The following is a 57,112-nucleotide window of genomic DNA, read 5'->3' as shown; positions in this document are numbered from 1 at the left end:
CCGTCCCCGAGTACTGGTAGTCGAACGTCACGTCCGCGTCCACGTCGACCGTCAGGACTGATCCAGAGCTCCAGCCGTCGGCCTCGAGGCTGGCGAAGGTGGCCAGGTCCATGCCCGGCGCGATGGTGAGCTGTTCACTGTCGACCGGGACCGATGCCCCGGGCACGGCGATCGATGATGTCGCCTGTTCTGTGGTGTAGGCACCGGCTACGGGCGCGATAAGCAGCGCCACACCAGCCAGGGCCGCGGTCATCAGCGCATGTGTACTGCGTCTGCTGGTCAACCCGTTCACCCCACTCGCGTCAAGCCGTCCGGCTTTGGACGGTGGGGTCATTACACCGGATAGGTCTAGACCTTTTCTAGACCTGTGGGGGTCGAATCCATGAATAAATGTGAAATGCCCGCCTCATGGATTCACGCCGCGTGCGATGAGCGCAGTCCGTTCACCCAGGCGATGATGTCTTGAGTACTGGCTCCGGGGGTAAAGACCTTCGATACCCCGAGTTCTTCCAGTAGGGGAATATCGGCCTCCGGGATGATGCCGCCGCCGAAGACGACGATGTCGGCGGCATCCCGCTCGGCGAGCAACTCCAGCACCCTCTTGAACAAGGTCATGTGCGCGCCGGAGAGGATCGACAGGCCGATAGCCTGCGCATCCTCCTGAATGGCGGTCTCCACCACCTGCTCCGGCGTCTGGTGCAGGCCGGTGTACACCACCTCCACCCCGGCGTCGCGCAGGGCACGCGCGACCACCTTGGCGCCCCGGTCGTGTCCGTCTAATCCTGGCTTGGCGACCACAACCCGCAGCGGGTGCGCGCTCGTGTTCGATTCGTCCACACGTGCAGGCTACCTGCGACAACACCCTTCGCACTATGTCCATGCCCTGAGACTCTTCCAACAATGTGACGAAGGTCACACGTCGTCGCTAAAACCGCACAAATGTGACGCCTTTCACATGGGTATGCACGTTAGTCCTGGTCACAGCATGGTTACAGGACCTACGCATCACTCTGCGTGACGGCATACCGGGGAACCCCCTAGGGGAACTCGGCCGAGTCATTTGTGCGCGCTACCAAGGACGGGCTATCGTCCCCGACGTCCCACTTCGTTCGTCGGAAGGTACACACGCGTGTCGAAACGCTCCGGTAGCGGTCGCCACCGTCGCCACAGGCACGTCACGGTCCCCTCCGTCGTGGGATCGGTCGCGATGGCAGCCGCCGCCTCGGGTGCGCTGGCCATGCCGCAGGCGGCAGGTCACGCCGAAGGTGAGCCTCTCGAAGCCGTGCCTCACCGTCCCATGACATCGGTCAGCGGTTCCGGTGGTGCTCTCGACAGCATCTCCGCCGCTGGGCAGTCTCTCGCCACTGAGGCGTCGGAGACCGCGACCCGTGCCCACAGCGGCATCGTCGAGCAGCAGCGCCAGGAAGCGGCAGAGGCCGCCGCCCGCGCCGAGCGCGAGGCGAAGCGCTGGGTCAACCCCATCAGTGCCGGCTACCGGATCAGTGCCGGCTTCGGCTCCTCCGGCCGGCTCTGGGCGTCGGGCCACACGGGCGTGGATCTGGCCGCCTCGTACGGCTCCGATGTGCGGGCGCTGTCCGCGGGCGAGATCATCTCGGCCGGCTGGGACGGGTCCTACGGTTACAAGGTGGCCATCCGGCACCACGACGGCACGGTGAGCTGGTACGCGCACCTGTCGCGCATCGTGCTCTCCTCCGGCAAGGTCGAGCCCGGGACCATCATCGGCCGTGTCGGCTCCACCGGAAACAGCACCGGCCCGCATCTTCACCTGGAGATCCGCCCCGGTGGCGGCGACCCGGTCAACCCGGTGGCATGGCTGTCCCAGCAAGGCCTCAACCTCTAGCCTTCGTCACCTGATCGTCGATTTGTCGCCTGATCGTTTGCTCCTACACGGTCGGACGACGACACGCCGCGGACGAGCCCGGCTTCGTCACCTGATCGCGTCTCGCGATGCGGACGCCAAAGGATCAGGTGGACAAACGGCGGCTTGGCTCGCCTTTCGGTCATCTGATCAACTGCCGCTTGGCTCCCAGCGGGCCGCTCGGCTCCCACCAGCGTCCCGAAGACGGCGTGAAACGTCGGCAGACGCCCGCGCTCAGCCGACCTCGTCGGCCAGCTCCAGCCACCGTGCCTCGGCAGCCTCGCGCTGCTCGTTGATCTCACGCAGCGCAGCGTCGAGCTCGGCAACCTTCTGGTGATCCGTGGCGTGTTCCGCTAGCTCACTGTGCAGCTTCTCCGCGCGTTGCGTCAGCTTCTCCACCTCACGCTCCATCCGGGCAAGCTCCTTACGGGCGGCACGGCTGTCACCCCGCGACGCCGCAGCCCGCGACGCCGCAGCCCGCGTCTCCGCGCCACCCGTCTCCGCGCTCCCAGGCTCCGCGCTCCCGGGCTCGCCGGCGGACCGGCGCCGCTCCAGGTACTCGTCGACCCCGCCGGGCAGATGGATCAACCGGCCGTCGCCCAGCAACGCCCAGATGGAGTCCGTCACCCGCTCGAGGAACCACCGGTCGTGGCTGACGACGACCAGCGTGCCGGGCCAGCTGTCGAGAACATCTTCAAGCACATTGAGGGTCTCGACGTCGAGATCGTTGGTGGGCTCGTCGAGAAGGAGCACGTTGGGCTCGCCCATGAGCAGCCGCAATAGTTGCAGACGACGCCGCTCACCGCCCGACAGCTCTGTCACCGGGGTCCACTGCCGCTGGCCGGTGAAACCGAACCGCTCCAGCATCTGCCCGGCGGTGCTCACTCCGCCGGAGCCCAGCCGCACCTCACCGCGGATCTCCTCCACTGCCTGCAGAACTCGGACGCCCGGCTTCAGTTCGGTGACTTCCTGCGACAGATGAGCAGGAACGACGGTCCGGCCAACCTTGACGTGTCCGATCGTCGGCTCCAGAGCGCCGTCGAGTAACCGCAGCACGCTGGTCTTGCCGGATCCGTTGATACCGACGACGCCTACCCGGTCGCCGGGCCCCAGCCGCCACGTGACGTCGTTCAGCAGTGTCTTCCCGCCGAGCTCGAGGCTCACGTCCTCGACGTCGTACACGCTCTTGCCGAGCCTGGTGGTAGCCATCCGGCTCAGTTCGTACGGGTCCCGGGGCGGTGGCTCGTTCTCGATGAGCACGTTGGCAGCGTCGATACGGAACTTCGGCTTCGATGTCCGCGCCGGCGGACCGCGCCGCAGCCACGCCAGTTCCTTGCGCAGCAGGTTCTGCCGGCGGGCCTCGTCGGCGGCCGCGATCCGCGCCCGCTCCGCTCGCGCCAGCACGAAGGTCGAGTAGCCGCCGTCGTACGCGTGGACCTTTCCGTCCACCACCTCCCACGTCGCCTCGCAGACCGAGTCGAGCAGCCAGCGGTCGTGGGTGACGACGACGATGGCCTGGCCGGTGGCGGCCAGATACCTCGTGAGCCAGTCGATGGCCTCGACGTCGAGGTGGTTGGTCGGCTCGTCGAGAAGGAGGAGATCCGCCGGAGTGATCAGAAGCCGCGCGAGCGCGACGCGGCGACGTTCCCCTCCGGACAGCGGACCCACCACGGTGTCCATGTGGACCTGGGGCAGCAGGTGCGCGAGCACCGCGCGAATGCGGGCGTCCGAGGCCCATTCGTGGTCTGCTGCGTCGCCGACGACGCTCTGCCGAACCGTGGCGTCCGGGTCGAGGTCGTCGTGCTGGCCGAGATGCCCGATCCGCAATCCGCCGGTGTGCGTGACGCGCCCGGAGTCCGGCGATTCCGCACCCGCGAGGAGCCGCAGGAGAGTGGACTTGCCGCCACCGTTGCGTCCGACCACACCGATGCGTTCGCCGCTGCCGACGCCCAAGGAGACGGCGTCGAGGATCTGCTGGGTTCCGTACGCGAGCGAGACGGATTCAAGATTGACGAGGTTACGTGGCGCCATGACACGTCAAGTCTTTCACGCGCGCGCCGGTTCCCGCGCCTCGCATGGGTTACGGCTCCACATTTCGGATATAACGCCCTCGCCAGCGACCCCAACCCCTGGCATGCGCCGAGGGGAGCGCGATCATGATTGGCTCGGCGTCACGGGTCCCACCACCACCTCTGTGGCACGGCACGTGCCCGAATCCTCGAGTGCCTGAACGATCATCCGGCTGTGCGCGGCATCCTGGGCGAGGAAGACACACGTCGGCCCGGAGCCGGAGACGATGCCGCCCAAGGCGCCGGCCTCGCGCCCTGCCGACAGAGTCTGGGCCAGGGAGGGCCGGAGGTCCACAGCGGCGGCCTGCATGTCGTTGCGCATCAGCCGTCCGACCTCGGATGCGTCACCGGCGGCCAGCGCCCCCAGGACCGACGCATCGACGCTTACCGTGTCCGGGCCCGTCCCGGCAGCCAAGCTTCCGAGTGCGAGCGTGCCGGACGCGGGCGGACCGGCGGCCGCCCCGGCTTCGCGGAGCTCGTCCAGCCGCCGATACACCGCGGGCGTGGACAGCTCGCCGTCGGCAACGGCCAGAACCCAATGCAGTGCACCGGGAACGACGAGCGGGTCAAGCTTCTCGCCGCGTCCCGTCCCGACGGCGGTGCCACCGACGAGCGAGAACGGGACATCGCTGCCCAGCGTTGCTGCGAGCCCAGCGAGCCGTTCCACAGTCCACCCGAGGCCCCACAGCGCGTTGCACGCCAGCAGCGCGCCCGCGGCGTCTGCGCTCCCTCCAGCGAGCCCAGCGGCAACCGGTATGGCCTTGGTGACCCGCAGATGGGCGCGCGCCGGCACCCCGGCCGCCGCGGCAAGCGTGTGAACGGCTCGCACGGCCAGGTTGGTGCCGTCCGCCGGCAGTCGGCCGCTGTAGGGGCCGTCGAGCGTCAGAGAGACGTGATCACGGTCGCCCGGGGCGGCGTCTCCCCCGGCCTCGTCCTCACTCCGAGGGTCGTCGTCGTTCCTCGGCTCTTCGTCGCCCCAGCGGGCCGTGACGTTGTCGTACAGCGACACCGCATGGAAGACGGTCGCGAGGTCATGAAACCCGTCCGGCCGCAGCGGACCGATCGACAGAACGATATTGATCTTCGCGGGAACGCGGAACGTGACGTGCACCCTCGCGACCCTATCGAAATGTTCCGGGTGGCGATTTCACCGCAGATCAGCGTCCGGCGTCTCCTTCGAGACCGCCGACTTCTCTGCTGTGGCTGGACCTCTCTGCCGTGAATCGCGTTGGGAATGCCCATTCTGGCCCGTGACGCGATCCTGGGCAGAGAAGTCATGCCACGACAGAAAGGTCACCCGCTGCAGCAAGGACGTGACGCCACGCGGCGAGGCCCACGGCTGTCCACGGCTGTCCGCCGTTTGTCCCACAAGCCGCCCCATGAGCCGCCCCACGGACGTCACTCGGGCACGGAGGACGAGGCCTGCTGTGCCGCGGCGATCCGGGTGAAGTCCTCAACCGTCAGCTGCTCCCCCCGCGCCGACGGCTCGACGCCAGCCGCACGCAGCACGGCCTCCGCGGACGCAGGCGAGCCCGCCCAGCCGCTCAGCGCCGCACGCAGGGTTTTCCGCCGCTGCGCGAACGCGGCATCCACGACGGCGAACACGGCGCGCCGGTCCGCGCCTACGGGCGGCTCCCGCCGCTCCAGGAGCACCAGGCCGGAGTCGACGTTCGGCACCGGCCAGAACACGGTCCGGCCGACCGAGCCGGCCTGGCTGACCTTCGCGTACCACGCCGCCTTGACCGACGGGACGCCATAGGTCCGCGAACCCGGCGGCGCGGCCAACCGGTCGGCCACCTCTTTCTGCACCATGACCAGAACGCGGCGCAGGCTCGGGAACGTCTCCAGCATGTGCAGCAGGACGGGTACTGCCACGTTGTACGGCAGGTTCGCCACCAGGGCGGTGGGGGACTCCCCAGGGAGCTCTGCCACCTTCAGGGCGTCCTCCTGCACCACCCGCAGCCTGGGGGCCAGAGACGGCGCGTGCGCTTCCGCGGTGGCCGGGAGGGCGCGGGCGAGAACGGGGTCGATCTCAACAGCGACGACGCCGGCCACCACCGGCAGCAGGGCCAGCGTCAGGGAACCGAGTCCCGGGCCTACCTCCGCGACGACGTCGTCGGCGCCGACCCCGGCTGTACGCACTATCCGGCGCACCGTGTTGGGGTCGATGACGAAGTTCTGCCCCAGAGTCTTCGTCGGCCGCAGACCCAGCTCCCCCGAGAGACGACGAACGTCCGCCGATCCCAGCAATCTGGAATCGGCGGACGTCTCATCATTCACCACACCCCGAGCATAGGGCCCGCACCGGACCCGCCACGGGAGCGGCTGCGTTTGTTACTGCGGCAGTCCCAGCTTGCGCGAGCAGGCCGGCCAGTCGCCGTACCCGCCGCGGGCTGCCCGGACCTTCTCGGCGATCCGGATCTGCTCGGACTTGCTGTTCTCGTGCGGATAGCCGCTGCCACCGTAGGCGCGCCAGGTCTGCAACGAGAACTGCAGGCCGCCGTAGTAGCCGTTACCCGTGTTGATCGACCAGTTACCGCCGGACTCGCACTGCGCGAGGCGATCCCAGACGCCGCCGTCGACGTTGTTGTCGCCGCCACCGTCACCGCCGCCACTGTCACCGCCGCCGTTGTCCTCGGGCTCCGGCTCGGGTTCGGGCTCAGGCTCGGGCTCCTTGGTGCCGATCAGGACCACCCGGTTCTCCGGCTCGGCCAGAACGGTCTCGGAGAGGGTCTTCTTCTTGTCCAGCTCGCCGTCGATGTAGGTCTTCTGGACCTCGCGCTCGAGCACGCCCTTCTTCCCCTCGGCCTGCACCTTGGTGCTGCCCTTGGCGAGCGAGTCGTCGTTCTTCTCGGTGGTCTCGAAGTCGATGTCCACCTCGATGGTTTCCTTCTTGACCTCCACCCGCTTGACCACGAGCTCGGAGACGTCGACGAGCTTGGTGTCGAGCGACGGCTCGATCAGGTCCCGTTTCCCGAGCTCGACGTCGAAGTCGGTGAGCGCCTCGCGAACCGTCAGCGCGGTGGTGGTGAGCTCTTCCTTCTCACCGTCAGCCACCAGCGTGATCTGCTTCGGCGTGCGCACCTCGAAGTTCAAGCCGTTGCGGCCGATGTCCATCGAGCGAGCGACCGAGAGATCGGCGCCTTGGTGGCGGATGTTCAGTTCTGAGAGGGCCTCATCGACGGACAGTGCCGTGGTCCAGAACGTCTCGTCGACGCCGTCGACGGTGACGGTCACTTCACGGCCGTACCGGACGGCGATCTCGGAGCCGTCCTCGACCTTGCTGTCCAGCGACGGAACGACCTCGTCGTTGGGCCCGATCTCGATACCTTGACCCTCCAGCACGTCACCGACATTGCCGGAGAACGTGTGAACGGTTTCGGTTTGGCCGTCGACGGTGAGGTCGACGGCGTTGTTGAACGTCATGTACGCGACGCCACCTGCCGCGAGGGCAGTGACGACGCTCGCGTTGATCGCGATCGTCTTGACGGACGGACGCACGGTGCTCCTGTGGTCGAGCTTTCCGGGCACGGGCACGGACGGTATTCCACTCACTTCGCCTTCAACCTTGCACACCATACAAGGCGAGAGGCGCCGCGAGCGGCATCTTGTCACCATCCGGAGCTTCCCCGACTCCGGCTAACAATCACGAGACGGTAACGCAAAAACGGCCATGTACCAAACCGAAGTCGGACAAACTGTGGATAAATCGATGCTTCATGCAACTAAAAGAAGGTCATCTGCCGCCCAACAGCCTCTGCCGCACCGGCCGACCGGCCCTCGATTCAACGCTTCACCAGCAACGATCATGAAAGGGAAACCAAAGATCAACAGATCACCGCCTGCTGATGCGTCGGCGGCGACGAGCTACCGAGGCGTGACTCGGATCACCACGAACCGAATGCCTGATCAGTGTTCTCTTGGATGGACTCGCAGACACGGCTCAGTTCTTCGCCGAGTACCTCCGCAATGGTCCGAACCGTCAGCGGAATCAGATAGGACGCGTTCGGCCGCCCGCGGTACGGGTGGGGTGTGAGGAACGGCGCGTCGGTCTCCACCAGGATCCGGTCCAACGGGGTGATCCGCAGCGCCGAACGTAAAGATTCCGCGTTCTTGAACGTCACCGGCCCCGCGAAGGACATAAACCAGCCGCGCTCCGCGCAGTGCCGCGCCATCTCGGCATCGCCGGAGAAGCAGTGGAACACCACCCGCTCGGGGGTCGGAGCGTCGTCGAGCACGCGCAGGATGTCCGCGTGCGCATCCCGGTCGTGGATCATGAGCGCGAGCCCGCGCCGGTGCGCGATCTCGATGTGGGCTCGGAACGACTCTTCCTGGGCAGCGAAACCCTCAGGCCCCGTGCGGAAGCGGTCCAGGCCGGTCTCGCCCACCCCGCGGACCCGATCACTCGAGCCCGCCAGGCGGTCGATCTCGGCCAGCGCGTCATCGAGCATGCCCGCCGTGGCCAGCCGCGGTGCCTCGTTGGGATGCAGCGCGACGGTGGCGACCACGTTCGGGTTCCGCTCGGCTGCCTGTACCGCCCACGCGGAACTCGGCAGGTCCACACCGACCTGAACGACCCGGGAGACACCCACCTTGGCCGCGGCCGCCAGCGCGTCGTCGGCCGCGAAGGCATCCCCGTCCTCGTCATCGGCGATGTCCATGTGGCAATGGGCGTCCGTGACCGGCGACGGCAGCGGCTCAGGCAGCGGCGGGCGGGTGCGGTCCCGCCGCCGGCCGTCCTCGCCCGTGGCGGTGCGCTGAATGCGGCTCATCGATACCTCCGTCCGTCCTCCATGATCATTGGCTCGTGACCACCTCGTGCGGTAGTCAAGAGCCGATGATCATGCGTCGAGCCGCGGGAACAGCGCGTCACCCTTGGTGACCGGCGCACCGGGAACCAGCTGACCCCAGCGTCCCGCGTCGGCCAGCGGCTGCTCCGCCAACGCGCCCAGCGCCTCCGCGGCCCCCAGAGACTCCCACAACCGGGCGCAGGCCTTCGGCATCGCGGCGTTCAGCAGCACCGCCAGCACCCGGAGCGCCTCCGCTGAGGAGTACAGGATGGTGGCCAGCCGCTCGCGCTGGGATTCGTCCTTGGCGACCGCCCACGGCTGCTGCTCGGTGATGTACCCGTTCGCCGCCTCGACCAGGGACCAGACGGCGGCGAGCGCGTCGTGCGGAGCCACTCGCTCCACGGCGGCGTCGGCCTCGGCGACCGCCCGCTCGGCGACAGCGGCGAGGGCCTCCTCCGCCTCGGTGGACGCGGCCGGCGCGGGCAACGAGCCGTCGAAGTACTTGTTCACCATGGCCGCGACCCGGGACGCGAGATTCCCGAAGCCGTTGGCCAGCTCCGCCTGGTAGCGAGCGGCGATGTCCTCCCAGGAGAACGAGCCGTCGCTGCCGAACGCGATGGCGCGCAGGAAGTAGTAGCGGAAGGCGTCCGAGCCGAACGTGTCGGTGATCTCGGCGGGCGCGATCCCGGTGAGCTTGGACTTGCTCATCTTCTCTCCGCCCACGAGCAGCCAGCCGTGGGCGAACACCTTGCGGGGCAGCGGCACTCCGGCCGCCATCAGCATCGCAGGCCAGATCACCGCATGGAAGCGGAGGATGTCCTTGCCGACGAAGTGGATGTCGGCGGGCCACGTGCGACGGAACTTCTCGTCGTCCGCTCCGTAACCCACCGCCGTGGCGTAGTTGAGCAGGGCGTCGATCCAGACGTAGATGACGTGGGACTCGTCCCACGGCACGGTGACGCCCCAGTCGAACGTGGACCGGGAGATCGACAGGTCCTGCAGTCCCTGCTTGACGAAGCTGACCACCTCGTTGCGGGCGCTCTCCGGCTGCACGAAGTCCGGGTTCCGCTCGTAGAACTCCAGCAGCTTGTCGGTGTACTGGGACATCCGGAAGAAGTAGTTCTTCTCCGCCAGGATCTCCACCGGCCGGCCGTGAATGGGGCACAGCTGCTGACCGGCGAACTCACCGGTCCCCTCGATAAGGTCTCCCGGCTGCTTGTACTCCTCACAGGCCACGCAGTAGGCGCCCTCGTACGAGCCCTCGAAGATCTCACCGGCGTCGTACAGGCCCTGGATGAACTCCTTCACCCGTTCGACGTGGCGGTCTTCCGTGGTCCGGATGAAGTCGTCGTTGGAGGCGTCGATGGTCTCCAGCACCGGCTTCCACGCGTTCTCGACCAGGCGGTCCGCCCAGGTCCGGGCGTCTGTCTTGTTCGCCTCGGCGGTCCGCAGGACCTTTTGCCCGTGCTCGTCGGTGCCGGTGAGGAACCACACATCCTCCTGGCGCTGCCGGTGCCAGCGGGCGATGAAGTCGGTGACCACCGTCGTGTACGCATGCCCGATGTGGGGAGCGTCGTTGACGTAGTAGATCGGCGTGGTGACGTAGAACGTCGAGTCGGCAGCGTCGGGCATGGCATCGATCGTAGTCCTTGGCCGCCGCCCGTCTCACCCGGGCGAGACATGCCGGCCGGAGTGCCTGACAAGCACCGATCGGCGGGTCTAGGGTAACGATCATGTCCGACGGCCCGACCCGACCACCGACCGCAGAAGCCCTCGACCTGCAGCCCCATCCCGAAGGCGGCTGGTTCCGCGAGACCTGGCGCTCCGACGTGACGTTCTGGCCGGCCGGCTACGACGGCGAGCGTGCCAGTGCCACCTGCATCTACTTCCTGCTCGCGCCGGGCGAGGAGTCGCGGTGGCACGTCGTGAAGTCCGCCGAGATCTGGCTGTGGCACAGCGGAGGGCCGCTGCAGCTCAAGCTTGGCGGTCGTGGCGACGCGCCCGCACTCCAGCCCGAGACGGTCACCCTCGGCCGGCGCATCTCGGCCGGCGAGTCGCCGCAGGTGGTCATTCCTCCCGGTGTGTGGCAGGCCGCGCAACCGGCCACGGACGCGGAGGTCCTCGTGTCCTGCGTGGTGTCGCCCGGCTTCGACTTCTCCGATTTCCGGCTGCTCTGAACCCGCCGCTGAACCCGCCGCTGACTCCCCACACCTGCCGCTGAACCCGCCGCCGAGGCCACCGCTGAATCCGTCCCGAACGCCGCCCATGATCACGGGATGTGCTGGACGCCGATCCGGCTGCGGAACATCCAGTAGACCCAGCTCTGGTAGGCGAGCACGACAGGAATGAACGGCACCGCCACCCAGGTCATGACGGTCAGGGTGTAGTCGGTCGACGACGCGTTGTGCACCGTCAGGCTGTCGGCCGCGTCGAGCGTCGACGGGAGGACTTCTGGATACAGGGTGCCGAACAGCGTCACCCCGACGAACGCGATCGCGCCGAAGGTCGCGATGAACGCCCAGCCTTCCCGGCCGCGCCCGGTCAGCCTGCGGGCGGCGCCCACCAGGGTGACCGCGGCGATGCCGCCCACCCAGCCGATCCACGGCGACATTCCCGCTGCGGTGCCGACGGTCCACAGGACGAAGCCGGCGACGGCCACCGCGGCGAGCGCACCCACGCGTCCCGCGAGCTCACGCGCCCGGGCACGTATCTCCCCGACGGTCTTGAGCGCGACGTAGTGCGCGCCGTGGAGAAGCGAGAGCAGGAGCGTCACGACGCCGCCGAGCATCGTGTACGGCGTGAAGATGTCCGCCATGCCACCGACGAAGTCGTGCCGCGCGTCGAGCGGGAGGCCCTGCGCGAATCCGGCCAGGAGCACGCCCCAGAGAAACGCCGGCGCCGCCGACCCCCAGAAGATCGCCCGGTCCCACCAGCGACGCCACCGCTCGGTGTCGTTCTTGGCCCGGTACTCGAACGCCAGGCCGCGCAGGATCAACGCGATCAGGACCACGACCAGCGGCAGGTAGTAGGCGGACCACGCCGTCGCGTACCACTCGGGGAACGCCGCGAATGTGGCCCCGACCGCGGTGATCATCCACACCTCGTTGCCGTCCCAGACGGGTCCGATGGTGTTGATCAGAACACGTCGTTCCCGGTCGTCCCGCGCGAAGCCCCGGGTCAGCATGCCGACCCCGAAGTCGAAGCCCTCCAAAGCCAGGTAGCCGACCCAGAGCACCGCCACGAGGGCGAACCACAGCGTCGCCAGATCCATATGACACCGTTCCAATCATCTCGCCCCCTGGCATGGGTTAAGGTCGCTATCGTGCCCGATTTGTCCGCTTTGTGGAGCCTTAACCCATGCCAGGGGTTGGGGAAGTTTCAGTAGGCGAACATCAGGGGGCGGTCGGCGTCGTCATCGTCGCGGCCGGTCCCCGCGACGTCCCGGGAACGACGACGACCCCAGTCCGCCTCGGCGCTCACGTCGGGCAGCCCCGGTCGCGCATGCTTGACCAGAAGCCAGATCCACAGCCAGGTCAGCCCGGCGTACAGCACGGTGAAGGCGGACAACGTCGCGAACACGCTCCCGGCCGTGGATCCCGGCGTGATCCCCGACGCGGTGGGCATCAAACCGAACACCAGCCACGGTTGCCGGCCCATCTCGGTGAAGATCCACCCGAACGAGTTCGCCGCCAGCGGCAGGAACGGCAGGACGGCCGCGGCTCGCAGCATCCACACCGACCCCGGCACGCTGCCTCGCCTGGTGGTCCACAGCATCCACGCGGCGATCGCGGCCGCCAGACCACCGCATCCGACCATGAAGCGGAACGTCCAGTAGGTGACCGGGATGTTCGGCGCGTAGTCGCCCGGCCCGTAGAGCTCCTCGTACTCCTCCTGAATGTCGTTGATCCCTCGCACCTCCCCTTCGAACGAGCCGGTGGAGAGAAAGGACAGCAGCTGCGGGATCTCGATCGAGTACAGTGCCCTGCTGCCGTCCAACGTGCCGACGGTGAACAGTGAGAACGGAGCCGGCTGCTCGGTCTCGTAGAGGGCCTCGGCAGCCGCCATCTTCATCGGCTGCACCTCGGTCATGACCTTTCCCTGCAGGTCACCGGTGATGGCCGTGCCGACGCCGCCGATCAGCACGGCGACAGCACCGATGCGCAGCGCGGAGCGGAAGGCACCGGCATCGCTCGCAGCCTCAGGCGCGGCCGTCACCGGGTCGCGCCGGCCCTTCACCAGGTGCAACATCGCGACCGCCGCGACGACCGCCCCGCCGACCATGAAGGCCGCGAACAGGGTGTGCGGGAAGGTGATGAGGGTCACCTTGTTGGTGAGCACAGCCCAGATGTCGGTGAGCTCGGCCCGGCCGGCCTCCTCGTTGATCCGGTATCCCACCGGGTTCTGCATGAACGAGTTGGCTGCCAGGATGAAGTACGCGGACAGCAGCGTGGCGCACGCCGTCACCCAGATGGTGGCGAGATGGATCTTGGGCGGTATCCGGCCCCAGCCGAAGATCCACACCCCCACGAAGACGGATTCCAGATAGAAGGCCAGCAGCGCCTCCATCGCCAGCGGCGCGCCGAAAATGTCACCCACGAACCGGCTGAAGTCACTCCAGTTCAGCCCGAACTGGAACTCCTGAACCAGCCCGGTGACGACCCCCACAGCCAGGTTGACCAGGAGCAGCTTGCCGAAGAACTTGGTGAGCCGCAGCCACCGCTCGTTCTGGGTTCGCATCCATGCCGTCTGCATGATGGCGACGAGGAACGCCATGGAGATGGTGAACGGCACGAAGAAGAAGTGCACCACCGTCGTGATCCCGAATTGCCACCGCGCGAGGTCGAGCACATCCACGGGCCGGTCCCTTCCGAACGTTGTCGCGCCTGGCCAAGGCCAGCATCAGCGCACTCTTACTACGCTACGTCGTAGATACTACATCGCGTCGTAGATTTGTACGACGCGCCGTCGTACTACGTGCGGTAGGTATACTGGCCAGGTGGCTCAAGGACGACGCACCCAGCTGGGTGAACTCGAACGCGCGGCGATGGAGTACCTGTGGTCCCGTGACGACGCCGCCACCGTCCGCCAGGTGCACGAGGCGCTCAGCTCCACCCGTGAGATCGCTTACACGACGGTCATGACAGTCCTCGACCGGCTCGCCAAGAAGGGCTCGGTACAGCAGCTGCGGGACGGCCGCGCCTACCTCTACCGGCCGGCGTTCACTCGTGACGAGCTCACCGCCGAGCTCATGCACGAGGCCCTCGGTACGGTGGACGGCGCCGATCGCGCCTCCGCGCTGGTCCGCTTCATCGACACCGCCTCCGCCGACGACGCCGCCGCCCTGCGCGCCGCGCTCGCGGAGATCGCACGCCGCGAGACGTCGTCGTGATCGGCTTCGGGTCGGGCGCCGCCACTCCGCTGATCCTGACCGCGCTGGCTCTGGTCCTCGCCGGCCCCGCGCCCGCCTGGTTGGCCCGCTCGGCGTGGCCGAGCCGGGTGCCCCGAGCCGCGCTGGTCCTGTGGCAGGCGCTCGCGCTGGCAGCTCTACTCTCCGCGCTCGGCGCCGGACTGTCGGTGGGTACCCTGGCCGTGCTCAATGAGCGGCCCGGAACCGGCATGCTGATCCTGCACGGTCTCGCGTTCGCCTTCACCGTGCTCGTGCTGGCCCGGCTGTTGTGGTCCGCGCACACGCTCGGAGTAAGCCTTCGGGCCCGCCGCCGGCGCCACCGCCAGCTGGTGGACCTCCTCGGCCGCGACGACCGCCGGGCCCCGGGCGCGCACATTCTCGAGGCGCCGTCGCCGTTCGCGTACTGTGTGCCGGGCCTCCAGTCCCGCCTGGTGGTCTCCTCTTCCGCCCTGGAAGCTCTCGGCGACGACGAACTGCGCGCGGTCCTCGAACACGAGCGCGCCCACAGCCGGGCCCGCCACGACCTCGTCCTGGAAGGGTTCACCGCCCTGCACAACGCGTTTCCGCGTGTGGTCCGCAGCCGGGCAGCCCTGGATTCCGCGGCCGGGCTGGTGGAGATGCTCGCCGACGACGCCGCCCGGCGGCGCACCGGAGCGCTGCCGCTCGGACGCGCTCTGGCCCGGCTGGCCGGCGCCCCGGTTCCCGCGGGCGCCATGGGCTCGGGGAGCGTGACACCACTGGCCCGGATCCAGCGGCTGGCCGCCCCGGGCGACGAGGTCCACCGTTCCCTTGCGGCCGCCGTCTACGCCGGCGCCGCTGCCATCGTCACGGTGCCCACCCTGACCGTCGCGGCGCCGTGGCTGGCGGAGCTGAGCGCCTACGTGTGAACGGCCGGCCCGGGACCCGCACGTCCGCGGGCGCAGGGCGTCACCAGGTGGCCTCCGGCTCGAACGGGAACATCGGCCGGCGGCGGTTCCCGTAGTGGAGCGCCTCGAGATTCGCGCTGGTGGCTCCCGGGGTGTCGGCCCACACCAGTGCGGGGCACATGGGCTCGAACGCGGCTCGCGGCGAATGCACCCCCTTCGCGGCGATGATTCTCGCCTCGGCCGGGTCGATGCCGACCATCCGGAACTGCTCCCTGCTTCGGGTTCCGGCCGCGCGAGAGTGGACCGCGAGCCGAAAGCCGTCGTCGGTGCGGATACCGGCGGAAAGACCGAGATCGAAGTAACGGGAGCCGCCGTGCGTCGGCGACGGATCCTCGAAGGTGCCGTCGGCAACAGCGATCACCTCGCCGGACACCGGGAACGGTCTGCCGTGGCGGTCGTCCACCTTGCCTCCGACGTGGAGCTCCACCCGCCCGCCCGCGCCGGCATGCACACATTGCCGGGCTGCCTCCGGATCGTAGATCGACTCGATCAATCCGGTGATACCGAGGCGGCGTGCGGCGTGCAGCAGGTGCGTCGAGTCGCCGGGGCTGCCACCGCCCACGTTGTCGCCCATGTCCAGCAACAGCACCGGGCCGCGCGGTGCCGTGTCGGCCGTGCGCAACGCATCGTCCACGCTGTGCGCTCCCCCGGTGAAGTGCTCACGCACCGCCCACGCGGCGTCCGCGAGATGCATGGCGACCTCGTTCGCGAGCGCCGGCTGACCGTCGGTGATCGCCAGGACCGACGCTCCCATCTCCGGCACGTCGGCATATGGGAATCCCTCGACCACGCTCACCGACAGCACGCCCGGACGGCGCTCCTGCGCGCGGGCCGCCTTCAGCAACGAGGCCATGGGCTCGTCGGCGGTGCCCTGACGCAGGATGTTGATGGCCAGCGGCAGAGCGGCAAGAGCCATCACCGGCCGGATCTCTGCGGTGACGGCCCGCCCGAGCAGGCGTGCGCACGCCAGCCCCTGCGCTGCCGCGTCGACATGGGGGTTGGTCTGGAAGACGGTGACGACGTCGGCATGGTCCACCATCTGCCGGGAGACGTTGGCGTGCATGTCCAGGGTGACGCCGATCGGCACGTCCGGTCCGACCACGGAGCGCACCCGGCGGATGAACTCCCCGTCGGCGTCCGGGACGTGTGCCGCGACGGCAGCTCCGTGCTGCGGCAGCAGGACGCCGTCCCACGGCCCGCCGTGCCGCAGCGCGTCGAGCATCCGGCCGGTCAGATGCTCGTACGCCTCTTCGGTGCTGGGTCCGGACGGCGTGAGCCAGGCGAACAGCAGCGGCACCAGCTCCACGCCGGGTGTCTCGGCGGCATAGGCGAAGAACCCGGCCAGGATGGACTCCGAGCCGGCGTACACCTCGCGGATTTGCTCGCCTTCCACGATCGGGGCCGCCTGCCAAGCGTCGAGACCGGCCGGGACCGGCGCGAACGTGTTCGCCTCGTGGCCGAAGCCCACGGCCGCAAGGCGCATCACCGGAGCACTCTGGCGACGAGCTCCACCTCAACGGGTACCCCCAGGGGCAAGCTCGCCACCCCGACCGCGGACCGCGCGTGCCGGCCCCGCTCGCCCAAGACGTCGAGCAGGGTCCGGCTGACCCCGTCGGCGACCTGAGGGTGTTCCGTCAGCTCGGCGGTGCCGTTGACGAACACCGTGGCCTTCAGCATCCGCTCGATCCGGTCGAGCGAGCCCAGCGCGGCGGCCAGGCGGTACAGACCGTTGGCGGTCGCCTTGGCTGCCTCGGTCGCGGCCTCGTCGACGCTCACCCCCGCACCCACCCTGCCCAGCAACGGTCCCCCGCTCCCGGTGAAGGCGACCTGGCCGGAGACATATGCCGTCGCCTCGTCGATCGCCACGGCATCGATCAGCGCAGTCGGCGGCAGCGGAGGCGGCGGCTCGGGCAGAATCGCGGCGAGGCGCTGTTCGGCAGTGGTCATGTCAGGTACCTCCATCATGTGTACGGATCTTGCCTTTGCGTGACGTCGGCGGCCGGTCAAGGCCGGCCACCCCCTGCGCTTCACGCCGAGCGCAGGACCTTACCCGGGCGGGCGCCGGTCTGCACTCCGGCGTCGATGACAACCTCACCGTTCACCACCACGTGGTGGATTCCCGACGGTGGCCGGCACGGATCGAGGAACGTCGCCCGGTCGGTGACCGTCGCCGGGTCGAACACCACGATGTCTGCGGCCTTGCCCGGCGCCAGAACACCGCGATCGGGCAGGCCGATACGGTCGGCGACCGCCCCTGTCATCTTCCGGACAGCCGTGGACAGGTCGAGGTCGCCGAGCTCCCGCGTGTACCGGCCGAGCAACCGCGCATGCGCGCCGAATCCGCGGGGGTGCGGCCGGGCTCCGCGCTGATCGAACGGCACCGCGGATCCGTCCGATCCCATCAGCGCGAACTCACAGCGCAAGAATGTCCGGACGTCCTCCTCGGTGCGATAGAAGAGCACCACCTGCACGCTGTTGCCACCCTCGCGGCACAGCTCGAGCACGTAGCGGGCCGGCGGCATGCCGGCGGCCGCGGCCGCCTCCTCGATGGTGGCACCGTCCGGGGCCGGGACGGACGCCTCCGCGGGGGTGCCCCTGGCTATCACCACCCGTTCCCACAGCCATGGGATCCTCCCTCCCGGTCCCCAGCCGCCCGCAAGCTCCTCCTCGGCGCGGCGCGACACCACGGGGTCGGCGAGCCGCCGCCGCATCGCCGGCACGCCGCCCTCCTGAACCCAGGCCGGGAGATATTGTGTCAGCGCGGACGCCGACGCGTCGTACGGATAGACGTCACAGCAGATGTCGATCCCGGAGCGGCGAGCGGCTTCGAACGCCTCCAGCAGCCGCCCGGCGTTCCCCCAACTGGCCGGTTCGTTCAAGGCCACGTGCGAGTACTGGATCCTGGCGCCGGTGGCTCCGCCGAGACTGGCGGCCTCCTCCACGGCGGGGAAGACGTCGGCCCGGGCGTGGGTGGCATACAGCGCGTCGTGCGCGGCAAGGACCGAGCACAGTTCGCTCAGCTCGGCCCATCCGGCGTACCGGGACGGCACGTAGGTCAGGCCGGTGGACATGCCGAACGCGCCCTGCTCCAGCTGATCGGCCAGCAGCCGCCGCATCGCCGCGATTCCGCCGGCGGACGCCTTCTCCGCCATCCCGAGCGCGGCGATGCGCAGCTGCCCGTGACCTACGAGCGGAGCGACGTTGACGGCGACACCGTGCGCCTCGACGGCGACGGCGTAACCGTCCAGGTCCGTCCAGGTCGGTGTGACCGGATCGTGGCCGAGCCCGGCGAGCAGGTCGAGCTGGTCCTCCAGGACGTCGCCGACGAGCGGGAACGGCGAGAATCCGCAGTTGCCGGTCACCTCCGTCGTCACACCCTGGTGGATCTTGCTCTCGGCGCGCCCGTCCAGCAGCACGCTGACGTCGGAATGGGTGTGGACGTCGATGAAGCCTGGGCTGACCGCGAGGCCGCCGGCATCGATCACTCGCGCCGCTTCAGCGTGCCCGGCCCGGCTCGTCACCTCGACGATCACACCGTCGTCGACCACGACGTCGGCCCGGCGTGGCCGCGCTCCGGTTCCGTCGTGGACCAGCCCACCGCGGATCAGCAGCTCGGCCGGCACGCCGGTGTCCTCCCCCGTCGCCCACCGCGTAACCGGCTCCCGCAGCCTCTCGTCACGGCACTCGCCGCAGCCCGACCGGCCGGCCCGCCACACGCTCGCGGGCAAGGTCGAGGGCCGCCTCGTACAAGATCCTCCCGGCGTCCGGCGTGTACGGGCCGGAGAACAGGCGGGAGCTCCGGTAGGCCATCTCGATCTCGTATCCGCCGGCGGCATAGTCCGCCTCGCGCAACGGGATGTACCCGGGGACACCACCGGTGTACCCCATGACCAGAAGGTCCGGACGGCGCAGGGCGTTTCGCAGGTCGAGGGCGAACTCCACGAAGGGCTCCCCAGGAAGCATCACGATGCCGAAGCCGCCCCACCAGTGCACCGAGACCGGGACCTCCAGGCCGCCGGGCGACGGGCGATCGCGCCAATAGAGCGCCCACTCGCTCCATACCTCCAGCAGCGCCCGCCGGGGACCCGACTTCGCCGCCGCCTCGAGTTTCCATGCGCGCGCCCACTCACGCAGCGTCGATGCGTCCGGCGCCGGTCGTGTCGGCAGCCACACGCGCCGGGAAGTGGCGACGACGTCCACGACCGGCACCGGGTCGGCAGCGCGCAGAGCACGCGACACGCCGTCCCCGACCCTGGCACCGATCGCGTCGGCTTCCGCGAAGGTCCGCTTCGGAGCCGGCTCCGCGGAGAAGCTGTCGGTGGCCAGGTGGCCGGTGTTGATCTGGCCACAACAGCCCTGGACGAACATCACCTCGCCGCCCACGGCCTCGCGCACGTGCCGCCGTGCAGCACCCGGCCAGTCAGCCGTGATGGAGAGATTGTCCGGCCCCAGCGTCACCGGGTGACAGGCATGCGAGAAGATCGTCACGATCGGCGCGCCGGCATCGTCGGTCCACTGGATCGCGAAGACCGTGGGGTCGATCACCTCGGTGCCGCGACGATTGTGCGCGACCGAGTCCAGATAGGCCACCCCCGAGCGCATCCATGCCGACCGGCGCGCCTTCCATGCTCGCCGTCCAGCGTTCACGATGCCCGCGAACCCGGACTCCACATACTTCTCGTCCCTCTGGGCGCCGAAGCCGAGCGCCTTGACCTTCGGACCGCCGTGGGTGTGGCTGACCGTCACCGCGACGGACCCGGCGGGAATGCCGAGGTCCTCCGCGATCCGCCGGCCGATCTCGGCGGCGTCGCCCATGTCCAGGCTGATCAGGTCAGCGGAGACGATGACCGACGCGCTGTCGCCGTGGGACACGGCCACCGCGGTGGCGAGCAACGGATCGTGGACGCCGGCCGACGGAGCGACGCGCACCGCGAACCCGGCCATCAGCGATCCCACCGGCGGTGTGATGTCGACAGTGGCGACGCCTACCAGCGCCGGTTCCAGCGGGCCGCTCACAGCCACCTCACCCGGGACTGGAAACGGTCGAGGAATGTCGCGTGCTGACTGTCGCCACCGGGCGCGTTGCCGCTGCGCCAGATCGGCGGCGTCACCCCGCGGCGCACCAGCTCGGCGGTCGCCGAGGCGGTGATGCTGTTGAGCACATAGGCGTTGACGAACGTGGAGATCGCCGCGACGTTCTCCGCCAGGCCGTCGATGTTCAAGACGGCGTCGCCCACCGGCACCTTCGTGTCGACGTGCACGTCGACCAGGTCGTGCAGATTCTCCCGGCTCGGATGCCTGGCGGGGTGGTCCGGTGCCGTCGCCTCCGCGTGTTGGCGCGACGACACACCGATCACAGTGGCGCCCTCCTGTCTGGCGTATCGCGCGGCGTCGATGAGGGCCGCGTTGATGCCATAGGCGTTGACCAGAATCAGCAGGTCTCCAGCGCCGATCCGGTTGTCTCGCATCACCACGGTCGCGTAGCCGGGCGTGCGTTCCATGGCCATCGAACGCAGTGCGCCATCGGAGAGGAGGGTGCCGCCGTCGAGGATGGCGCTGATGTGGACCAGCCCGCCGGCGCGGAAGAACACCTCCTGTGCCGCCAGGTTGGAGTGCCCGCCGGGACCGTAGATGTACACCAGCTCGTCGCGGGCGACATGATCGGCGATCAGCGCGGCGGCCCGATGCACCGCACCGGCCTCCTCGTCCCGGATGGTCTCCAGCAGCCCGGTGACGGCCGTCAGGTACTCGCCCATCAGGGCCGCCGTGCCCGCCACCGCACCGCTCGGATCCCCGGTCAGCGCGCCGCTTCCTCGCCGCGTCGCCGTATGCGCGTCGTCTTCGCTCATCGATACCCACCTCCAGTGGCTGCTCCGGCAGGCACGGTGGTCCCGGCCGCCGTCAGCGTGATCAACGTCTCTCCTGCGGGCAGGTCGGTGGTGAGTTCCACCATCCGGCGCCCGTGCCGGTCCACCACGGCGTGTCCCACCTCCACACCGGCATCGGTGCGTGCGGAGCCGGGGGAGCCGGCCCAGTCGTCCGGAAGGGCGAGCAGGATGGCCGCGTCCTGTACCGGGCGCGGGGTGTTCACGACGACGTCCAACGCGCCGGCCGCGGCTGCGCGTACCGACAGCGACACCTCACGCCGCAGCCTCTCCCAGGCGTTCAGCTGCGCGGCCGTCCACCACGGCATCCCGTGGTCTCGCGCGAGCGCCACCACGTCCCGGCAAGCGTCCTGGACATATGTCCGCCGGTACACGTGGACCGGGTGGAACAGGAAGTGCGCCACCCCGTGGTGCGCGAGCGCCTGCTCGAGGATGACGTCACGGACCGACTCATGCGCGGCCCAGGCGAGATCCTGCACGTGCAACGGCAGCACGAGCACGTCGAGCCGGCTCCCGTTGTCCTCCACGCCGGCCATCGGGAAGGACAGATGCGCGGTCCCGAACGGGAAGCCGACGTTGCCTTGTTTGCTGGGACCCCGCGATTCATCGATCTGGACGCCCAGCGCCTGGCACCACAGGTAGAACTCGTCCCAGCCTTCCCACCTCGTGTAATGGTTCTTGTTGGACACGATCTCCTCGTGCCCGGTCATCGCTTGCGCCCACGCGTGCTGAGCGCGCATCTGGGGCCAGCCCCACGTCGCGATGTCCGCGTCTCCGACAGCGTTGTAGTGCAGGGCGTGCTCGTGCCCACGCTCGGCGATGGCGCGCACCACCTCCGGCTCGTACCCGCCCGGATAGACGTGACACCAGGTGGTACGCACGCCGGCCTCGTCGAACAGGCGCAGCGTGGTCTCCGCCTCTTCGCTCACGTTCCGATCGGAATCCACCGACAGGTGAGCGACGGCCGGCACGCCCGACGGCCAGTAGTACAGCCACGGGAGGACGACGCCGGTCCGCGCGGCGGCCTCGAACAGCACCTGCACGAACGCCTGCCGCCACAGATCGGCGTGGGGGCGGTGGAAGACCGGCACCGGCTCGAGTCCGGCTCGCCCGTCCGGCCTCGGCACCCAGCCGTCAGGCGGCAGCGCCCGGTCCGTTTCGTAGGAGAGGACGATGCCGTCGTCGCACTTGAGGACCCCGTCGTCCACCGCCGCCGACCCGTCGGCCGCCGGCACACCGTCCTCGCGGACCGGATCGCCTTGCTGAATACGGACGATGGTCTGCCACAGGTCCACGCCCGAGACGACGGCGAATCCCGCGCCGTGCCGCCGGGCCAGCATCGCCGTCGTGCCGTCGTCGCTCCACCGGGCGAGTACCGCTGTCCCGTCGGATGCGGCCTCGTCCGGCGCCGGCACGTCCAGGCGCACGCCGCCGAGCACGCGCAGCGGCACATCCGGCGGATCGACCCAGCCGTTCCCCCCGGTCACGCTCACGTGGCCGTCGCTCACCTCGCCGGTGGCGGACACACCGAACGCGGCCGTGAGCGGACCGGCGCCGACACACACGGCCACGCCGCCGTCGGCCACCCATCGCCGCACCGCCGACGCCTCGTTCTCGTCGAGCCGAGCCGCGGCGGGGAACACGGCGATGCGGGCGTGCTCGCGCGCCGCCACATCTGCTGGTGTCACCGTCTCGTACGGCAGCCGGAGGTGGCCGAGCACCTCGGTGCAGTAGAGCCACCACGGCTGACGGTCAGCGCTTTCGGTGTGCCCAGGGGCGTCGTCGCCGGGCACCACCATGATCGGCGCGGATTGCGTCACGTCATCTCTCCTTCGACAGGCGTCAGGCTTCGCGCACGAAGTGGCCGGGAGCCACCTCCCGCAACGGCAGGACCTCGGCCCTGGGCTGCCACGGCGTCGCGGGGGCCGGCAACGGATCCTTGGTGACGGGCAGGACCGCCGCGAGCAGCTGCTGCGTGTACGGGTGACGCGGGGAATCGAACAGGACTTCGGTCGGCGCGATCTCGACCACCTGCCCGAGGCACATCACCGCCACCCGGTCAGCGAAGCGCTCCACGACGGCGAGGTTGTGCGAGATGAACACCAGCGTCAGCCCGAGGCTGGTGCGAAGCTCGTCGAGCAGTGCAAGGACCTGCGCCTGGATGGAGACGTCCAGCGACGACGTCGGCTCGTCACACATGAGCAGCTTCGGCTCCAGCGCCAGCGCCCTGGCGATGGCGACCCGTTGCTGCTGGCCGCCGGAGAACTGCCGCGGATAGTGGTCGGCGAAGCGCGGATTGACTCCTACCATCGTCAGCAGCTCGATCGCCCGTTTGCGTCGAGATTCCTTGTCGCCGCGCTTGTGCAGCCGCAGCGGCTCCGCCACGTTCGCCGACACGCTGTAGTGCGGCAGCAAGGAGCCGTACGGATTCTGGAAGACCATCTGCATCCTGGCCCGCAGCCGGCGCATCTCGCGCCCGTGAACCGCCGACAGGTCCACGCCGTCGAAGGTGATGGTGCCACTGGTGGGCGGCATCAGGCCCATCATCAGCCTGGCCATCGTCGACTTTCCGCTGCCGCTCTCTCCCACCAGGCCGAGCGTCTCGCCGTGCCGCACCGACAGGGACACGTCCCGAACCGCGTGCACGTCCCCCGCACGGGTGCTGAACACCTTGTCGACCCCATCCGCGGTGATCAGGTACCCGCCGGCACCGTCTGCGCCGGTCCGCGCGTCGTCATGTTCCACGGTCACGTCAACCATGCTCCACCGCCTTCCAGCAGGCGACCTCGCGTCTTTCCGCGTTTCGCTCCGGTCCCGCGCCCGCGTGCAACAGGTCAACCTCGCCGTGTCCGGGCCACGGGAGCAACGGCTGTTCTTCCCGTCCGCAACGCTCCTCGGCCCGGCCGCACCGCGGGTGGAAGGCACAGCCGGTCGGCCGGTAGGCCAGGTCGGGGGGTGATCCCGGAATCGGCAGGAGCGCGCGCTGGCGGGCGCCTACCTCGAGAGTGGACTCGAACAGGCCCGTGGTGTAGGGGTGTGCGGGGCGGGAGAGCAGCCGTCGTATCGGCCCATGCTCAACCACGCGTCCCGCGTACATAACCATCGCGTCGTCGCAGAAGTACCTGGCGACGCCGAGGTCGTGGGTGATCATGATGATGCCGGTGCCGCGTGCCTTCAGCTCGGCCAGCAGGTCCAGCAGCTGGCGCTGGACCGTGACGTCGACCGCCGTAGTCGGCTCGTCGGCGATCAGCACCGACGGCTGGGTGACCATCGCCATCGCGATCATGGCTCGCTGCCGCATGCCGCCGGACAACTGGAACGGATAGGTGCGGATCCGTTTCTCCGGCTCGGGGATGCCGACGTCGCCGAGGGTCTCGACCGCTCGTCTCTTGGCTTCGGCGTGATCGCAGATCCCGTGCCACTTCAGGTGCTCGGTCAGCTGACGTTCCAGCGTGAGGGTCGGGTTGAGCGCCTCCATCGCGTTCTGGAAGACCATCCCGATGTCGCGTCCGCGGACTTTGCGCATCTGGCGCTCGGACAAGGCAAGGAGATCGGTTCCGCCCAGGCGGGCCTGTCCTCCGGCGATCCGGCCGGTCTTCGGCAGAAGGCGCATCACGCTACGCATCGCGACGCTTTTCCCGCTGCCGCTCTCCCCGACGATCGCCAGCGCCTGCCCAGGCTCCACGGTGAAGCTGACGTCGTCCACCACCCGGAGCACCCGATCGCGGAGCCCGAACTCGGTGCGCAGGCCCTCCACTTCCAACGAGGGGCTCATCGATCCTCCCCGCTTGTGTCGAAGGCGTCCCTGATGCCGTCGCCCACCCAGGTGAACGCCAGCAGAGTGAGGGCGAACAGCGCCGCCGGAAGGAACAGCAGATGCGGCGCGGCCAGGATGTAGCTGGTCCCCTCGGAGATCATCGATCCCCACGACGGGGTGGGCGGCTGGACGCCCAGGCCCAGGAGGGCCAGCCCGGCCTCCGCTCCGATGGCCGCCGGGATGGCGAAACTGGTGGTGACCAGAAGCGGACCTATGGCGTTGGGCAGGATGTAGCGAAGCGAGATGGTCGTCCCGGATGCCCCCATCGATCTGGCCGCTTCAACGTACTCCCGTTCCTTCACCGTGAGGACCTGCGCCCGCACCAGTCGCGCCTGAGTGACCCACGAGGAGATCCCGATCGCCAGCATCACCGCCCAGAGACTGCGTCCCATGACTGTGACCAGCACGATGGCGAACAGGTAGCTCGGGAACGCATACATCACATCGGTGATGCCCATGAGCCCCTGGTCGACCCGGCCGCCGATGTACCCGGCGGACAGCCCGATGAGGATCGCCACGACGAGGGACGCCAGCTCGGCGCCGAACGCCACGAACAGCGCGGTTCGCAGGCCGTAGATCAGCCGGCTGAAGATATCCCGGCCCAGCAGGTCGGTACCGAGCAGGTGCCCCTCGGTGCCTAGTGGGGCCAGCCGCGCATCCGGGTCGGTCTCGGAGAAGTGGTACGGAGCGATCCACGGCGCCGCCAGCGCGGTCACGATCAGCAAACCGCAGAAGATCAGGCTCACGAACGCGAGCCGATTGGCTTTGAACCGGGCCCACGCACGCGACCAGTGACTCCTGGCCTCTCCGGCCTCTACGCCGGCTGTCGCAGCGGGCTCTTCTGTGATCGTCGCCACCGGCTGACACCCCCTGCCGCTCGAATTCGGGGATCGAGGTACCCGTACACCAGGTCCACGATCAGGTTCATGGTCATCAAGATCAGTGCGAAGAAGAGCGCTGTTCCCATCAGCAACGGCATGTCACGGCTGGCGGCTGCCTGCGCGAAGTACAGGCCCAGGCCGGGGATCCGGAACAGCGCCTCGACGAACACCGTGCCGGTCATCAACGACGCCAGCAGGGGCCCGAGCACCGTCACGATCGGGATCAGCGAGTTCCGCAAGGCGTGCCGCATGATCACCGTGGACCGCGGCCCACCCTTCGCCAGGGCCGCGACCACGTACTCCTCACGCAGGGTCTCCAGCATGCTGGAGCGCACATACCTCGCCAGCACCGCGGTAGGGCCGAGGACCAGAGCCAGGACCGGCATGATCATGTAGTGCGGGCCGGCCCAGCCGCTGGACGGCAGAACCCCCAGGGTGAGTGTGAAGAACAGCACCAGGATGACGCCGGTGAGGTAGTTCGGCAGCGCCGTGCCCAGGGTGATCAGGAACATCGTTCCGTGATCCGCAGGCGAGTTCTGCCGGACGGCCGCGTAGACGCCGATCGGTATGGCGATCAGCAGGGACAAGGCCACCGCGATGAGAGCGATGGTGGCCGAGATGGGAAATCCCTGCGCGATGATGTCCTGCACGTCCTGGGTCGGGTACTTGTACGACGGGCCGAAATCCCAGGTGACAGCACCCTTCATGAAGATCAGGTACTGCCGCCAGGCCGGGATGTCGTCGCCGTAGCGGGAGGCGAACGCGTGCACCATGTCCTCGGTGCCCGAGCCGCCGAACTGTGCGGCACCCGCGCTGATCCGCTGGATGTCCGCGAAGTTTCCCGGCGCCAGCTGGAGCAGCGTGAAGGTGATCATGGATACGGCGGTCAGGGAGAGCACCATCCGCATGACACGCTTGCCTAGGTATGTCATGAAGCTCATCGCGTGCCCTCCCTGCGCCTGTCCGGCCGAACGGCCATGGTCAAGATGTCCTTACTGCTCTTCGGCCGCGATGCTCATGCCCTTGAAGTAGTAGGCATCGAGCGAGGGCCGCAGGTTGAGGCCATCGATGGTCGGGCGCACCGCGAAATAGCGGTCCTTCCACAGCACTGGGATGATCAGGTGCTGCTCTTCACGCAGCCTCGCCGCCTCGATGAACAGGGCTTCCTGTTCGGCGTCGTCCGTGGTGTTCATCGCCTGCTCAACCAGGTCGGCGAGCTCCTGCGACCCTTCGCTCGCGTGCTCGTCGCGGATCGCGCTCAATTCCTCGTTCCGTTCCGCGATCGAAAGGTCGCTGTCGGCCTGGACCTCCTGGTACTCCGTCCAGACATCGGCAGGAAGGCTGAACTCCTGGATGTCGCGTGGCGACCAGAGGGAGCCGACCATCGTGGGCCAGTTCGGCGTGCCGGCGAAGGATCCGTAGTAGAAGCCGACGTAGTCGTCGTCCTGAACGGCCCAGCGCCGCTCGACCAGAACACCGGACTCCACCGTGTCGGCCTTGGCGCTGATGCCGAGGTTCCTCCGCCACGAGTCGACGATGGCTTCGACGTCGACATTCGAGCTGCCGGCCAGAAGATTGATCTCCGGGAAACCCTCACCGTCCGGGTAGCCAGCCTCGGCGAGCAGCCGCTTCGCCTCCTCGACGTCCTCGCTCACCTCGATGCTCTCGTCGTAGCCCGGCACGATGCCCAGCACCAGGGAGTGGCCCGGCTCGCCGTCCGGCGTCACGGTCGCGATGTACTCGCGGTCGAGCCCAAGAGACAGCGCCTTGCGGATGTTGACGTCCTCGAGGAGCGGGTTCTCGCTGCGCAGCGTCGCCAGGTAGACATAAGACACCGATGGGGCCACGCGGATGTGCTCGGCCAGCTCCGGGTCGCTCTCCATCCGGATGATGTCCGCGTTGGCCAAGCCGACGATGTCCACTTCGTCGTTCTCGTACGGCACCGTCGCGGCGCCGGTGGTGCCACCCTCCAGCAGCGCGATCTCGATCCGATCGAGGTGCACGTTCTCCGGATCCCAGTAGTGCGGGTTGGGGACCAGCTCCATGCTGGAGTTCGTCACCCACCGGTCCAGCATGAACGGGCCGTTGCTGACGATGTGCTCCGCTTCCTGCCAGTCCTGCGGGTGCTCCTCGACGGTGTCCATGTGCAGCGGCAGCATCGACGGATGCGTCATCGCCATCAGGAAGCCTGGGGTCGGGGTTTCCACCTCGATCTCCAGGACCCGCTCGTCGACCGCGCGGACCCCCACCTCAGACCAATCCTCCGTGCCACCCTCCAGGAAGTCCGCGGCGCCCTTGATGTTGGTGGAGCTCTGGTAGGAGTTGGCTCCCGAGGTGCTGCCGCCGGTCTCGCCGGCTTCCGGCGTGAACAGCCGCTGATAGGTACGCTCGAAGTCTTCCGCTGTCACCGGGTCCCCGTTGGACCAGGCGGCGTTGTCACGGATGTGGAAGGTGTAGGTCAGCCCGTCCTCCGACATCTCCCAGCTCTCGGCCATCCCCGGGGCCACATCGGTGCCTTCTTCGTTCTGCACCACGAGACCCTCGAAGATGCCCTTGGCCGACATCCACATGCCGAAGGTGACCACCTGCGGGTCGATGATCGGCAGGTTGCTGCTGGACAGTCGCAGAACCTGCTCATGCCCGGGGTCGGCATCCGTATCGTCCGAGCTGCTGGTGCCGTTGTCCCTGCTGTCCCCGTCGTCGCCGAACAAGGTGCATCCGGACAGCGCCAGGGTCACCGCCACGGCGGCGGTTACCGACCGAAGCCTGGCAGAGCTTCGTCGGGCCGATCGTGTGCTTGCGCCCATGACTCCTCCTCAAACCTGTAGGACTGTGCTGCCCGTGCGGGCAGGTCACAGCTGCATCGAATGATCGAGAACCTTGCTGATAGCTGCCGCGATGTCCTCGGCGTCCGTTTTGGTGCCGAGCAGCGTCTGCGGTGACAGCCACATCGCCTCGGCCACGAGTTCGTCGGTGGCCGGGAGCTCGGCGGCCGGTTCTGGCCGCCCGAGCCGCGTAGTGATCGTGTGGATCTCCCTGCGGATGGCATCGTTGCGGTGCAGACCCACATAGCCGCCGGACACCGGAACGCCCTCGGCCGCGAGGGCGCGCACGAAACGTCTCTTGCGATCCACGTCACCGAGGCCGGCGACGCGGAAGGTGAACAGATGCCGGCCATGGGCCGTCACCCGTGGATCGATGTCCGGCACGCGAAGGCCCGGGACGCCGGCGAGCATGCCGGTCAGCAGCGACCAGAACTCGTCCCTGCGGCGGGTCTGCTCCGGGTGCCGGCGCAGCTGCGCGCGGAGGATCGCTCCTTGGAACTCGGTGATCCGCAGGTTGAAGCCCACGTGCTCGTGCTGGTACCAGCCGCCGCCCGGCACGCGGCCGACGTTGGCCTGTGCGTACAGCCGGTCCGCGAGGTCCGGAGCGTTCGCCACCACCGCGCCGCCTTCTCCGGATGTCATGTTCTTGCTGGTCTGGAAGCTGAACATGCCCGCGTCGCCGAGCGCACCCACGCGCCGGCCGCGCCACTCGGCGCCGTGGCCTTGCGCGGCGTCCTCCACGACCGCGAGGCCTCTGCGGTTCGCGATTTCCAGAAGGGCGTCCATGTCACACGGCTGCCCGGCCAGGTGCACCGGCATGATCGCCGCGGTCCGCTCGGTGACGGCCGCCTCGGCGGCCCTCGGATCGAGCAGGTGCGTCCGCAGGTCCACGTCGGCGAACACCGGGACCGCGCCGATCATCAGCGCGGCGGTGGCGCTGCCGACGAACGTGTACGCCGGCATCACCACCTCGTCGCCGATGCCCACGCCGAGCGCCTTCAACGCGGCGGTCAGTCCCAAGGTGCCGTTGCACACCGCGATGCAGTGCTCGGCCTGCTGGTAATCAGCGAACTCGCGCTCGAAGGCACGCACGATCTCGCCGTGGCTGCTACCCCAGCGGCCCGATGCGAGAACCTCGGCGAGAACGCGTGCTTCCTCCTCCCCGGACACCGGCCAGGCGGGGAACGGGTCGGTCCGCACCGGGGTGCCGCCGCTGATGGCAAGCTCGGACATCAGGCGTCACCCGGCTCGCCGGCCGTCCGTGCGATCGCACGGCCGACCTGCTCGATGGCCTGGAGGTGGTGGTCCCTGAAATCCGGAGTGGTCGGCTTCCACGTGGTCTGCAGGAAGCCGAGGAGCCGGGCCTGGTCGAGTCGCCGCCGGCAAAAGTCCACCGTCAGCTCGAAGCTCCGGGCCTGCCGGTAGTTGCTGGCCGTGGGGATCTGGTCGAAGCCCTGATCGTCGAGATCGAGATAGGTCAGATACCGCCAGGCACGGTTCTCCGGCTCCGTCTGCACCCGCGGGCGGTCGTTTTCGTTCTCATCGGTGAAAGCCAGGTCGTAGTGCCAGTTGCTCTGCACGATCGATCGGGGCATCTTCCAGTAGAACTCCTGCGGGTGCCGCCAGGCGTGATCCGACCACACCCACGGCCGGCCGCCGGCCTTGGTGACCTCCTCGGCGAAGAAGTTCAGGTCATCCCACCACAGCTCGTGCTGCCGGATCACGACCAGCCGCGACCTCGGCTGATTGGCCGCCGTTTCCTCGTCCATACCCAGATGGAACAGCCGCGGCGCGCCGAAGAGTTCACTGACCTCGGCGATCAGATCCTTGCAGACCTCGTAGTACACCGGTGTCGAGACCTGCCTCTGGTACACACCCAGCCAGGCGTCGTGGCCGGTACTGAAGTTGAGCTTGGGGATGGGTTCCAGCCCCAGCTCCCGCAGCCGGGCCACCTCGTCCTTCAGGCGCGCCGTGCTCCAGGCGTTCTTGAGCGCGATCTCCGGGTGTGACTCGTAACGGACGGCGTCACCGAGATCCAGGAGGACCATGTTGAGGTGGCTGTCGGCCATCTTCTGGGTCAGCTCGGTCCACAGACCGTCGTCGAACTGCATTTCGTCGCGGTACGCACTCAGGCGCCGCGGCTCCGGTGAGTCGCTCCAGAAGTTGTAGCTGATGTGCAGCAGGTTCGCCCAGATACTCATTGACGTCTTCCGATCACGCGATGACTAGTTGGATTCCTGGCGTGCTGCCCAGCGGGCCGCCCGCCGGCGGTCTGCTCGTCTGCGGGCGTTCCGGGCCTTCGCGGCGCCCTGCAACGCCCCCCAGTTGAGCATCGCGACGCCCAGCAGGCGGGTGCCGCTGGTGGGGGTCGGCTGGTTGTCCCAGTCCTCGTAGATGTCCAGGCAGTGCTCGAAGACATCCGGGTCCGACGGCGAGATGGCCATCCAGCGGGCCGCTCCGATCGGGTTGGACTGCAGTACGCCCTGGCCGCTGACCACGTAGCGGACAGTGGCCCGGCCGTCGGCGTTCGTCGCCGCCAGGTTCTCGGTGAACGTGGCCGCGATCTTCGCGATGTCCTGGCTGGTGAAGACGTAGCCGTGCTGGTGCGCCAGCGCGGCGAAGTCCACGTCGATCGCGGCGTGGCTGTAGTCCTCGTAGTTCTTGTAGCCACCGTTGACCGCATACTCCGGCTTGTGCATGGAGATGTCCGTCTCCGCCGAGCCGGTCTTGGTGTAGCCCTCCCACGCAGCCGAGTACGTCGGGAAGTAGTACCAGATCGACGTGGTGACGCCGTTGGTTACCTGATCGATCAACTCCGCCTTGAACATCTCGGCCAGGGCGGTGGCGCGGTGGACGTGCTGCGGGTCACCGGTGATCGCAGCCAGTTCCAGGACCGTCCGCCCCAGAGCAAGGCTCTGATTCGTCGGCTGGGCCTGGCCGTCGAACCCGAACGGCTTCCCCTTCTCCCAGAAGTAGTAGCCACGGCCGTCGGAAGTCTCGCGCCACTCGTCGTCGTGAACGGCCACCGCGGCCTCCACGTCGGCCAGGTACTCGTCGGCCTTGTCCTGGTAGTACTGGTCATTGATGAGCTGCGGGTCGGTCTTGACGATCCGCACGAAGCTGGCGATCGGGTACGTGATCATGCCGGTGTGCACGCCCAGGATCACCGGCTGGGCGAACATGGGGTAGTTGCCCTCGGCGGGCCGGGTGCCCACGTTTTGATCGTGCGCGGTGCAGAGAATGGTGCCCGGGTAGTCGTCGTAGATGCGCTGGACCGCGTAGTCCGGGCTGGACGGGTCCATGGTCAGGCCGGTGAACGTATCGGTGTAGTCGAACCGTTCGTTACGGACCACCAGGGAGAACGTGTCACCCGCCCCGTGGGTGACGGTGACGTGCGCGGTGTCGGCGTAGTTCCGCCCGCTGCGGATCTCCAGCGTCGGCTGGCCGTTCCCATCGAGAAGCTCGGAGATCCCCAGTGTGTACGGGTTCATCGTGCGCCAGGCGGGAAGCGAAAGCCCGCGGTAATCGGTGACGCCGCGCTCGCTGTCCCGGTGAGTAAGCATGATGTCGACGTTGCCGATGAACCGGTCGAGATAGTCGGTGTCCCCATGCGCCAGGTACATCATGATGAAGCTGCGCAGTGCATAGGACTGCTGCCACGCCAGGGCGCCGGCCTCATTGTTGTTGTCCGGGCTCTGGCCTCCGCTCTGATAGGCCGCGTCGAAGGCGTCGAATGCGGCGGGAGTCGTGAGGTCCAGCGTTTGGGACGCCCCGGCCGGACCGGCCACGGAGACGCCCAGCGCTCCAGCTGACAACCCGCCGGCGGTGAGGAAGCCCGCCTGCTGGAGGAATCGGCGTCGGGTCACGCCCGCGTTCACGGTGGAGCTTGCTTCCGGCACACGATGCGGTGCTGCCATGGACGTCTCCTTTGTTCAGAAAAGGGTCACGCGCTGGTTCCGATGAGTCTGTTCTGTATCTCTTTGCTTGTCAACTGCTTCTCTATAACGAAAACATGACGCCGCATCGCGGATGACGAGGGCATTCTCGCCATCCGCGAAGATCACAATGTACGCCTACCGGCACAGATTCCAGCGCCACCCAGGCCCCTCTGCACCAATTTCGGCGGTCCGGAAGTCCGGGTGCAAAGCTGACTCAATCCGGACCACTAGGAGACTTCAACCAGGATCTTCGCAACAGATTCGATCGCCCGCGACGCGGCGGCATGGACCCAATGGGCGATGGGCAGGCCGACATCGCCGGCGCTCTCCGACTTCGGCAGCAGGCACCGCAGCACCACAACCCAGCCGGGTCACTTCTTGGAAACAGACGGAAGCAGTACTTCCGTTCTACGCCTGCGCTTCAGCGGATTCCGTGGCCACGGGTTCACCCGATCCCGACCATCCGTGCTGGGAATCGACCCGGCGGATGACCGGCATCGGGAGCCTGCGATCCACCGGCGGCCCCTCGAGCCGTGCATGCCTGCGCTCCCACAGGATCTGGGCAGCTTCCCGCCCGATGTCTTCACACGGGACCCGGACCGACGTCAGGATCCCGTCGCCCACCTCGGCGATGTCCTCGAAGGCCACCATCGCCGGCCAGCCTTCCGGCGGCACATCTGCAGTCCGCAACGCAGCGGCCATGCCGAGCGCCGCGTTGTGGCTGGCGCACACCACGGCCGTGACATCCCGGCGAACGACGACGGCTCGGGCCACCAAGGCCGCGATCTCGGCCTGGCGCTCGAACGAGTCTGGGGGCGCATCAGGAAGGAAAGAGATGTTCTCCACCCGCTCACCGAACTGTTCCATCGCGTCCCGCCAGCCGCGCATGCGCAGGACCGACCAGTGATACCTGGGGTCCTCGATGCCCTCGGCATGCAGGCCCAGGTAGGCGATGCGGCGATGACCTCGCTGCCAGAGATGCCGAGTGGCGGCGCGTCCACCGTCGACGTGATCGACTGTCACCATGTCGATGACCATCTCCGGCGTGGGAGGGGTCATCGGTATCGACGCCCAGCGAACCCGGGCGGTCGAAGCGTCGCCGAAGGCCGCCAGGTCCTCGCCGCGATCCGGCATGGCCAGGAAGGCTCCGGCGATGGGCGGCAGGGTACCGTCGAGGGCACGCCGCAGAGCGGCGTCGATGTCCATGGTCGCGCTCGCGGCGCCGAGCTGGGTCACTCTCTCCTCGAAGCCGAGCCGCACCCGGTCCACCGTGGTCATCGTGCCCGTGCTCCCGGTGGCCTGCACCAGCATCAGGTAGCTGTCCGGCTCGGCGCTGGCGGTGTCCGCGACGAACACACCGACTCGCGGAACCGTGCGCAGCAGGCCCTCGTCGACGAGCTTCCTCAGCTCCGAGGTGACAGTCCGCGGGGAGAGCCGGTATTTCTCCTGCAATTCCCGCACCGTGGGAAGCATGTCACCGGGCCGCAGGTGCCCCTCGCGGCAAGCCTGGCGAAGGTCGTCGACCAAAGCCTGGCGCTGCCTCTCGGACGTTCTCCTGGTAACCACCCTGAGACCTCTCTGTGCTTCCCGTTGGTGAAGCACAGCGTATATCACCTTCCGCAGATGACATACCATTCCAATAAAAGACCAGGTAGAAGGCCTATTGCGGCGCGGAAACAGGAGGTAGCAAACGTTTCACCTGAAGGGACTGGTCATTCCGTGCATGAATCCTGGCCAGTCATCAGTAATGCACCCAGCCGCCGTCGACGTTGAGCACCTGGCCGGTGACAAATCCACTTTCGGCACTGGCGAGAAAGACGAACGCGCCGGCCAAGTCATCGGCATACCCGCGTCGCTTGAGTGCCTGTCGGGCGGTGATCCGGTCGAAGACAGCTGCCGCGTCCGGTTCCATCTCTTGCTCGTGTTCGGTGCGGATGGCACCGGGCATGACGGCGTTGACCCGGATGCCATCCTCTCCCAGCTCCCGGGCGAGCGCACGGGTCAGCCCGATGAGACCAGCCTTGCTCGCGGTGTAGTGCAGCGCACCTGGCTGACCGGTCTCGACCATGACGCTGGTGACATTGATGACGCAGGCGTGCTCGCTGACTCGCAGGTCAGGGTACGCGGCACGCGTCATGAGCCAGGATCCGCGCAGATTCACATTCAGCACGTGGTCCCACTGGTCGACCTGGAGCTCAGCCCACGGGACGCGCGCGGAGGCGGCGGCGTTGTTGACCACGATGTCGACAGCTCCGAGCTCGGCCCGCACGGTCGTGGCGAACGACTCGACGGCCTGCGGGTCCACCATGTCGGCCGGAACCGCGATCGCCCGGCCACCCGTGGCATTGATCTCGGCCACCAGCTTCACCGCCTGTTCCCTGGGTCGCGGACCCGGCTCGTGACCGACCGCGACCGCGGCGCCCTCGGCGGCGTAGGCCCGCGCCACAGCCGCCCCGATCCCACGCGAAGCACCCGTCAGCAGGGCTACCCGGCCGGTCAGCCGCTGGCCGCTCATGTCCGCTCGATCAGGTCGGCGCGCTCGGTCACGACCAGCGACGTGGGCACACCGGCGTACTCGGACCTGGCTCGGAAGAGGCGGCCGGCGAGTGGCTCTCGCGCACTGGCGGCGTCGCCGTAGCCTTCCCGTGCCGTGGTGATCAGCAGGTCCCTCCCGTCGGTTCCACCGAGTGCGACGCTGGTGCACTGGCGGGGCGGCACGTGGACGACGACGTCGGCCCTGCCGCTCGCGTCGAACCGGCGGACCTGCCCGCCGTCGTACATGGCCACCCAGACGCCTCCCTCCACGTCCACGGCGAGCCCGTCAGGGAGCGCGTCGCCGGACTCGAAGTCGACGAACGGTTGCGACCCGGTGACCTTGCCGGAATCGAGATCCACCTGATGCACCCAAACCCTTCGTTCGAATGTGTCGACGTGGTACAGCTTCGAGCCGCCCGCGTCCCAGACCATGCCGTTCGTGAGCGTGAAACCACGGGCAGCCTCGGCGACCGTGCCGTCGCGCTCGACCCGCAGCAGCGAACCTCCATGACGGGCCCGGCCCGGGGCGATGGTCCCGATCCACAGCCGGCCGTGCTGATCCGCGACGCCGTCGTTGACCAGCCAACCGGCGCCGAGCCGGAGATCAGCCCAGCGACCGAGCGGCTCCCACGAACCCTGGCCAACGGAGAGCACATCGACGGCCTCTCCGCGGGCAACGACCACGCCGCCGGATGACGCCGGCTGAACCAGCGAGGTCCGGACTCCGGTTCGCCAGGCGACTGTGGCGTGCTCGTCGGGCCGGCGCCTCCAGACGACACCTGCCGCGGCGTCGACCCACCACCAGGCAGCACCGTCCCACCGCGGGCTCTCCCCGAGAGTCGTGCGAGGCCCGTCGGCCTCGGCCACCGGTTCGGCGTCCATGTCTGCCCTTTCATCTGGGTCACAGCAGGCTACACCACTATGAAACGTCCGGTTCGCAAAGTTGTCGCGACCTGCTCCGTGGCTTTAGACCCGGGGGCTCCACGTCGGCGTGCCGCCAGGCTCTCTCATGCCATCTAGTGGAACCACCCTTGCCCTGTTACTCATTGTGGCATACCCTGCAACCCATATTGTGAAGCACAGCATTCCATTTAGGGAAACAGAAACGATCAGTTGGGAGACAGCGGGTTGGCCATTTTGACGTCGCAGAAGCGCGACCGCTCCGACGCCCTCAGCCGCGAGGCTCGCACGCTCACCCCCGGTGGCGTGCACTCCAACGTGCGGCTGGCCGGGCCACCGGTGTTCTTCGATCGGGGCGAAGGCGCCTGGCTGTACGACGTCGACGGCAACGACTATCTCGACTACCTGCTCGGACAGGGCCCGAACTTCCTCGGTCACGCGCCGGCGAAGGTCAACGACGTCGTCGCCCGCGAGATGCGGCGTGGCTCCGTCTTCGGAGCCCAGCACGCACTGGAGAACCGAGCGGGCGAGCTCTTCCTCGACACCGTACGGTGGCCGGAGAGGGTTCGGTTCGGCATGACCGGCACCGAGTCGGATCAGGCCGCGCTGCGGCTCGCCCGGGCCGCCACCGGCCGCGGCAAGTTCGTGCGGTTCGAGGGGACGTACCACGGCTGGCTGGACAACGTCCTGGCGAGCACCGAGGACGGAGTGACGTCGCCGGCCAGCGCCGGCCAGCTCCCTCACCACCTGGACGACACCTACTTTCTGCCCTACAACGACGCCGCCTCCCTCGAGGCCACGCTCGCCGCCCACGACGACATCGCCGCCGTGATCCTCGAGCCGGTGATGTGCAACAGCGGCGTCATCCCACCGCGGCCGGATTATCTAGCCCGGGTTCGCGAGCTGTGCGACCAGCACGCAGTGGTGCTGATCTTCGATGAGGTCATCACCGGTTTCCGCCTGGCGCTGGGCGGCGCCGCGGAACGCTTCGGAGTGACACCCGACCTCGCGGTGTACGGCAAGGCGATGGCGGGAGGATGGCCGGTGTCCGCGCTGGCCGGCAAGGCAGCCCTGATGGATCTGTTCGCCGACGGCGTGGTCCATGCCGGGACGTTCAACTCGTCCGTGCCGGCGTGCGCGGCCGTCATCGCGACATTGACCACGCTGCGCGAGGAACCACCCTACGAGCAGGTCGAGAAGCACGGCAGTGCGCTCATGGACCAGATCCGCGAGCTCGCCCACACGTACGCACTCGACCTGCGGGTCCAGGGCTTGCCGGCTGCCTTCCACGTCTCCTTCGGTCCTCAGGAACCCGTCCACGACCATTCCGGACTCGCCGGACTCGACCTCGAGAGATATCAGCGGCTCGCGCGCACGCTGGTCGATCACGGCATGTGGGTAGCGCCACGCGGGATCTGGTACGTCTCGACGGCTCACGGGGAGCACGAACTCGATGTCGCCACGTCCAGGCTCGATGCGGCGCTGGCGGCGGAAACCACGTGACCATGCGCACTGCCACTACCCGCGAACCCCAAGCCACCGACTGGCTAGGCCTGCTCGAGGATCTGGTCAACACCGACAGCGCACCGGACGACCACGCCGGGATCGACGCGGTCTACGGCAAGCTCGCCCCAGTGGTGGAGCAGCTGGGGTTCACCGTGAAGAAGCTCGCCACCGACGGCGGCCCCGACGCCATGCTCGCCCGCCGGCACGGTTCACGAGGTGACGCCCGCCGCGTTCTCATGGTGGGACATGTCGACACGGTGTTTGCTCGAGGAACCGCACAGGCTCGGCCGTTCACGATCGCCGGCGAGCGCGCCTACGGCCCCGGTGTAGCCGACATGAAGGGCGGACTGGTGGTCATCCTGGCCGCACTGAGCCGCCTCGACGACGCCGCGCTGGCCGGCCTCGACATCACGGTGCTGTTCAACGGCGACGAGGAATCCGGCTCTGTCTTTTCCCGACCGGTCATCGAGGAGGCAGCCACCGGCCAGGACGCCGCGCTGATCTTCGAGGCGGCCCGTCCCTCCGGAGCCATCGTGAGTTCCCGTCGCGGAGTGGCCCGGTACCGCCTCGACGTGACCGGACGTGCCTCACACAGCGGCTCCAACCCGCAGGCGGGCGCGAACGCCCTGGAGACGCTCGCTCACACGATCATCGGGATCCAGGACGCTGGCCGGCGGATCGACGGCGCCACGGTCACCGCGGTCCTGGCCGAAGGCGGGTCGCGGCCCAACATCGTTCCCGCGGCGGCCTCGGTGCACGTCGATGCCAGGTTCGACGACGACCGCGCGGATCAGGCCGTCGAGCGAGAACTCGGCAAGCTCACCGGCGAAGGCCCGGTGGAGGGCACCGTGACCCGGCTGACGCGCTATGCCGGCCGCCCGGCGTTCGGCCGGCCCTATACGGAGCTGGCCAGGGCCTACACCGACGCCGGCCGGGAACTGGGGGTGCAGATCGAGACGGTTTCCGCCGGAGGTGTCTCGGATGCCAACTTCACCGCCGCTCTGGGGGTGCCGACCATCGACGGGCTCGGCCCCTCCGGCGGCCGCGCACATACCGACGACGAGTACATCGAGCTCGCCACCGTCCAGAAACGCGCATCAGTCTGCGCTGCGTTGCTATCCCGGCTGAGCAGCGCCGCTTCGCCGCACTAGCCCACCTCTCCCCCGGCCCGTTCCCAACCCCTGGCATGGGTTAGGGTCGCTAACGCGTCCGAAATGTCGGAAATGTGGAGCCATAACTCATGCCAGGGGTTGGGAACGGGCGTGGATTGTCCCCGGGCGGGGAAGGGTCAGCGACGGTTGCGAAGGTCCACCGAGACGCCGGGCCGCGCCCAGGCGGCGCCGAGCTCGCTGAACAACGCACGTGTCCTGGCGGAGTCGGCCACGGCCGCGTTGATGCCGGCGAGGATCACCCGGCGGGAGCCGTCCTCGTCGCGTTCTTCGAGGTGTTCCGCCGGAATCCGGTGCGGGTCTCCGGAGGCGAGCATCCCCTCCAGGAACGCGGTGAACGCCTCGGTCCGCTGGAGCGAGGCGCGCAGTGGGACGTTTTGCGGGTCGCGACGATGAGCGAGCAGATTGTCGAAGGGCCGGCCACGCTCGGTGGAGAGGTCCAGCCGCTCACCGTCGATGCTCAGCACGCTCGCCGTCTCCCCGAGCTCCGCGACGCCGGACGTGCCGTACACCGTGACCACGGGCGCCTCCTGCATCTCGGCACACAGCGTCAAGGCGACGTGAATGCGCTTTCCATCACCAAGCCGGATGCGGGCGCTGAGGGTGTCGTCCGTGGCGATGTCCCGGCACCGGTATGCCTCGACCTCGAGCGTCTCCGGAACTGCGGACGGGTCCGCTGCCTGTGCCACCGCGAGCGCGTTCATGACCGGGTGCGCCAGCGGATTGGTGGCCACGCCGTCAGCGGCCACGACGCCGTCGAGCGCACGGTGCCCCGCCCAGCGCGAACGCTGGTAGTAGCGATCGAGGCGGATCCACTGCCCGGTGACGGTGATGTCGCCGATCTCGCCGAGCGTGCCGTCCGCGACCAGGGCGAGAAGGCGGATCATCGGTTCAGCGGCCAAGCCCTGGAAGCCGATCTGGCACAACCGGCCCCGGTTCCGGCTCAGCTCGATGAGCTGCGTGTGCTCGGTCACGGAGACAACCGGTGGCTTCTCCAGCATGACATCGGACCCGGCCTCCATGGCGTCCCATGCCATCTCGAAATGCGTGTGCGGAGGGCTGGCGACGATGGTGACGTCCGGCCGGGTGCGCGCCAGCATAGATCGGTGGTCGGTGAAGAACTCCACACCCGCGGGCAGATCCGCCGCGGCCTCCGGGTTGACGTCGCAGCCGGCGACGAAGCGCGCCGAACCCGCGGCGCCGTGGGCCGTAAGTGGCTCCAGATAGGACCTTCCGTAGCCCCGGACACCGATCAGCGCCACTGTGGCCGGTATGTCATGTGAGTTCACTGGCCGTCATCACCTTCCGGTCGAGCTGCCTTCGCCCAACGATTCTCTTCCAGGCTCGTCACCTCAGCGCGTGGTGGCGGGTCCGGCGACCTGGTCGAGAATCTCGCCGACGATAGTGGTGGTCCGCGTCTGCGTCGTCCACGCCTCAGGCGTCAGGGTCAGCCGATGCGCGAGGGCGGCGACGGCGACCTCCTTGACGTCCTCCGGCACCACGTAGTCTCGCCCGTCGAGCACGGCCAGCGCTCGCGCCGTCAGCAGCAGCGCCTGCGAACCTCGCGGTGACGCGCCGACCTCGACGGCGCGGTGCCGTCTGGTGGCGGTGGCGAGGTCCACGCAATAGGCGATGACGGACGGGTCTACGTCCACGGCTTCGACGCCGGCCTGCAACGCCAGCAGGGTCTCGGCATCGACGACGGCCGATACCTGTGTCTCCTCTCGCCGGCGAGCCACCCGCCTGCTCAACACGTCGGCCTCGCGCGCGGGCTCGAGGTAGCCGGCCGAGAGCCGGAGCATGAACCGGTCGAGCTGCGCCTCCGGCAGCGGATAGGTTCCTTCGTACTCGACCGGGTTGGACGTCGCCAGCACATGGAACGGCCGCGGCAGCACGAACGTGGTTCCCTCCACCGTGGTCTGCTTCTCCGCCATCGCTTCGAGCAGCGCCGACTGGGTCTTCGGCGGCGTGCGGTTGATCTCGTCGGCCAGCAGGAGGCCCGTGAACAGCGGCCCCTCGCGGAAGGAGAACTCGCGCGGGCCAGGATCCCAGACGAAGGATCCGGTGACGTCGCCAGGCAGGAGGTCCGGTGTGCACTGCAATCGCCGGAACCGAAGGCCGAGCGCTCCGGCCAGACTCCGCGCGGCGAGCGTCTTCCCCAGGCCGGGAACGTCCTCGAACAGCACGTGCCCACCCGCCAGAATGGCCGCCAGCGCGAGCCGCAGTGAACGCTCCATCCCCACGACGGCGGTGCCGACCTCTTTCAGGACCGACTCCCCGTACTCCGCGACGCGGTCGGCCGCGACAGGAGCGGGGGCGGCGCCGGCCATCAGCGGCTCATCACCCGTGTCCGATGCCATCAGCCCCATCTCTCCCAGCCGGCAGATGGTCCCCACGATATCCGGACCGCCGGTGTCCAGCCGCACGGCCTCACGGCATTCACGCCACCGCGGGCCGATCGCCGCCCATTCCGCTCGCGCCGAGCTCCAGGCGGGCCCGGCGCGCGAGGTCGCGGATCTCGGCCGGGTCCACCTGTCCGGCCAGGAGAGCCTGCAAGAGCCGCGCCAGCCGGTAGTCGGGTTCATGCCGAAGCGCACGTTCCAGGGCCACGGCAGCCAGCGCCCCACGCCCGTGCTGGTACGCGATGGCGGCGAGGACGGTGCACGCCGGCGCACAGCACTCGTCCGGGGCGCTCTGGGCCAGGGCGATCAGGAATGCCAGGAACTGGCCCACTTCTTCGTCCACGCCCCACGTGACGAGGGCATCACGAACCCATCGGTCCTCGAGGGACAGCAGGATGCGCACTGCCACGGCGTCGTCGATGTGACCGGGTGTGTCGGCGAACGAGCAGAGAGCGGAGCGTACAGTCTCCAGGGCATGCCGCCGTGCGCCGTCCACGCCTCTGTTCATCACGTCGTCGACGAAGACCGGGCCGGTCTCGTCGATGCGCTGGCGCACCGCCGCGAGACGATGCCCCCTCGGCCCCGAGACGCTCTGCGCGAGGGCCTCCCGGCCGGGCAGGACGGCCGCGCCGTCGAGGGCGCGGCGTGCCTCGAAGGCCGCGACGTCGTCGCTGTTCACCGGAGACAACGCGGTTCCGTGCCGCGGGCAGCAGGACCCGGCACACGTGTAGGACCACCAGCGGCCGTCGCGGACGAGCAGGGCTTCGGGGATGCTGATGTCGCGACGCCGGAACTCGTCTGCCAGGAGGGTGAACTGGACCCGCCCGGGCAGCTGATCGCCGTCGTCGGGTCGCGAGGTGTACCACACGAGGACCACCTGGCCCACGTCGTCCGAGCCGGCCCGGGCCGCGATCTCCGCGGCGAAATCGTCCGAGCACCCGGGATCGGGCAGATCCGCGCGTAGGACCAGACCGACCTCGTTGCCCGGCTTGGCCATACAGAGAATGACCAAGCTCTCGGCAGGGTGGAAGCCGAGAATCCTGGGTATGACGCTGATGATCTCCGATGGGCTCTTGAGGCTGACTTTTACTTTCGTTTGATTAGATTTCATGCCTACAAACCCTGCACTCTCCCTCTTGCCCGCGCCAGAGCAGAACGGAAAACTGTGGATAACCCGCCACACGCACACGCCCTCGCCCGGGTACCCACGTCCAGCCGTACAGTGCAGGTCGATTTCAGGACAATAGATTTCAGTAGATGCAACTTCTAGTTCGATATCGTATGGTTATGTGCACAGAGCAGGCAACGGCTTGGATCACCGCGGCGTGACACGGGGACCGGTGAGGACGAGATGTCGCCCGGCCGTCGGCAGACAAGGGAGTTTCGCCTCATGAAGGACGACGATCCGATCGCACACCTCTACACGATCCGTTCGGTGGAACGAGTAGCCGCCATTCTCGGCCTGATCCAGGAGTACCCAGACGGGTTCGACCTGGAGCAGGTCTCGGCCGTGACGCACCTGCCGGAGGAGGCGGCCCACCGGTATGTCGCCACGTTGCTCGAGCACTTGTACGTCAGCCATGACCCTCGAACCGGACTCTTCTACATGGGACCCGCGCTGGTCCCCCACAAGGCGCGCCAGCACGACGTGCTCGCCGAGCGGATCCGCCCAGCTCTGGCCGAGCTGCGGGATCAGCGCGGTGAGACGGTCAACTTCGGTGTATTGGAGGGGCACCATGTGGCCTACGTCGCGGTCGCCGAGAGTCCACACCAGAGCGGGGCGACGGCGACCGAAGGCGCCAGGGACCCGATCCACTCGACCGCCCTCGGCAAGGCGGTCGCCTCCATCCTGGATCACGAGCGGATCACCGGAATTCTCCGGGCAGGCGGCATGCCGCCGTCCACACCGTCCACGATCACCCGGGTCTCCGACTACCTCGACGCCGTGGAGGATGCCCGGGCGCGTGGATACGCGATGGACGACGGCGAGAACGTGACCGACGCGCGATGCATCGCCATCCCGGTTCCCGGCATCGGCATACCGGCCTCGATCAGCATCTCCGCCCCGGTCAGCCGGATGCCCTTCGAGCAGCTTCCGGGGATCACGTGGGCACTTCGCGAGACGGCGAGGCAGGTGACCGCCGCCCTCACTGGCATTCGCGACTGAAGGCGGCCGGCCACCGCAGGCCGAGCGGCGGTGCGTTCCTCAGAAGATGGTGCGCACCGCGCCGATCACGAGGTAGTCGTCGTCGACCACTGGAATGACTCGCCACTTGTCGAACGTCGTGCACGGGTGGGAGATCCCGAGCCGCACCACATCCCCGACGCGCAGGACATCGTCTGCGCCATCCTTCACATGAACGAAACCGTGCTGATCATTGAAATGGTCCACGACCACGCCATGGCCGGCAGACCCGGTCTCGCCTTCGGCGACCCACTCCTGGTACCGGCCGTCGCGGCGCCTGCCCAGCACGGTGGGCATCCGGCCGTCGGTAGAGATGTCACGCTTTCCTGCGTCGATGATGGCCAGCCCCGGCTCCGGCGTGGACAGCACGCGGGACCAGACCTCCATCGCCGGTCGGAGATCGGTCTCCCCGCCGGTACGCAGCGGCGAGGCCTCCTGATAGACGCCGTGGTCATGGGTCAGGTAGCAGCCGGACCGAAGCACGACCTCGACCTCGCGCCGGTAGCGGGACCGCTCCGCGGTGAACACCTCGACGACCTGGTCGAAGTAGGCGCTTCCCCCGGCCGAGAGCACTACCGGGTGATCCTCCCGGAATGCCCCTGCCACCATCAAGCGCTCCGCGGTCTGGCGAATGCCGTGCAGGAAACCCTGCACCGCGTCGATCACCTGCGGCTCCCGGCTCGAGCCGATGACGCCCTCGAATCCGGCCACACCTGCCAGGCTCAGTTCCGGTGCCGCCGCGACCGCCCGGCCGACGTCGACTGCCGCCGACACGCCACGCGCGCCCGCGCGGCCGCCATCGACACCGACCTCCACCAGCACGGGCACGGGCGGCGCGGACGGGATTCCATGCAGCACGGCGCGCATCGACTCGACCGCCGCGACCGAGTCGGCGAAGGCGAGGACCTCGGCGCCCGGGTCGTCCCGGACACGCTCCGCGAGCCAGCGCAGCCCTACCGGATCGAGGCACTCGTTGGCGATCAGGACGCGGCGCGCACCGAACTCCAGCATCGCCCTGGCCTGCCACGCGGTGGCGGCGGTCATGCCCCAGGCGCCGTGCACGAGCTGGCGGCGGATCAGGTCGGGCGACATCGTCGTCTTGCCGTGCGGTGCCAGCTCGACTCCGTTGCGTGAACAGTATCGGCGCATCACGTCGAGGTTGTGCTCCAGCGCGCTCTCCTTCAGCGCCGCAACGGGCGTGGTGAAGTCGGTGAGCAGTCGCCACCCGGCGGCGCCGATCCGGGACGACGGCGTTCCCGCCGCGGACGGTGGGAAGCCCTTGTGCCGCCAGTCAAGGCTCCATTCCTGCTCGGCTCGTGTCATCTGGACCGCAACACCCTTCCCGGACGGGCCGGCGTCTGCACACCGGCGTGGACGACGAGTTCACCATTCACCACGACATGAACAATGCCAGACGGCGGCCGGCCCGGGTCCGTGAAGGTGGCCTGGTCGGCCACCGTGCGAGGATCGAAGACCACGATGTCGGCGGCTGCACCCCGGGACAGCCGTCCGCGGTCAGTGAGCCCGAGGCGGTCGGCGACGGCCCCAGACATCCGGTGCACGGCGGTGGCGAGATCGAGGTCGCCGGTCTGCCGGCAGTACCGCCCCAGAACCCGGGCATGTGCGCCGAATGCCCGTGGGTGCGGCTTCCGGCCGTGCTGTTCGAACGGCAGCGCCGAACCGTCCGACCCGATCACCGTGGACGGGTGACGCAGGAACTCCCGCATGTCGGCCTCCGTCCGGTAGAAGAGGACGACCTGCACCCGGTTGCCACCAGCTCGGCAAAGCTCCAGGACGTAGCGCTCCGGCGTCAGGCCGGCGCCGGCGGCCGCCTTCTCGATGGTCGCGCCCTCAGCCGGGGCACGGCCGGATGCGACCGGACCTTCCGCGGTGCGGGAGATCACCACCCTGTCCCAGTACCAGGGCACGCGGGCATGCTCACCCCAGCCGGCCGCCAGGTCGCGCTCGGCTCGGCGCATGGTGGACGCGTCGGCGAGCCTGGCACGCATCGCTTCCACCCCGCCTTCCAAGACCCACGGCGGCAGGTACTGAGTCAGCGCGGACGCCGAGGCGTCATAGGGATAGACATCACAGGCGATGTCCACGCCGCCTCGCCGGGCGTCGTCGAACAGCCCCAGGAGCACGCCGGCGCGCCCCCAGTCGTCCGGCTCGTTGATCGCGATGTGCGAGTACTGGACCCTCACCCCGCAAGCCCGGCCCAGTTCGACGGCCTCCTGGATCGCCGAAGGCCCGCCACCGCGGGCGTGCGTGGCGTACAGGGCGTCCGCGTCCGCAAGCACGGCGCACAGCGCTTCCAGTTCGCCGGTGGAGGCGTACCTCGACGGCACATAGGTCAGCCCGGTCGACATACCGAATGCGCCCTGCTGGAGCAGGTCCGCGAGCAGCGCCCGCATCGTGTCGATCACCCCGGCTGACGCCTTCTCCGCCAGCCCGTTGGCGGCGATGCGCAACTGTCCGTGCCCGACGAGCGGAACGATGTTGACCGACGACCCGCGGGACCGGACCTCGACCGCGTACCCGTCCACGTCGGACCAGGTCAGCTCCATCGGATCGTCGCCGATGCCGGCCAGCAGGTCACGGTGCGCCCCCAACTGGCTCCGGTCCAGCGGGTACGGGGAGAATCCGCAGTTTCCAACCACCTCGGTGGTGACGCCTTGAGCGACCTTGCTCTGCGCTCTCCCGTCGAGCAGCACGCTCACATCGGAGTGGGTGTGGATGTCGATGAACCCGGGTGCGACGGCCAGGCTCGTGGCGTCGAGCACTCGGGCATCCGGAACCGGGCCGCCGCCGGCCGGTTCGATCGCGACCACACGTCCCGCGCCGACGAGCACATCCGCCTGCACGGGAGAACTGCCCGAGCCGTCGACGACGGTTCCTCCGCGGATCACCAGATCGACCTTCATCGCCATCCGTCTCATTGAACGACTCTTCAAGTTCAACGCACGACACCCCAAGGTATCACCCCGCAAGACGGGTTACGCTGCCACGTGATGCACGACGCAGTTCTCACCTGGTACTCGACGCACGCCCGCGACCTGCCGTGGCGCTCGGCTGACCGGACCCCCTGGGGCGTCCTGGTCAGCGAGATCATGTTGCAGCAGACCCCGGTGGCCCGCGTGGAACCGGTCTGGCGGGCATGGATCGAGCGCTGGCCGGAGCCCGCGTCTCTCGCCGCCGACGAGCCGGGCGAGGCGATCCGGGCCTGGGGCCGGCTGGGCTACCCCCGGCGTGCCCTGCGCCTGCACGCCGCGGCCGGCGCCATCGTCGAGCGCCACGACGGGCGCGTACCGTCCTCGTACGACGCGCTGATAGCGCTGCCGGGCATCGGCGAGTACACCGCGGCGGCGGTCGCGTCGTTCGCGTTCGGCCAGCGCCATACCGTGCTGGACACCAATGTGCGGCGGGTTCTCGCCCGCGTCGTCGACGGCCGTCAGTACCCGCCCGCATCCACCACCGCCGCAGAGCGCCGGGCCGCGCTCGACCTCCTGCCGGAGGCCGCCATCGCACCCACCTGGTCGGTGGCGGTGATGGAACTGGGCGCGCTGGTGTGCACCGCCCGGTCCCCCAGGTGCGAAGAATGCCCGCTCCGGGCCACATGCGCATGGCGGCATGCCGGCTCGCCACCGCACGACGGGCCACCGCGGCGCGCTCAAGCCTGGGCCGGAACGGACCGGCAGGTGCGCGGCCGGCTGATGGCCGTCCTCCGGGAAGCCGAGGGCCCGGTGCCCAAGGCACGGCTGGACGAGACCTGGCCGGATGCCGTGCAGCGAGAGCGGGCCCTCGACGGGCTCGTCGCCGACGGCCTGGTAGAGCCCGTGGAAGGGCACCGATACCGGTTACCCGTCACCACACCCCAGCACGCGGAGCGCGCCACATGAGAACCCTGAGGTCCACCGCGATCCACATGAGCATCGCCACCGCAGGTGCGGCGCTCGTCGTAGCCGTGAGCGCCACCGCGGCCGGAGCCGCGATGGGGCCGTTCAGCCGGCCGGACACGTCCGTACCGGACGCACACGTCATCGCCGTCCGGGTCACCGCGTGGCCGGGCGGCAGCCCAGTGGAGGCGGAGCGCCCAGCGGCCGGCGGTCGCTACGTCGAGAACGTGGAGTGGGTTCCCGATCCGCACGGCCGCCGGCTGGCCGTCTACCCCACCGACCACGGCCGCTACCAGGCGCCCGCCGGCGAATGGGAGGCCGCCTGGGCGGAGGTGACCGCGCTGGAGCCCGACGCCGACCACCCGCACATGCGCGATCAGTTCCGTTGCCATGTCGATTTCGCCCGGATCGCTGAGCCGGACAAACCCAGCTGGAACCTGGAGATGTGGCGCGACGACGTCGGCTATTTCCCCACCGTCATGGCCGGGTGCAACCCCTGACCGGTGGGGCGCCTCCATCGCGGACCACACGATCATGCACTGTTTCCCCGGCTGTCAGCCGGCTCCGGTAAGGTGTGCCGTCGGGTCGCACCTGGTGACCCGGATCAATCACACATCATTGTGCTAGGAGTTCAACGAATGAACCGTATGAAGACCGCCGTGTCGGTTTTCGGAGCAGCCGCTCTCACCATGTCGCTCGCCGCCTGCGGCGGAGGCGACGACTTCTGTGACACCGCCGAACAGGAGTTCGGCTCACTCGACCTCAACGCCATGGGCAACGTCATGGGAGACCCCGACGCTGCAGGCGAGTTCGCGGATTCGGCCCGTACCGTGGCGGACGCCGCCTCGGGCGACGCCGCCGAAGCCTGGAACACCCTGGCCGATGCCATGGAGACGCTGAGCGAGATGGACATGTCGGACCCCGAGTCCATGGCCGACGTGGACATGAGCGCGTTGGAGAACCTCGATCAAGCCGCGCTCCAGGAGAGCCTCGAGGCGTGCGCCTGATCAGCCCCGATCGCGTTCTCTGAGACATCTGGCTGGGCGGTTCATGAAAGACATGGACCGCCCAGTTCGTCTTGTCAGCTGTTCCGCCGTGCAAGACCGCTCCGTGGCGTGGGGCTCAGACCAGCTCCACCAAGTCCGCCACCGAATCGACCACATGCTTGGGCTGGAACGGGAAACGCTTGATCTCCTCCTGCTTGGTGGAGCCGGTCAGCACCAGCCAGGTGCTCAGGCCGGCCTCGATGCCGGCGACGATGTCGGTGTCCATCCGGTCGCCCACCATCGCGGTGGTCTCCGAGTGCGCTTCGATCCGGTTCATGGCGCTGCGGAACATCATCGGGTTGGGCTTGCCCACGTAGTAGGGCTCGCGGCGGGTGGCCCTGGTGATCAGGGCGGCTACCGAACCAGTAGCCGGCAATGGCCCCTCGGGCGAGGGCCCCGTCGAGTCGGGGTTGGTCGCGATGAACCTGGCGCCGGAACTCACCAGCCGGATCGCCTTGGTGATGGCCTCGAACGAGTAGGTGCGCGTCTCCCCCAGCACCACGTAGTCCGGGTTGGTGTCGGTCATCACGTACCCGGCTTCGTGCAGCGCCGTGGTCAGACCGGCCTCCCCGATGACGTATGCGCTTCCCTTCGGATGCTGGTCGTTGAGGAACTGAGCGGTGGCCAGAGCCGACGTCCAGATGGACTCCTCCGGCACGTCGAGACCGGACGCCGAGAGCCGGGCCGCCAGATCCCGCGGCGTGAAGATCGAGTTGTTGGTCAGCACCAGGAACCGGCGCTCCCGGTCCACCAGCCGCTGAAGAAACTCCGCCGCCCCTGGGATCGCACGCTCCTCGTGGACCAGGACGCCGTCCATGTCGGTCAGCCAGCATTCGATCTCGTTGTCGTTCACCCCGACAACTCTACGATGCCCTCGTGACACCGGCACGCGCCTCCGGCAACCGTCCGGTAAGGTGCTCTCGCGTCTGCACCATCCCCCCACAGCGCCGAAGGACAACAGAATGACCTTGCTGACACGGCTCGGCACGATCGCCGGGGCCGCTGTTCTCGCCCTGCCCCTGACCGCATGCGGTGGAGACAGCGAGTTCTGCGACCAGCTGGACGACCTGTCCACCAAGTATTCGGGTACGCAGAACGCGTTGGTCGAGAACCCCGAGATGATGAACAATCTGGTCGCGGACATGCGTTCCATCGCCGAGTCCGCGCCCGACGACATCCGCTCCGAGTGGGAGAACTACGTCGACACCTTCGATTCGCTCGTGTCGATGTCCGAGGAGGACGACGCCGCCGACGCCGCCACGGCGATCGCCGAGCTCGAGAGTTCCCGCGAGCGGCTCGACGAACACGCCATGCAGGAGTGCGACGTCCAGCTCAGCTAACGCCCCCGGGCACACCTCGGCCCCGGTCTCCCTGTCGGAGGGAAACCGGGGCCGCGATGCTGTGCAGCTACTTCTTCGAAGCGGGAGACCCGGTCAGCTCGACTTCTCTGTCGAGCCGGAGCCGCTGCCAGTGGAACCGGACGCCGGGGCCGGTGTGGCACCGGCCTCCACAGGCGCGAGATCCGGAAGGTCGGACTTCGTGGTTCCGGTGAAGGTGAAGTGGGCCTCACGCCCGGTGCCTTCAGCGTCCACCACGACGATCTCGCCGGCCTTCAGCTCGCCGAAGAGGATCTTCTCCGACAGCGTGTCCTCGATCTCCCGCTGGATGGTACGGCGCAGCGGCCGGGCACCCAGGACGGGGTCGAATCCGTGCTTGGCGAGCAGCTCCTTGGCAGGCTGGGTCAGCTCCAGCGCCATGTCCTTGTCCCGCAGCCGCTCGTCGAGCTCGGCGATGCGCAGATCGACGATCCGGAGGATCTCCACCTCCAGGAGCTGGTGGAAGACGATGATGTCGTCGACACGGTTGAGGAACTCCGGCCGGAAGTGCTGCTTGAGCTCCTCGGTGACCTTCGCCTTCATCCGGTCGTAGCTGGCCTCCTCATCACCGGCCGCCGAGAACCCAAGGTTGACGCCCTTGGCGATGTCCCGGGTACCCAGGTTGGTGGTCATGATGATGATGGTGTTCTTGAAGTCCACCACCCGGCCCTGCGCGTCGGTGAGCCGGCCGTCTTCCAGCACCTGCAGCAGCGAGTTGAAGATCTCCGGGTGAGCCTTCTCGACCTCGTCGAACAGCACCACCGAGAAGGGACGGCGACGCACCTTCTCCGTCAGCTGCCCGCCTTCCTCGTACCCGACGTAGCCGGGCGGCGAACCGAACAGCCTGGAGACCGTGTGCTTCTCCGAGAACTCGCTCATGTCCAGCTGGATCAGCGCCTCCTCGTCACCGAAGAGGAACTCGGCCAGCGTCTTGGAGAGCTCGGTCTTACCGACGCCGGACGGACCGGCGAAGATGAACGAACCACCGGGCCTCTTGGGGTCCTTCAGACCGGCACGAGTACGGCGGATCGACTTGGACAGCGCCGAGATGGCGTCCTCCTGGCCGATGATCCGCTTGTGCAGCTCGTCTTCCATGTGCAGCAGCCGGGAGGTCTCCTCCTCGGTCAGCTTGAACACCGGAATGCCGGTGGCGAACGCGAGAACCTCCGCGATCAGCTCGTCGTCCACCTCGGCCACGACGTCGAGGTCGCCGGCCTTCCATTGCTTCTCGCGTTCGATCTTCTGCGCGATCAGCTGCTTCTCCTTGTCGCGCAAGGACGCGGCCTTCTCGAAGTCCTGCGAGTCGATCGCGGCTTCCTTCTCGCGACGGACATCGGCGATCCGGTCGTCGAACTCCCGCAGGTCCGGCGGTGCGGTCATCCGGCGGATCCGCAACCGGGCGCCGGCCTCGTCGATCAGGTCAATCGCCTTGTCCGGCAGGAACCGGTCCGAAATGTAGCGGTCGGCCAGCTGAGCCGCCGCCACCAATGCGCCGTCGGTGACCGAGACCCGGTGGTGTGCCTCGTACCGGTCCCGGAGGCCCTTGAGAATCTCGATGGTGTGCGCCAGCGTCGGCTCCTGCACCTGGATCGGCTGGAACCGCCGCTCCAGGGCAGCGTCCTTCTCGACGTACTTGCGGTACTCGTCGAGCGTGGTGGCGCCGATGGTCTGCAGCTCTCCGCGCGCCAGCATCGGCTTGAGGATGCTGGCCGCGTCGATGGCGCCCTCGGCGGCTCCGGCACCGACGAGCGTGTGGATCTCGTCGATGAACAGGATGATGTCACCGCGGGTGCGGATCTCCTTGAGGACTTTCTTCAGCCGCTCCTCGAAGTCACCGCGGTAGCGGGAGCCGGCGACGAGCGCACCCAGGTCGAGGGTGTAGACATGCCGGTCCTTGAGGGTCTCGGGAACCTCCCCCTTGACGATGGCCTGGGAGAGACCTTCGACGACGGCCGTCTTACCCACGCCAGGCTCACCGATGAGCACCGGGTTGTTCTTGGTACGGCGCGACAGCACCTGCATGACGCGCTCGATCTCTTTCTCGCGCCCGATCACCGGGTCGAGCTTGCCCTCGCGGGCAGCCTGCGTCAGGTTCCGGCCGAACTGGTCCAGGACGAGCGAGCTGGACGGAGCCTCACCCTGCGGGCCGGCACCGGCCGTCGCCGCTTCCTTGCCACCCTGGTAGCCGGAGAGCAGCTGGATGACCTGCTGACGCACCCGGTTCAGATCCGCTCCGAGCTTCACCAGAACCTGTGCGGCGACACCCTCACCCTCCCGGATGAGTCCGAGAAGGATGTGCTCGGTGCCGATGTAGCTGTGGCCGAGCTGCAACGCCTCCCGGAGGCTGAGTTCCAGCACCTTCTTGGCACGCGGGGTGAAGGGGATGTGACCGCTCGGAGCCTGCTGGCCCTGACCGATGATCTCCTCGACCTGCTGACGCACCGCCTCGAGCGAGATGCCCAGGCTCTCGAGCGCCTTCGCGGCCACACCCTCGCCCTCGTGGATGAGCCCGAGAAGGATGTGCTCGGTGCCGATGTAGTTGTGGTTGAGCATCCTGGCCTCTTCTTGGGCCAGGACGACGACGCGCCTTGCGCGGTCAGTAAACCTCTCGAACATCAGTGGCGCTCCCTTGCCGAGTGGTCGGCGGTGGAGGGCAGGCCCCCAGCTAACCACTCGATGTTATCTCTATGTCCGTACCGAACCTGAGGGCCTGTACCCCGGAGGGCTCGGATATCTGCTCTGGTCTCCGTAGTGGCCGAGCCAGGATTGCCGCCGGCCACACGAGTGGTTTCGTGGATCCTCATCAGCCCACCGCCCATGTCTTCTCGCTTGTCGCCTCGCATCCGCGCGACCACATACGTCAAGAACACCACGCCGGACTGGATATGTTCCACTCCGAGGGCCGCCTGATGCGTGCGTTCGCTGCAGGCGAAGCGACTACCACGGTCCGTAAGGGCCGTCGTTGCGTTGATTTCCCCGGCGGCCGCCGCCCATCGCGCGCACGGCCGGGCGGACGTCCACGACGTACACGGCGGCAGCCACCGTACCGAGCAACGTCAAGATCATCACGGCCATGGGGAAGAACGCGAGCTCGGTGATGAACGCCACCGCCAGGATCGACAGCCAGATCGGCTTGGTGAGCTTGCCGGCGGCGGGAAACGCGTCCGTGGGCACCCGCAACGCGTCGAAGAGCGCGAACCCCTTGAGTCCAAGCGCCCCGATCGCCAGAGCGACGATCAGAAGCTCCTGGAAGTCGCCGAATATGTCCACGCCACCACTCTACGCGGTCACGACGCACACGCCCGGCGCCCACCCGCGAGGGGATGGACGCCGGGCGCCTGAACAGGACTACTTGCGCTCGTGCAGATCGTCCGCGAGCTTGTCCGCCGAGTCGGCGACGTCGTCGGCGGCGTCGGCCACCCGACTCCGAAGCACGGCCACGCGCTCACCGAGGAGCTCCTCATAGTCACCACGCCACTTGGCCATGGCGCCCTGGCCCCGGTCCGCCAGCTGGTCGTAGGTCTTACCGGCCTGCTGCGCGGCCTGTGCCGCGGCGTCCCTGACCCGAGCCGGGATGTCCGTCATGAGCTCGTGCCGGCGCTCCCAGGTGAATGCTTCCCGGGCGCGCTCGGGAAGCTCGGCCGCCTTGACCGGGATGTCCTTCAGGAACTCGGGCAGCTCGTCGCCGAGCGCCCGCGCCTCGGCGGGAAGATCTGCAAGGCGCTTGCGCATGTCCTCACGGAACCTCTCGTCGGTGACGGCGGCCGAGACCCGGCCGGAGAGCTCGCTGAAGCGCTCCCGGACCTCGTGCCGGAAATTCTCGTCCGACACGGCGCCGATCACCCGGCTGGACAGGTCCCGGATGGCCGCGGCCGTCGCATCGGCGGCGCCGGCGACAGCGCGCACGGGCTTGCCGTCAAGTGTGGTGTTGGTGGACATGGTCATCACCTCTCGTGTGTGGTTGTCTCGATCTGAGCGTCGTCGCCGGCCGGTACCTGACCCATGGCCGCGGCGGCTACGGCGACGCTGTCCTCCTCGGACGGCGACGCGTCTGCCACACCGTTGCCGTTGGCGAAACGGAACGACAGATAGATCTCGAGCAGGGCTCGTTTCTGCTGCTCGGTCAGCGCCGCGTCCGTCTGGATGGCTTCCTCCACCCGTCGGTCCCCGGCCGGCTCGTCCAGCAGGCCCGCGCGGATGTACAGCACCTCGGAGGAGAGGCGCAGCGCCTTCGCGATCTGCTGTAGCACCTCGGCCGACGGCTTGCGCAGGCCGCGTTCGATCTGGCTGAGGTACGGATTGCTCACCCCGGTCTTGTCCGCGAGCTGCCGCAGCGACAACTGTGCCGCCCGGCGCTGCTCCCGGAGGAACTCGCCCACGTTGGCCTTCGAGGATTTGCTCACAGCACCATCATAGCTAACTTTTGCAAGCACTGCGAACGAGACACTGACCGCGCACGGCACACCACCGGCTACCGTCCAGAATGGGTTGCGTGAACATCCACGAATCCCGCCTCTCTCGCCGGCTCGGCACACCCGACGCGGTCGCCATCGGGCTGGCCGCCATGATCGGGACCGGGGTATTCGTCGTCTGGCAGCCCGCGGCCGAGCTCGCCGGCTCGTGGCTGCTGCTGGGTCTCGGCATCGCGGCGGTCGCGGCGTTCTGCAACGCCACCTCCACCGCGCAGCTGGCGGCGGTGCACCCGCGGGCCGGTGGCGTCTACCACTACGGCCGCGAACGGCTCGGACCGCACTGGGGAGCGCTGGCCGGCTACGCCTTCGTTGTCGGCAAGACCGCCTCGTGCGCCACGGCGGCCCTGGCCGTCGGCACATACTTCTGGCCGGAACACGCCACCGCAGTGGCGCTCGGCGCGGTCGTCGTCCTGACCGCCGTCAACCTGGCTGGCGTCCAGAAGACCGCTCGCAGCGCCCGGCTGATCCTTGCGGCGGTGATCGCCGTCCTGCTCACTGTGGTCGTCACGGGAGTGGCCGGCGCCGGCGCGGAACCGGGCTCCACCGTGGCGCTCGACGCCGTGGGCCCCTTGGGCGTCCTCGGTTCGGCGGCCGTGCTCTTCTACGCGTTCGCCGGCTACGCGCGCATCACCGTGCTCGGCGAGGAGGTCCGCGATCCGGCGCGGACCATCCCCCGGGCGGTCACTATCGGCTTGCTGAGCGTGTTCGTCGTCTACGCCCTGGTGGGCGCCACCGTGCTGTATGTCCTCGGCCCGGAGGGAGCTGCCGCCACCGGGCAGCCACTGCGTGTGGTCGCCGAGACGGCTGGGGCCACCTGGCTGGTTCCAGTGGTCACCGCCGGCGCAGGCCTCGCCGCCATGGGGGCGTTGCTGTCTCTGCTCGCCGGCGTCGGCCGGACGTCGTTCGCCATGGCCGACGAGGGCGACCTGCCCCGTGTCTTCGCGGCGGTGCACCCCGTCCGCCGGGTTCCCCACATCGCCGAGCTCGGCGCCGGAACCGTCGCGGCCGTCGCCGTCCTCTCCGGTGACCTGGCGCAGACGCTGTCTATCAGCGCGTTCGCCGTTCTCGTCTACTACGCCGTCGCCCACATCGCCACGCTGCGTCTCAGCCCGGAGGAACGCCGCTGGCCGCGGTGGCTGGCTGTGCTGGGACTGGTCCTCTGTGTGGGACTCGCGGTTTCGCTGCCGTGGCCGATGGTGGTGCTGGGCACGGCGACCCTCGTGGTACTCGTGCTGCTGCGTGTCGTCGTGCTACGCGTGCGCCGCTGACACGCCCGCCCGGACCTGGTCCACCAGCGTGGCCGCCGGCCGGATCTCCCCGACCGGCCGTCCAGCACCGAGCACCGGCGCGCTGATCAGCTCATCCAGCGCCGGGCCGTCGACGCCGAGTTCTCTCAGAACAGCGGCCATCACCACCGGCCGCGCCCGCGAACCACCGTCGTCGATCTTCAGCGCTACCGACCGGCCGTCGTCGAAGGCCACCGCGTACACGGCCTCCGCGCCTCCCTTGCCGAAGAGACCCGGAACAGCCCGAATGAGCCTCGCTTCGTCCCGTGTGGTCCCGCTCGTGTACTCGGGATGGGATTGAATCGCCTCGACCGTGCGCCGCTCCGCGGTTCCTGCCCCGGCCAGCGCCATCGCCCGGAACATCCGAGCCAGACCGGTGAGGGTCAGCGCGAACAACGGAGCACCGCAACCGTCCACGCCCCCGTGCGCCACCGGCTCGCCCGCAAGATCGCCCACGGCCGCGCGGATCGCCTCCTGTACCGGATGCGTCTGGTGCAGGTAGCCGTCGACCGGCCAGCCGTTCACCACGCACGTCGCGAGCATGGCGGCATGCTTGCCGGAGCAGTTGGCCGTGATGGCGGCCGGCTTGCCACCGTGCCGGATCAGCGCGTCACGCGATTCGGTGTCCAGCGGCCAGTCCGGCGTATTACGCAGGGCGGACTCCGGCAGGCCCACCGTCTCCAGGATCCGCCTCACGCCGGCCACGTGGAACGCCTCGCCGGAATGACTCGCCGCGGCCAGCGCAAGCAGTTCGCCGTCCAAAGTGATGCCCAGCCTGAGCATCGCGGCCGCCTGTGCCGGCTTGTTGGCCGACCTGGGATACATCGGTTGCTGAGTGCGGCCCGCCTCCGCCGCGACCGAGCCGTCCGCGCTCAGGACCACGACGGAACCGCGGTGCCTGGACTCGACCAGCCCCGACCTCACGACCTCGGCGACCAGCACATCATCTTCGACCATGGCCTCGATCGTCGCACAGCGTAGGCCGGAGTGCGGACGGCGGGCGGCAGCCCCTCCGATCGCCCTCCGGCCTTGCGCTGGTCAGATCGAGAAGCCTCCGTCCACCAGGATGGAGGCTCCGGTGACGTACGCGGCGGCCGGTCCGGCCAGGTAGGCGACCATGCCCGCGATGTCCTCCGGCTGGGCGAAACGGCCCAGCGCGGTGTGCGCTCGGATGGCGTCGCCCATCGGCCCGTCGGCCGGGTTCAGGTCGGTGTCCGTCGGTCCTGGATTGACCAGGTTCACCGTGATGCCCCTGGGACCGAGATCCCGGGCGAGACCCGCGGTGAGCCCGAGGAGTGCGGTCTTGCTCAACGTGTACAGCCCCAGGCCGGCGAAGGGTGCCCGCACCGCCACGTTGCTGCCGATGCTGATGATGCGCCCGCCGTCACCCATGTGTGCCGACGCCGCCACGGACGCGGCAAAAGGCGCACGCACGTTCGCCGCCATGACCGCGTCGAACTCGCCCAGCTCCACCTGGTCCAGCGGACCCGTCGGGAACATGGCCGCGTTGTTGACGAGCACATCCAGTCCGCCGAATTCCTCGGCGACGCCGTTCACGGCAGCGACCAGGGCATCGGTGTCCGCGTTATCGACCTTGACAGCCTTGGCCAGCCGGCCGGCGGCCTCGATCTCCTTGACCACCGACGCCGCGCTTTCGTCATCGCTGCGGTAGGTCAGTGCGACGTCGGCCCCGGCCGTCGCGAGCCGCCGCGCCACCGCGGCGCCGATTCCCCGGCCACCGCCGGTGACGAACGCCCGCTTGCCAGTCAGTTCGTTGTTCAGTTGCGTATTCATGAGTTCGATCCTGACAGTCCCCGGCGGCCAGTTCTGGCGGGAATCGGACGCGGCATGAAACCCCGGACCAGGGCTGGCAGGATCTGTTCCATGCGAGCAGTGGTGCAGCGGGTGACATCGGCGGCGGT

General features: G+C 68.5%; 50 protein-coding genes and 3 pseudogenes (2 of these 53 running past the window's edge). 13 read left to right on the top strand and 40 right to left on the bottom strand.

All coding sequences use genetic code 11. From position 1 onward, the window contains the following. Positions 1–253, bottom strand: partial view of a phosphodiester glycosidase family protein gene (locus G1H11_RS06825; RefSeq protein ID WP_163817376.1) — the start only. 3,017 nt of this gene lie to the left of the window's left edge; only the first 253 of its 3,270 coding nucleotides appear in the window; its start codon is at positions 251–253; the stop codon falls past the left edge of the window. Between the two features lie 161 nt (positions 254–414). After that, a complete protein-coding gene (gene icmB / locus G1H11_RS06820; RefSeq protein ID WP_216843517.1) occupies positions 415–837 on the bottom strand; it encodes a coenzyme B12-dependent isobutyryl CoA mutase small subunit in 423 nt (140 codons plus the stop codon). Positions 838–1,207: 370 nt separating this feature from the next. Here icmB and G1H11_RS06815 point away from each other — a divergent pair, with 370 nt between their 5' ends. Beyond that, a complete protein-coding gene (locus G1H11_RS06815) occupies positions 1,208–1,861 on the top strand; it encodes a M23 family metallopeptidase (RefSeq protein ID WP_163817374.1) in 654 nt (217 codons plus the stop codon). Between the two features lie 252 nt (positions 1,862–2,113). Here the strand turns inward: G1H11_RS06815 and G1H11_RS06810 are convergent, their stop codons facing one another. From G1H11_RS06810 to metG, 7 genes and pseudogenes are all read right to left on the bottom strand, one after another. Next, complete coding sequence (locus G1H11_RS06810; RefSeq protein ID WP_163817373.1) at positions 2,114–3,910, bottom strand: ABC-F family ATP-binding cassette domain-containing protein; 1,797 nt, start codon at positions 3,908–3,910, stop codon at positions 2,114–2,116. 123 nt (positions 3,911–4,033) lie between these two features. Next, positions 4,034–5,059 carry a 4-(cytidine 5'-diphospho)-2-C-methyl-D-erythritol kinase gene (locus G1H11_RS06805; protein WP_163817371.1) on the bottom strand — a complete coding sequence of 342 codons (1,026 nt, stop codon included), beginning with the start codon at positions 5,057–5,059 and terminating at the stop codon, positions 4,034–4,036. Positions 5,060–5,346: 287 nt separating this feature from the next. Continuing rightward, the gene (rsmA, locus tag G1H11_RS06800) at positions 5,347–6,231 is read right to left on the bottom strand and encodes a 16S rRNA (adenine(1518)-N(6)/adenine(1519)-N(6))-dimethyltransferase RsmA (RefSeq protein ID WP_216843516.1); all 885 of its coding nucleotides are present in this window, start codon (positions 6,229–6,231) and stop codon (positions 5,347–5,349) included. Between the two features lie 51 nt (positions 6,232–6,282). Beyond that, positions 6,283–6,516: pseudogene (locus tag G1H11_RS27385) on the bottom strand (transglycosylase family protein); the annotation flags it as partial. A gap of 117 nt (positions 6,517–6,633) precedes the next feature. Next, positions 6,634–7,374: pseudogene (locus tag G1H11_RS27380) on the bottom strand (resuscitation-promoting factor); the annotation flags it as partial. A 461-nt stretch (positions 7,375–7,835) separates the two neighbouring features. Continuing rightward, positions 7,836–8,720, bottom strand: coding sequence for a TatD family hydrolase (locus tag G1H11_RS06790; RefSeq protein ID WP_163817367.1), 885 nt, complete (start codon positions 8,718–8,720; stop codon positions 7,836–7,838). A gap of 69 nt (positions 8,721–8,789) precedes the next feature. After that, entirely contained in the window at positions 8,790–10,370 is a 1,581-nt protein-coding gene (gene metG, locus G1H11_RS06785; RefSeq protein ID WP_163817365.1) for a methionine--tRNA ligase, read from the bottom strand. 101 nt (positions 10,371–10,471) lie between these two features. On the opposite strand from metG, the gene G1H11_RS06780 reads away from it, so the two are divergent. After that, positions 10,472–10,915: a cupin domain-containing protein gene (locus tag G1H11_RS06780; RefSeq protein ID WP_163817364.1), complete on the top strand. Its 444-nt coding sequence runs from the start codon at positions 10,472–10,474 to the stop codon at positions 10,913–10,915. Positions 10,916–11,007: 92 nt separating this feature from the next. On the opposite strand, the gene cydB is transcribed toward G1H11_RS06780, so the two are convergent. Then, entirely contained in the window at positions 11,008–12,009 is a 1,002-nt protein-coding gene (cydB, locus tag G1H11_RS06775; protein WP_163817362.1) for a cytochrome d ubiquinol oxidase subunit II, read from the bottom strand. A 107-nt stretch (positions 12,010–12,116) separates the two neighbouring features. Further along, positions 12,117–13,592: a cytochrome ubiquinol oxidase subunit I gene (locus G1H11_RS06770; RefSeq protein ID WP_163817360.1), complete on the bottom strand. Its 1,476-nt coding sequence runs from the start codon at positions 13,590–13,592 to the stop codon at positions 12,117–12,119. Between the two features lie 142 nt (positions 13,593–13,734). Here G1H11_RS06770 and G1H11_RS06765 point away from each other — a divergent pair, with 142 nt between their 5' ends. Together G1H11_RS06765 and G1H11_RS06760 are read left to right on the top strand one after the other, a co-directional pair. Continuing rightward, complete coding sequence (locus G1H11_RS06765) at positions 13,735–14,127, top strand: BlaI/MecI/CopY family transcriptional regulator (protein WP_343074818.1); 393 nt, start codon at positions 13,735–13,737, stop codon at positions 14,125–14,127. Next, a complete protein-coding gene (locus G1H11_RS06760; RefSeq protein ID WP_216843515.1) occupies positions 14,124–15,032 on the top strand; it encodes a M56 family metallopeptidase in 909 nt (302 codons plus the stop codon). The genes G1H11_RS06765 and G1H11_RS06760 overlap by 4 nt, the downstream gene beginning before the upstream one ends. Positions 15,033–15,072: 40 nt before the next feature. Here G1H11_RS06760 and G1H11_RS06755 read toward each other — a convergent pair whose 3' ends face one another. From G1H11_RS06755 to G1H11_RS06675, 17 genes are all read right to left on the bottom strand, one after another. After that, positions 15,073–16,554, bottom strand: a complete 1,482-nt coding sequence (locus G1H11_RS06755) for a M81 family metallopeptidase (protein WP_246211080.1) — start codon at positions 16,552–16,554, stop codon at positions 15,073–15,075. Continuing rightward, positions 16,554–17,018: a RidA family protein gene (locus tag G1H11_RS06750; protein WP_163817356.1), complete on the bottom strand. Its 465-nt coding sequence runs from the start codon at positions 17,016–17,018 to the stop codon at positions 16,554–16,556. The genes G1H11_RS06755 and G1H11_RS06750 overlap by 1 nt, the downstream gene beginning before the upstream one ends. Positions 17,019–17,098: 80 nt before the next feature. Continuing rightward, positions 17,099–18,694 carry an amidohydrolase family protein gene (locus tag G1H11_RS06745; protein ID WP_163817354.1) on the bottom strand — a complete coding sequence of 532 codons (1,596 nt, stop codon included), beginning with the start codon at positions 18,692–18,694 and terminating at the stop codon, positions 17,099–17,101. A 52-nt stretch (positions 18,695–18,746) separates the two neighbouring features. Further along, positions 18,747–20,087, bottom strand: a complete 1,341-nt coding sequence (locus G1H11_RS06740; protein ID WP_163817353.1) for a neutral/alkaline non-lysosomal ceramidase N-terminal domain-containing protein — start codon at positions 20,085–20,087, stop codon at positions 18,747–18,749. Next, entirely contained in the window at positions 20,084–20,920 is an 837-nt protein-coding gene (locus G1H11_RS06735) for a sugar isomerase domain-containing protein (protein ID WP_216843514.1), read from the bottom strand. Before G1H11_RS06735 ends, G1H11_RS06740 begins: the two co-directional genes overlap by 4 nt. After that, positions 20,917–22,776: a polysaccharide deacetylase family protein gene (locus G1H11_RS06730; protein WP_163817351.1), complete on the bottom strand. Its 1,860-nt coding sequence runs from the start codon at positions 22,774–22,776 to the stop codon at positions 20,917–20,919. Before G1H11_RS06730 ends, G1H11_RS06735 begins: the two co-directional genes overlap by 4 nt. 22 nt (positions 22,777–22,798) lie before the next feature. Further along, a complete protein-coding gene (locus G1H11_RS06725) occupies positions 22,799–23,716 on the bottom strand; it encodes an ATP-binding cassette domain-containing protein (RefSeq protein ID WP_163817349.1) in 918 nt (305 codons plus the stop codon). After that, the gene (locus tag G1H11_RS06720) at positions 23,709–24,731 is read right to left on the bottom strand and encodes an ABC transporter ATP-binding protein (RefSeq protein WP_163817348.1); all 1,023 of its coding nucleotides are present in this window, start codon (positions 24,729–24,731) and stop codon (positions 23,709–23,711) included. Before G1H11_RS06720 ends, G1H11_RS06725 begins: the two co-directional genes overlap by 8 nt. After that, positions 24,728–25,630 (bottom strand): ABC transporter permease subunit, encoded by a 903-nt coding sequence (locus G1H11_RS26915; RefSeq protein ID WP_163817346.1) that lies wholly within the window; start codon positions 25,628–25,630, stop codon positions 24,728–24,730. Before G1H11_RS26915 ends, G1H11_RS06720 begins: the two co-directional genes overlap by 4 nt. Beyond that, positions 25,588–26,595: an ABC transporter permease gene (locus tag G1H11_RS06710; protein WP_163817344.1), complete on the bottom strand. Its 1,008-nt coding sequence runs from the start codon at positions 26,593–26,595 to the stop codon at positions 25,588–25,590. The genes G1H11_RS26915 and G1H11_RS06710 overlap by 43 nt, the downstream gene beginning before the upstream one ends. 51 nt (positions 26,596–26,646) lie before the next feature. Further along, complete coding sequence (locus tag G1H11_RS06705; protein WP_163817342.1) at positions 26,647–28,461, bottom strand: peptide ABC transporter substrate-binding protein; 1,815 nt, start codon at positions 28,459–28,461, stop codon at positions 26,647–26,649. 45 nt (positions 28,462–28,506) lie between these two features. Continuing rightward, the gene (locus G1H11_RS06700) at positions 28,507–29,712 is read right to left on the bottom strand and encodes a DegT/DnrJ/EryC1/StrS family aminotransferase (protein ID WP_163817341.1); all 1,206 of its coding nucleotides are present in this window, start codon (positions 29,710–29,712) and stop codon (positions 28,507–28,509) included. Further along, the gene (locus G1H11_RS06695) at positions 29,712–30,680 is read right to left on the bottom strand and encodes a Tat pathway signal protein (RefSeq protein ID WP_163817339.1); all 969 of its coding nucleotides are present in this window, start codon (positions 30,678–30,680) and stop codon (positions 29,712–29,714) included. Before G1H11_RS06695 ends, G1H11_RS06700 begins: the two co-directional genes overlap by 1 nt. A gap of 24 nt (positions 30,681–30,704) precedes the next feature. Then, positions 30,705–32,396, bottom strand: a complete 1,692-nt coding sequence (locus G1H11_RS06690) for a hypothetical protein (protein ID WP_163817337.1) — start codon at positions 32,394–32,396, stop codon at positions 30,705–30,707. A gap of 429 nt (positions 32,397–32,825) precedes the next feature. Next, a complete protein-coding gene (locus G1H11_RS06685) occupies positions 32,826–33,983 on the bottom strand; it encodes a substrate-binding domain-containing protein (RefSeq protein ID WP_163817335.1) in 1,158 nt (385 codons plus the stop codon). A gap of 175 nt (positions 33,984–34,158) precedes the next feature. Next, a complete protein-coding gene (locus G1H11_RS06680; RefSeq protein ID WP_163817333.1) occupies positions 34,159–34,932 on the bottom strand; it encodes an SDR family NAD(P)-dependent oxidoreductase in 774 nt (257 codons plus the stop codon). Further along, positions 34,929–35,834: an SMP-30/gluconolactonase/LRE family protein gene (locus G1H11_RS06675; protein WP_163817332.1), complete on the bottom strand. Its 906-nt coding sequence runs from the start codon at positions 35,832–35,834 to the stop codon at positions 34,929–34,931. Before G1H11_RS06675 ends, G1H11_RS06680 begins: the two co-directional genes overlap by 4 nt. A 246-nt stretch (positions 35,835–36,080) precedes the next feature. On the opposite strand from G1H11_RS06675, the gene G1H11_RS06670 reads away from it, so the two are divergent. Continuing rightward, positions 36,081–37,355, top strand: coding sequence for an aspartate aminotransferase family protein (locus tag G1H11_RS06670; RefSeq protein WP_216843513.1), 1,275 nt, complete (start codon positions 36,081–36,083; stop codon positions 37,353–37,355). A gap of 2 nt (positions 37,356–37,357) precedes the next feature. Further along, a complete protein-coding gene (locus G1H11_RS06665; RefSeq protein WP_246211074.1) occupies positions 37,358–38,509 on the top strand; it encodes a M20 family metallopeptidase in 1,152 nt (383 codons plus the stop codon). A 137-nt stretch (positions 38,510–38,646) separates the two neighbouring features. Here the strand turns inward: G1H11_RS06665 and G1H11_RS06660 are convergent, their stop codons facing one another. The 3 genes from G1H11_RS06660 to G1H11_RS06650 all read right to left on the bottom strand — a co-directional run bounded on the left by G1H11_RS06660 (position 38,647) and on the right by G1H11_RS06650 (position 42,040). Continuing rightward, positions 38,647–39,816: a Gfo/Idh/MocA family oxidoreductase gene (locus G1H11_RS06660; protein WP_163817330.1), complete on the bottom strand. Its 1,170-nt coding sequence runs from the start codon at positions 39,814–39,816 to the stop codon at positions 38,647–38,649. Between the two features lie 63 nt (positions 39,817–39,879). Continuing rightward, positions 39,880–40,857, bottom strand: a complete 978-nt coding sequence (locus G1H11_RS06655; RefSeq protein ID WP_163817843.1) for an AAA family ATPase — start codon at positions 40,855–40,857, stop codon at positions 39,880–39,882. Positions 40,858–40,966: 109 nt separating this feature from the next. Continuing rightward, positions 40,967–42,040: a DUF4192 domain-containing protein gene (locus G1H11_RS06650; RefSeq protein ID WP_163817329.1), complete on the bottom strand. Its 1,074-nt coding sequence runs from the start codon at positions 42,038–42,040 to the stop codon at positions 40,967–40,969. A gap of 279 nt (positions 42,041–42,319) precedes the next feature. Between G1H11_RS06650 and G1H11_RS06645 the strand changes: the two genes are divergently transcribed. Then, positions 42,320–43,096, top strand: a complete 777-nt coding sequence (locus tag G1H11_RS06645) for an IclR family transcriptional regulator (protein ID WP_163817328.1) — start codon at positions 42,320–42,322, stop codon at positions 43,094–43,096. Positions 43,097–43,135: 39 nt separating this feature from the next. Here the strand turns inward: G1H11_RS06645 and G1H11_RS06640 are convergent, their stop codons facing one another. Continuing rightward, positions 43,136–44,437: a type III PLP-dependent enzyme domain-containing protein gene (locus G1H11_RS06640; RefSeq protein WP_163817327.1), complete on the bottom strand. Its 1,302-nt coding sequence runs from the start codon at positions 44,435–44,437 to the stop codon at positions 43,136–43,138. Beyond that, complete coding sequence (locus tag G1H11_RS06635; RefSeq protein WP_163817326.1) at positions 44,434–46,044, bottom strand: N-acyl-D-amino-acid deacylase family protein; 1,611 nt, start codon at positions 46,042–46,044, stop codon at positions 44,434–44,436. The genes G1H11_RS06640 and G1H11_RS06635 overlap by 4 nt, the downstream gene beginning before the upstream one ends. An 81-nt stretch (positions 46,045–46,125) precedes the next feature. Between G1H11_RS06635 and G1H11_RS06630 the strand changes: the two genes are divergently transcribed. The 3 genes from G1H11_RS06630 to G1H11_RS06620 all read left to right on the top strand — a co-directional run bounded on the left by G1H11_RS06630 (position 46,126) and on the right by G1H11_RS06620 (position 48,017). Further along, positions 46,126–47,013, top strand: coding sequence for an HhH-GPD family protein (locus G1H11_RS06630; RefSeq protein WP_163817325.1), 888 nt, complete (start codon positions 46,126–46,128; stop codon positions 47,011–47,013). Beyond that, positions 47,010–47,510: a DUF2599 domain-containing protein gene (locus tag G1H11_RS06625; RefSeq protein WP_246211027.1), complete on the top strand. Its 501-nt coding sequence runs from the start codon at positions 47,010–47,012 to the stop codon at positions 47,508–47,510. Before G1H11_RS06630 ends, G1H11_RS06625 begins: the two co-directional genes overlap by 4 nt. Before the next feature lie 138 nt (positions 47,511–47,648). Further along, positions 47,649–48,017 (top strand): BAR domain-containing protein, encoded by a 369-nt coding sequence (locus G1H11_RS06620; protein ID WP_163817324.1) that lies wholly within the window; start codon positions 47,649–47,651, stop codon positions 48,015–48,017. Between the two features lie 115 nt (positions 48,018–48,132). Here G1H11_RS06620 and G1H11_RS06615 read toward each other — a convergent pair whose 3' ends face one another. Beyond that, positions 48,133–48,873: an HAD-IIA family hydrolase gene (locus tag G1H11_RS06615; protein ID WP_163817839.1), complete on the bottom strand. Its 741-nt coding sequence runs from the start codon at positions 48,871–48,873 to the stop codon at positions 48,133–48,135. A gap of 145 nt (positions 48,874–49,018) precedes the next feature. Here G1H11_RS06615 and G1H11_RS06610 point away from each other — a divergent pair, with 145 nt between their 5' ends. Beyond that, on the top strand, positions 49,019–49,396 hold the full coding sequence (locus G1H11_RS06610) for a hypothetical protein (protein WP_163817323.1): 378 nt from the start codon (positions 49,019–49,021) through the stop codon (positions 49,394–49,396). Between the two features lie 93 nt (positions 49,397–49,489). Here the strand turns inward: G1H11_RS06610 and G1H11_RS06605 are convergent, their stop codons facing one another. The 4 genes from G1H11_RS06605 to G1H11_RS06590 form a co-directional block, all read right to left on the bottom strand. Beyond that, positions 49,490–52,048 carry an ATP-dependent Clp protease ATP-binding subunit gene (locus G1H11_RS06605; protein WP_163817322.1) on the bottom strand — a complete coding sequence of 853 codons (2,559 nt, stop codon included), beginning with the start codon at positions 52,046–52,048 and terminating at the stop codon, positions 49,490–49,492. Positions 52,049–52,369: 321 nt separating this feature from the next. Continuing rightward, positions 52,370–52,702: a DUF2516 family protein gene (locus G1H11_RS06600; protein ID WP_163817321.1), complete on the bottom strand. Its 333-nt coding sequence runs from the start codon at positions 52,700–52,702 to the stop codon at positions 52,370–52,372. A 78-nt stretch (positions 52,703–52,780) separates the two neighbouring features. Further along, positions 52,781–53,371 carry a hypothetical protein gene (locus G1H11_RS06595; RefSeq protein WP_163817320.1) on the bottom strand — a complete coding sequence of 197 codons (591 nt, stop codon included), beginning with the start codon at positions 53,369–53,371 and terminating at the stop codon, positions 52,781–52,783. A gap of 5 nt (positions 53,372–53,376) precedes the next feature. Continuing rightward, the gene (locus G1H11_RS06590; protein ID WP_163817319.1) at positions 53,377–53,835 is read right to left on the bottom strand and encodes a helix-turn-helix domain-containing protein; all 459 of its coding nucleotides are present in this window, start codon (positions 53,833–53,835) and stop codon (positions 53,377–53,379) included. An 80-nt stretch (positions 53,836–53,915) separates the two neighbouring features. Between G1H11_RS06590 and G1H11_RS06585 the strand changes: the two genes are divergently transcribed. After that, entirely contained in the window at positions 53,916–55,172 is a 1,257-nt protein-coding gene (locus tag G1H11_RS06585; protein ID WP_163817318.1) for an APC family permease, read from the top strand. On the opposite strand, the gene G1H11_RS06580 is transcribed toward G1H11_RS06585, so the two are convergent. After that, entirely contained in the window at positions 55,155–56,147 is a 993-nt protein-coding gene (locus G1H11_RS06580) for an asparaginase (RefSeq protein WP_163817317.1), read from the bottom strand. The two genes, G1H11_RS06585 and G1H11_RS06580, sit on opposite strands and share 18 nt — an antisense overlap. A gap of 81 nt (positions 56,148–56,228) precedes the next feature. Further along, on the bottom strand, positions 56,229–56,984 hold the full coding sequence (locus tag G1H11_RS06575) for an SDR family NAD(P)-dependent oxidoreductase (RefSeq protein WP_163817315.1): 756 nt from the start codon (positions 56,982–56,984) through the stop codon (positions 56,229–56,231). Between the two features lie 90 nt (positions 56,985–57,074). Between G1H11_RS06575 and dtd the strand changes: the two are divergent. Further along, positions 57,075–57,112 (top strand): annotated as a pseudogene (dtd, locus tag G1H11_RS06570) (D-aminoacyl-tRNA deacylase) (it continues 435 nt past the right edge of the window).

The sequence above is a fragment of the Phytoactinopolyspora alkaliphila genome (assembly GCF_010550695.1).
In the GTDB taxonomy this organism is placed as follows: Bacteria; Actinomycetota; Actinomycetes; order Jiangellales; family Jiangellaceae; genus Phytoactinopolyspora; species Phytoactinopolyspora alkaliphila.
Note: the sequence above shows the minus strand (reverse complement) of the source record. Positions and strands in the feature narration are given on the sequence as shown.

What these genes read in the sequence shown, in the direction of transcription:
- G1H11_RS06655 (WP_163817843.1), bottom strand. Translation starts at nt 40,857, where the DNA reads ATGGCCGGCGCCGCCCCCGCTCCTGTCGCGGCCGACCGCGTCGCGGAG.
- G1H11_RS06615 (WP_163817839.1), bottom strand. Translation starts at nt 48,873, where the DNA reads ATGGACGGCGTCCTGGTCCACGAGGAGCGTGCGATCCCAGGGGCGGCG.
- G1H11_RS06645 (WP_163817328.1), top strand. Translation starts at nt 42,320, where the DNA reads ATGAAGGACGACGATCCGATCGCACACCTCTACACGATCCGTTCGGTG.
- G1H11_RS06575 (WP_163817315.1), bottom strand. Translation starts at nt 56,984, where the DNA reads ATGAATACGCAACTGAACAACGAACTGACTGGCAAGCGGGCGTTCGTC.
- G1H11_RS06675 (WP_163817332.1), bottom strand. Translation starts at nt 35,834, where the DNA reads ATGGACGCCGAACCGGTGGCCGAGGCCGACGGGCCTCGCACGACTCTC.
- G1H11_RS06810 (WP_163817373.1), bottom strand. Translation starts at nt 3,910, where the DNA reads ATGGCGCCACGTAACCTCGTCAATCTTGAATCCGTCTCGCTCGCGTAC.
- G1H11_RS06815 (WP_163817374.1), top strand. Translation starts at nt 1,208, where the DNA reads ATGGCAGCCGCCGCCTCGGGTGCGCTGGCCATGCCGCAGGCGGCAGGT.
- G1H11_RS06700 (WP_163817341.1), bottom strand. Translation starts at nt 29,712, where the DNA reads ATGTCCGAGCTTGCCATCAGCGGCGGCACCCCGGTGCGGACCGACCCG.
- G1H11_RS06695 (WP_163817339.1), bottom strand. Translation starts at nt 30,680, where the DNA reads ATGAGTATCTGGGCGAACCTGCTGCACATCAGCTACAACTTCTGGAGC.
- G1H11_RS06620 (WP_163817324.1), top strand. Translation starts at nt 47,649, where the DNA reads ATGAACCGTATGAAGACCGCCGTGTCGGTTTTCGGAGCAGCCGCTCTC.
- G1H11_RS06630 (WP_163817325.1), top strand. Translation starts at nt 46,126, where the DNA reads ATGCACGACGCAGTTCTCACCTGGTACTCGACGCACGCCCGCGACCTG.
- G1H11_RS06750 (WP_163817356.1), bottom strand. Translation starts at nt 17,018, where the DNA reads ATGACCACTGCCGAACAGCGCCTCGCCGCGATTCTGCCCGAGCCGCCG.
- G1H11_RS06735 (WP_216843514.1), bottom strand. Translation starts at nt 20,920, where the DNA reads ATGAGCGAAGACGACGCGCATACGGCGACGCGGCGAGGAAGCGGCGCG.
- G1H11_RS06650 (WP_163817329.1), bottom strand. Translation starts at nt 42,040, where the DNA reads ATGAAATCTAATCAAACGAAAGTAAAAGTCAGCCTCAAGAGCCCATCG.
- G1H11_RS06710 (WP_163817344.1), bottom strand. Translation starts at nt 26,595, where the DNA reads ATGAGCTTCATGACATACCTAGGCAAGCGTGTCATGCGGATGGTGCTC.
- cydB (WP_163817362.1), bottom strand. Translation starts at nt 12,009, where the DNA reads ATGGATCTGGCGACGCTGTGGTTCGCCCTCGTGGCGGTGCTCTGGGTC.
- G1H11_RS06680 (WP_163817333.1), bottom strand. Translation starts at nt 34,932, where the DNA reads ATGAGCGGCCAGCGGCTGACCGGCCGGGTAGCCCTGCTGACGGGTGCT.
- G1H11_RS06635 (WP_163817326.1), bottom strand. Translation starts at nt 46,044, where the DNA reads ATGGCGATGAAGGTCGATCTGGTGATCCGCGGAGGAACCGTCGTCGAC.
- G1H11_RS06595 (WP_163817320.1), bottom strand. Translation starts at nt 53,371, where the DNA reads ATGTCCACCAACACCACACTTGACGGCAAGCCCGTGCGCGCTGTCGCC.
- G1H11_RS06725 (WP_163817349.1), bottom strand. Translation starts at nt 23,716, where the DNA reads ATGGTTGACGTGACCGTGGAACATGACGACGCGCGGACCGGCGCAGAC.
- G1H11_RS06790 (WP_163817367.1), bottom strand. Translation starts at nt 8,720, where the DNA reads ATGAGCCGCATTCAGCGCACCGCCACGGGCGAGGACGGCCGGCGGCGG.
- G1H11_RS06585 (WP_163817318.1), top strand. Translation starts at nt 53,916, where the DNA reads ATGGGTTGCGTGAACATCCACGAATCCCGCCTCTCTCGCCGGCTCGGC.
- G1H11_RS06720 (WP_163817348.1), bottom strand. Translation starts at nt 24,731, where the DNA reads ATGAGCCCCTCGTTGGAAGTGGAGGGCCTGCGCACCGAGTTCGGGCTC.
- metG (WP_163817365.1), bottom strand. Translation starts at nt 10,370, where the DNA reads ATGCCCGACGCTGCCGACTCGACGTTCTACGTCACCACGCCGATCTAC.
- G1H11_RS06690 (WP_163817337.1), bottom strand. Translation starts at nt 32,396, where the DNA reads ATGGCAGCACCGCATCGTGTGCCGGAAGCAAGCTCCACCGTGAACGCG.
- G1H11_RS06755 (WP_246211080.1), bottom strand. Translation starts at nt 16,554, where the DNA reads ATGCGCCTTGCGGCCGTGGGCTTCGGCCACGAGGCGAACACGTTCGCG.
- G1H11_RS06640 (WP_163817327.1), bottom strand. Translation starts at nt 44,437, where the DNA reads ATGACACGAGCCGAGCAGGAATGGAGCCTTGACTGGCGGCACAAGGGC.
- G1H11_RS06605 (WP_163817322.1), bottom strand. Translation starts at nt 52,048, where the DNA reads ATGTTCGAGAGGTTTACTGACCGCGCAAGGCGCGTCGTCGTCCTGGCC.
- G1H11_RS06665 (WP_246211074.1), top strand. Translation starts at nt 37,358, where the DNA reads ATGCGCACTGCCACTACCCGCGAACCCCAAGCCACCGACTGGCTAGGC.
- G1H11_RS06780 (WP_163817364.1), top strand. Translation starts at nt 10,472, where the DNA reads ATGTCCGACGGCCCGACCCGACCACCGACCGCAGAAGCCCTCGACCTG.
- G1H11_RS06580 (WP_163817317.1), bottom strand. Translation starts at nt 56,147, where the DNA reads ATGGTCGAAGATGATGTGCTGGTCGCCGAGGTCGTGAGGTCGGGGCTG.
- G1H11_RS06705 (WP_163817342.1), bottom strand. Translation starts at nt 28,461, where the DNA reads ATGGGCGCAAGCACACGATCGGCCCGACGAAGCTCTGCCAGGCTTCGG.
- G1H11_RS06625 (WP_246211027.1), top strand. Translation starts at nt 47,010, where the DNA reads ATGAGAACCCTGAGGTCCACCGCGATCCACATGAGCATCGCCACCGCA.
- G1H11_RS06610 (WP_163817323.1), top strand. Translation starts at nt 49,019, where the DNA reads ATGACCTTGCTGACACGGCTCGGCACGATCGCCGGGGCCGCTGTTCTC.